A 57,671-nucleotide genomic window follows, 5' to 3' on the forward strand; every position below is an offset into this window, starting at 1 on the left:
CAACCGCCCGACCGTGAAAAGCAGGCGCCCGAAGCCCCCATCGGTTTCATCTCCATCATTGGCGATGTGATCAGGCCGGAGCGCTTCTCGATGGCAAGCCCCACGGCGGTGTAAAACATGTCCAGCCTCCACAGCACGCCCGGATCAGGATCGCCGATGACAGGGACCGCACGGCGCTGTTCCGTGGTGACGATGAAGTCGGCCAGCAGCTCGGTGTCAGCTTTGCCTTCCCATGAGCCGTAGGAGTCTTGAGCACGGATCAGCCGCACGAGGCATTTGACGAACGGGCGGGCAAGGGCCGCCTGCTCCTCGTTGATGGCAGGGCCAACCGCGGCATCAGACATTTCGCCTTCTCCTCAATTTCAGTCCTCGTCCTCGAGGACGATTTCTGTTTTCGGGGACGCCTGCTTCGGGCACACTTGCGCAACAGACGTCCGGCTTGGGGCAGCCGATTCCACGCAATTGATGTCCCTGTGGCCGACCTTGAACACGTCCCTGGACTGTGACGTCTTCCACTGCGGCCAGAATTCGCGTCGAACATCGCGTCCGCAGCAATTCGGCCGGAGGTCATTACAAGATTTGAACTCCAACCTGCGGCAAGCGATGCGCCCTGTGCTGCAATGGACATACTTACCGCGGGCTCGCCGCAGAAACTGGACGAATTGGCCAGGGTTCAATTCCGATTGTCATCCCTTTGCGATCTTTGCTCATGGGGCGACTGCGGCTTGATTTTCAGGAGCCTTGTTTTGCGGAACCACACAAAGATCCGCGTAACAGGCGTTCTCACCCGTGTAGTTGGCCAGGGCTTGGAGCAATGGGCTAAGGTAGTACTGTTTGATGTGGTCCGGCATTGTCTCCGGATCACCCAGAGATTTCAATGCCACCTCGATCAACTCGATCGCGCGATCCTTGTCGCCGCTCTCGTAATAATACTGAGCGACCGGGAGGTACCAACGGAATTTAAGGGGGCCGTCGCCTTGTGGAGGATTCAGTGTCAGGATCTGTTCCGAGAGCTTGTCGCCCATCGCAAAGCGCTCAGTACGGGGGAGATGGGAGTTGTCCATTTCCGGATCGAAGAGTTGGTTCAGGGCCATGACCATCCAAGACACGGCCTCGAATTTTTTGTCGATCGCGTCCTCGACTAATTGGCGCATGGCTGGCAAGCCGGCCCGCATGTCGCGCAGCTTGTGAAGCAGTAGATTCGCATGAGTTTCCCGGAACCCGCTATCATCTGGCATTAAGGCGAGGCCTTCTTCGATGGCCGTGAGTGCCGCCATCCAATCCTCGGCCTCCATCGCCGGCCGAAGTTTGGCGTATATCGGCATGGTCAGCGATTGTTCGCGCGCTGTGCGTTGGTGACTGGCAATCCGCTCCTTATCGGCGGCTTTCGCTTCATCGCTGCTGCGCCAGCTGCCGTTAAGAACCTTCGGCAAAACGTCCTCGAGGTCCGCCGGGTGGCCGATAAAGGCGATGTGGCCGTCCCGGTCGACCACGAACGAGGCCGGAATCCCGACAGACAAGCTGGGTTCCATCCAAAGCTTGTTCATTTCGCCTGTGTAGTCGAACGCGATCCGATAGTTCAGATTCGATCCCTTTTCGGTCAACCACGCGTCCAACTTGGTTCGGGCCTCAACGGCCGTTGGAGCGTCTTCATCCGCCGCGACTCCGATGACCTCAAGTCCGCTGTCCTTGTGTTTCTCCTGGAGCTGCACTAGGTGGGGCATCGCCGCCACACATGGTCCGCACCAAGTTGCCCAAAATTCGACGATGTACACTTTGCCGGGCTGGAAGTTCGTGAGGGGCTCGCCACGCAGCCAGTCCTCCACTTTGATCGAAGGAGCCGGGGACTCCATCTGCAATACCATGTTGCTCTCCAAAGCTATTGCCAAAGGTTGCGCGCTTTATGCGCGAGCTTGTTTCCCTCAGGCGGGGCAACACGGGAAAGGAGAGCATCGCTCGTCTTGTTCGTCTGCATGCAGTCAGCCTTCACTCAGTGTTGCCGCATCTCAATTCGCAAAGGCCGTGCCAGCACGCTCAGCGCGCAATAAGCCCATGATTGCGCTTTGAAAAACCTCCAAGTGTCCAAGATGTCCGGTTGTATTGAACCCGACATGTTTTCTGCCGCTGTCAGGTTTTGGACACGCATGACGCGCTTCGCGCCACAAAAAGCATGGCCACGGACGACGCAACAATATTCGGATTGAGGGACGAGTAGATGGACATCATGACTGCGCGGGCCACGCCATGCTCCTATCATCGTCCGCTTCACGCCGACTGGCCCGAGCTTCTTGCTCCGGTCCGGCCGGCTATTGCGGATCTCGCCACTTGCGATTGCAAGGTGGCTGCTCGATCCGACCGCGTGTGCCCTCCTCGCTCCGCCTGGGCGATTGAATTCCTAGTTGGCGACATATGAGTTCGTCACGACGAAGCCGGTCCAGCTGCGGCTCGCGAATACCGCCATCGCCAGATTGACGATGATGATCGTGGCGAAAAAGCCCAGGATGAGTGGCGGCATGTACCGTCCGGCGAGCTCTCTCCGGGATTTTTCTGGTCTCGTGTCGTTATCTTCTGTGTCCCCTGTGCTCAGGCGCTACAGGGACCGCCTGATGCGAATGTGAGCGTTGTCGGAATTGACCAGCCCGAAAACCGCCCAGTCGTCACGCGGGTCGGGCCGGGCCGGCTGAAAACGCTGAAAATGCAGCCGCCCTCGCCGCTACTGGCTACCGTCCCAGGCGATGATAACGTAATTGATGCCATCGATTCCCGCCGACTACGGCCAAGAGAACAACCGTCTCGACTTGAAGTTGGGGCCTCGGCCACGGCACGGTCTTTGCGTCGTTCAGCTCCCAGCCAATAGTGAAGGAGATCGCGATAGCGCGCATGCGATGCCGCTACGGCTCCGACCTCGGCCTGCCGCGCTGAAACGACTCTGCTTCTGCCCTGACGCCGACCTGCGAAGCCGTGGTTTTGGCTCTATTAAGGAGCGCCTCTGCGCGGCCGGTCTCCGCGTTACGGATCATCTCGGTCGAGCAGAACCCCGCGAGCGCGCTAGAGACGTCCGGGGGTTCTCGGCGACGGCGCGGTCAGATTGGCTCCGAGGAGCTTCGCGAAATTTCCCGCGTTTGCCGCGACCTTTCTCCGAATTGGCTCCAGAATCGGTGACCTAGGGGAGCAGAGCTTCGAACAGCATCGGTGCTACGATCCATTCAGCGAGCCAAAAACAGCGGCAATGGCGGCTTCCCAACTATCCATCTCGTGACGCCGCCGAAGAGCCGCTCACGCAGCCGGCGGCTGCCATAAGCGCCCATGACGATCATGTCGGCGGACGTGTCGATTGCGTGCTGCGCGAGCACCGTGGCCACCGGTTTGCCAGCGCTCGGCAGCCGGTCAACCGACACCCAAGCACCATGGCGAGTGAGATAGGCAGCGATGCGGGCTCCCGGCTCAGCGCCGTTTCCGTTGCAGGTGGCCTCCGGATCGACCAGTGCGATACGAACTTCCTCGGCACCGGTTAGCAGATCCAGCGCTTCCCGAACCGCACGGGACGCCTCCGCTCGCGAATCCCAGCCGACCAGCACGCGCCGCGGCGACAGGGTCGCCTCAGCGCCCTTGGGCACCACAAGCACCGGCCTTCCGGTATCGAACAAGCTGCCGTTGATAACAAGAGGTCCGAGATTAATGTCGTTGAGAAGTGCGGGGCCGACGATTGTCAGGTCGCTGCAGAGCGCCCGCTGTCGCACCGCGTCACCAACGCTGGCCTGATCGCAGTAGTCGGTATCGACGTCATAGCAAAGCGACATGGCTCTCAGCAGTCTCTGAATTTCCCTGGTGGTTTTTTCCAGTCTGGCCATGTCCTGTGAAAATCTCTCGATCTGCCTAAACCGTTTGTCCAGTCTGGCAATGGCCTCTGCGCGTTGTACAGGCCACTCGGGGATGCCATCGCCGAGCGGCGGAGGCGACATGACGAGCGGCGGAGGCGACACAATCAGTACGGAAAGGTGCGCGCCAAATTCGGCACACAAACCGGCAGCTGTTCTGACGTCCTGATCGGAATGATCAGCCCCCGTCACACTAAGTACGCTTTTGAAACCCATTTGCCTGCTTCTTCCTGAGTATGCGTTTAGGGGCGTTTCAGGCCGCAAGACCGGCTCACGGCGAGGGTGGGAGTGCCACCACACCCGGCACTTGATTCAGTCGGCCGGCTTCTCGAGCGAGTAGCCGGCCGACCTCACGGTGCGAATGACGCTGCCGGGCGAAGCTGACTTCAGGGCTTTTCTCATCCGGCTGATATGGACATCAACGGTGCGTGGACCGACATGGACGTTGTCGGGCCAGGCCCTGCGGATAAGCTCATCCCGGCTGAAGACCGTGCCGGGAGCTTCAATCATAAGCCGCAGCACGTTGAACTCGATGAGTCCGAGGTGAATGTCGTGGCCATTGCCGCGAATCCGGCGGGCATCCACCTTCATCTCGAGGCCGCCACAGGTGAGCCAGCCGCCGTTTTCAACCCCGTTTGCCCCCCGCTTCGTCAGCGCCAGCCTCGCCCGTAGACAATCGAGCAGCTTGGCCGGGGCGATCGGCCGCATAAAGCTCTCGTCAATGCCTGCCTTCAGGAGATCGAGGTGCTGGTTCTCGGCGCCGGGCGCGATCAGGGCAATAATGGGCAGGCCCCCAGTCCGGGGCCCCCGCTTGAGCCGGGCGCAGATTGCGGACCCGGTTATGCTCGCTGGCCCGCAGTCCAGCACCACGGCCTGGAAGTCCCGTTCGTCGGCCATTGCAAGTGCTTCCTTGGCGCCGCCTGCCGGCTCACTGGTGAAGCCGTCGACCTCCAGTATGTGGCTGAGGAACAGATAGAACTCGGCATCTTGCGAACAGATCAGGACGAGAGGCTTCATCAGCGCTACCCCAGGAACGAGATCGGTCTCGACCGCGTCGGTTAGTGGGCTGGCATCGCAGCTCCTCCAAGGCCTGACATGACCCCCTTGTTCGAAACTCGGTTCCATCACACCCGTGCCACGTCGGGATAGGTTTCGATGGCTGCGATGCCATCGCCGACCAGTTTCGTGCCGGCCTCGGCGAGCTTCCAGAATGTCTCGAAGCCGAACCGGTGGACGTCGCGCAGGGTCTTCGACAGAACGACCAGCCGTCCGGCCGTGAAAAGCACGCGCCCAAAGCCCTCATGGCTCATCTCCATCATCGGCGATGCCATCAGGCCGCAGCGCTCCTCGATCGCAAGCCCGACGGCGGCATAGAACTTATCGAGCCTCCACAGCACGTCCGGATCGGGATCGCCGATGATCGGGATCGCACGGCGCTGTTCCCTGGTGATGATGAAGTCGGCCAGAAGCTCGGCATCCGGTTTGCCTTCCCATGACCCGTAGGAATCCTGAGCACGGATCAGCCGCACGAGGCATTTGACGAACGGGGTGGCAAGGGCCGCCTCGTCCTCGGCGACAGCAGTGCTAGCCGCGGTATCTGACATTTCGCCTTCTCCTCATTTCAGTCGTCCTCGAAGGACGGTTTCTTCTCGGCGACGCCTGCCTCCGCCAGCACCTTGCGCAGCCAGGGGGAGGACACGTCCTGAGCATCATCTGCGTGCGCAACAGCACCTCCTGGATGGGTTGGGGGTGCGGCACCTTGATCGGATGGATTTTTGCCGAAACTACCTTGGCCGCGGAAGGCCCGCCGATCGCCAGACAGAACAGGAGATGACAGCCCTTCAGCGCCTCCACCTTCGGCGTGATGCGGTCATCGCCCTCGCTGCGATGCTCCCCGCTCTCGTCGGAAACGTCATCGAAGGCCACGGCTTCCACGAGGTTCCATTCCACGCGCGTCACGTCGTAGACGGCAAAGCGCCTGGCGGACCCGAAATGGGCATTGAGGTCCTTCATGTCTTGCGTGGCGATGGCCACGCGCAATGCGCCCGCTCGTCGTTCCGGCATCGGTGTGTGAACCTCGTCAGTGACGAGCGAGAGGCGACGAAAGGAGCTCATCTGGCATTTCTCGCTTATGGAATGGATCAAGTGCCTCAGGCGTCGGCGCGTGCTGGTTGGCCTGGAAGATGTTGGCAACCTCGAAGATCAGGTCGCGGGTGCCCTGATAGAGGATTGTGAGCTTGTGCTGGCTGCCGAGCCGGTCGAAGACCGGGAACCCGACGCGCATGAGCGGAATGCCAAGGCGCTGCGCCGCCTGGCGGCCATGGGAATGGGTGACCAGAAGATCAGCGCCGGCGGCAAGAGCTTCCAAATCGCCGAGATCGCCGATCTGAACGTACTGCGCCGGTACTTTTTCCAGAATTTTCGACATATCGGTCGTGGAGACCGCCGCCGCGATTTCGGAGCCCATGCCGACGAAGAAGGTCGCGAGTTGATAGAGTTGGTCTGGTTCAGCAGCGATCGCAATTTTCTTGCCTCCGAAATGGAAATGTCCGTCGAGTAACGCATCCTGCAATTGGCCCCGGCGACGGCGCACCCCGGCCGGCACCAACGCGCCTGAAATCGCGGACAGCAGCGAGACGAACCGATCGGCGCCCTTCAATCCGGTCAGCGACTGGAACAGCACGTAAGGCACGCCGGTCAACTTCTGCAGCACCTCCGCCGGGCGGCGCATATGCTCGCCGATGGCGATGCAGTGTTCGGCCGTGCCAAGCTCGCGGATATCCTCGACGCTGGTGCCGCCATAGGTGGTTGTGACCCAACGGTCGGGCACGGTGCCGTCGAGCGAGCCTGAAACGTCCGGCAAAATCACCGGCTTCAGCCCAAAGCTTTCAACCATCTCACGCAAATGCTCGATGTCAGCCACAGTGAGGTTCCAGCCGGGCAGGATTGCGATCTTTTTTGATTGCCGCGCCTGTTCGCCGGGCCGTGTAATGCCTTCGATCATCGCCGTAACAGCCTTGGCCCAGCCCTCTTCGATCGCGCCGTCGAAATCCGGCGTGTTGGCCAGCACGATCTCCGTACCGGCGATTTCTTGCGCGTGCTTCAGCCTGATGTCGGCGATGTCTCTTGCGCAATCTTCGCCACGGGTTTCCACCAGTGCGGTCGTGCAGACCCCGATCAGCTTTGGCTTTGTGCGGACCTTGAGGTTGAGGATCGCCTCTTCCAGATTGTCCGCCCCGCCGAGGATCGTCGTCACTTCGTCCATCGCGGTGGTCTGCAAGGGGATCGCTTCCTTGAAATGCCGCACAAAGAGCACGAGCGCGAAGCTGGTGCAGCCCTGGCTGCCGTGGAACAGTGGCATCGCACCGTCGACCCCAAGAAAGGCCAACGCCGCACCCAGCGGCTGTGACGATTTCAGCGGATTGACGGCTGCCGATTTGGTCTGGGAAAGAATGCGGGCCATCGGCTTTCCTCAACGCTCGCCGCAATCGCCGGCCGGCGTGCCGGCGACTTCCTGGACAGCGTGCAACGTCGCGGTCTCGCTCTTCGCGCCCGGCAGTTCGTCCTCCACCGCAGCCTGGCAATCCCACGGTGCCGGCTCGCGCACTTGGGACCAGATCGGGTTATGAATGGCGAGGTCGATCTGGCGTACGAGTTCCACCATGCCGTCATAGCCTGCATAAGGGTGTTGGCGCTCCTGGTTGATATCGAGCCAGGGTGTCTTGGCCTTGAGCGCGATGAATTGCGTGCGCCCGCCCGACAGCATGATATCGGCCTTGTGTTCTGAGAGCATGGCGTAAAGCTCGCGCGCCGCCATCTGCTCGAACATGTGGTTGTCGTCCTTCAGTATCTGCTTGATGCGCTCCTTGTCTTCGACCGTGGATTTCTTGACCGAGGTGCCGACGATCTCCATGCCGATCTCCATCAGCGCGTGGACGATCGACCAGGACTTCACGCCGCCTGTATTGAGCAGCACGCGCTTGCCTTGAAGCCGCCGCCGGTAGGCCTCGAGCTTCCTCCACGCAATCGCCTCTTCCACTGCGATCAGGGTCTGTGTGCGGTGAAGGATCTCGCGATCGGCGCCCTTCCTCACGAGCAGCTCAGCAATGTTGCGAAGTGCTTCCGAGGTGTCGGTAATGCCGTAGAAGGAGCCTTCGAAGAACGGGATGTCCCAGCGCTCCTCCATCTTGCGGGCAAGATTGATGAGTGCCGTCGAGCACACGATCATAGCCGCCCGGGCGCGGTGCGCGGAAGCAACGTCAAGGTAGCGCGCGTCGCCCGGAATGCAGGCGCGCACCCGGATCCCTAGCCGATCAAGCAGCGGCTTCACCAGCCAGAATTCGCCGAAGAGGTTGAATTCGCCAAGGATGTTGATGTCGTACGGTCCGGCGTCATCGGGTTCTACTGTGCCGATGACGTGATCGAGCAACGCCTCGGCGGCGAGCTTGTTGCCGAGGTTCTTGGAGCCGGCCAAGCCCGGCGCATTGACCGGCACCACGGCCAAGCCGAATTTTTCCCCCGCACGCTTGCACACGGCCTCGATGTCGTCGCCGATCAACGCCGTCACGCAGGTCGCATAGACGAAGATCGCTGGCGGCGCATATGCTTCCCTAATCTCGCGGATCGCCTTGAAAAGCTTGCGCTCACCCTGCCCCATCACCACGTCGAGTTCGGTCAGATCGGTTGTGAAGCTTGTGCGCCAAAGCGTTGCCCCGGACGAAGCCGCTCCGCGGTTGTCCCAGGAATTGCCCTCGCAGGCCAGCGGCGCATGGACCAGGTGCGCGACGTCGGTGATCGGCTGCAGCACGATCTTGGCGCCGTCAAAGGCGCAGCCACCGGCTGCCGCCCCAGGGGTCAGCGGCTTCGAGCAGCCTTGTTTGCGCGCCTTGGCATCCTTGCCGCGGTTTCTATCGCAGGCGGGCTCGTTGAAGACATCCTGGATTTTGGCGCTGAGCGAGGACATTGCGTCGGTCTCCAAAAGTGCATTGGAAGGCGGCCAGCCTCGGCGAAAGACCGGCCGCCGCTACTAGCGGGTGAGGTCATAAGAATAGTCCGTCACACCCGTCTCGCTGGTCTCGCGATCGAGCTTGTCGAAGATCTTGTCGAGGATCGTCGTCAGGACGCGCAGCCCGCCTTGGTAGCCCATGAGCGCAAAGCGATGGTGATGGTGCCGGTCGAAGATCGGGAACATCAGCCGGATCAGCGGCGTGCCGGTGTCGCGCTCCAGATACTTGCCATAGGAATTGCCGATCAATAGGTCCACCGGCTCGGTGAAGAGCAGCGAGCGCATCGCCCAAAGGTCCTTGCCCGCCCAGACCTGGGCGTCCTTGCCGAAGGGCGAGGATGCAAGCAGTTCCTTCATCTCGGCTGCCCATGCCGAGCTGCCGTTGGTGGCGAGGCAATGGGTCGGCTCGCCGCCGGTCTCCATGACGAAGCGGGCCATGGCGTAGACGAAGTCCGGATCGCCGTAGATCGCGTATTTCTTGCCGTGCAGCCAGGACTGGCTGTCGGCCATGGCATCAACCAGTCGGCCGCGCTCAAGGCGGATTGTCTCGGGGATCTCCTTGCCGGAAAGCGCCGAGACCTTCATCAGGAATTCGTCCGTCGCCTGGACGCCGAGCGGATAATGGAACGAGGCCGTCGCCTGCCCGACTTGCTCGCAGTAGTCCAGCGTTTTTCGGGTGTTGTAATACTGCAGCGAAAGTGTCGCCTCGGCGTTGAGTGCCTCCTTCACGTCTTCGATCTTCGTACCGCCATCATACATGCGGTATTCACCGTCCGATGGCGTGTCGAACTGGTCGGAGGCGTCCTGGATGAAGGTGTAGGATACGCTCATCAGATCGAGCAGGCGCTTGAGTTCCCGGTTGTTTCCAACGCAGAAGCCGTCGAAACCGGGAATGACGTTGATGGTTCCCCCGGCTTCCGTGCGCTCCTGGCCTTTCCAGAAGTGCTCCAAAATGCCCTTGACCATTACGTCATAGCCATCGACATGGCTGCCGACGAAGGCGGGCGTGTGGGCGAAGGGCACGTCGAAATCGCGCGGGACCGAGTTTTCGTCCTTGGCGTTCTCGATGAAGCTGTGCAGGTCGTCACCAATGACCTCCGCCATGCAAGTCGTCGAGACGGCGATCATCTTCGGATCGTAGAGCTGGTAGGTGTTGGCGAGCCCGTCGACCATGTTCTTCAGGCCGCCGAATACTGCCGCATCCTCGGTCATCGAGGAGGAAACCGCCGAAGCAGGCTCCTTGAAATGGCGCGACAGGTGTGAGCGGTAATAGGCCACGCAGCCCTGGCTGCCGTGGACGAAGGACATGGTTCGTTCAAAGCCGGCGGCCGCGAACACCGCGCCGAGCGGCTGGCAGGCCTTGGCGGGGTTCACGACAAGCGCTTCGCGGGCGAGGTTCTTTTCGCGGTATTCCCACGTCTTGGTGAATTCGCGTTGATCGGTAACGATCTGATCCGGGTACGGACATTCGAAATTCAGCTTCTTCTCGGCGAGCATCTGCCTGTATTCCGGCTCGCGGAACAGGGGAGCGTGGTCGAGAATTTTTTCAGCCGACTGCGGCATTGGTGATTACCTCTTTTCATCTGGCTGCCCCATAAGGCAGCTCAGGGACGTCGAGACGTTTCAGGTGTCCCCGCGGGCCACGGGGCCGCGGGCGTTCATCGTCTCCCTTGGGGAGACCAGGCTAAGGCCGGGTGTTATTCGGCAGCCATCGCCCGCCCACGGCTCGGACTTTTTTTCCAAGGCGCGTCGTAAAGGCCCCAGACCGGGTTGTTGATGGCAAGATCCACGTCGCGGGCGAAAATGGCAAAGCCGTCATAGCCGTGATACGGTCCCGAATAATCCCAGGAGTGCATCTGACGAAACGGTATGCCCATCTTCTGCACGGGGTATTTTTCCTTGATGCCCGAGCCAACGAGATTAGGGCGAACCCCCTCGATGAACTTCTCCAACTCGTAACCGGTCACGTCATCATAGATCAGCGTGCCGTTCCTTACGTAATGGCCTGTGCGCTGATAGTCGTCGTTGTGGGCGAACTCGTAGCCTGTGCCGACGATCACCATGCCGAGGTCCTCGTAGGCTGTGATGACGTGGCGGGGGCGCAGGCCGCCGACGTAGAGCATGACAGTATTGCCTTCGAGGCGCGGCCGGTACTTGGCGATGACCGCATCAACAAGCGGTCTGTACTTGGCGATAATCTTCTCCGTCTTCTCTTCGATTTCAGGCCCAAAATGCCTGGCTATCTTGCGCAGGGAGGCTTCGATCTGGGAGGGGCCGAAGAAATTGTACTCCATCCAGGCGACGCCATACTTTTCCTCCATGTGCCGGCAGATGTAGTTCATCGACCTGTAGCAATGGATGAGATTGAGCTTGGCCTTCGGCGCGCGCTCTATCTCGGCGAGCGTGGCGTCGCCCGACCAGTTGCCGACCACGCGCAGCCCTATCTCCTCGAGCAGGATGCGCGAGGCCCAGGCGTCGCCGCCGATATTGTAGTCACCGATCACGTTGACGTCGTACGGGCCGGCCTCGAACTCCACGTCCTTCTTCTCGAAGACCCAGTCGCGGATCGCGTCGTTGGCGATGTGGTGGCCGAGCGATTGCGAGACGCCGCGGAAGCCCTCGCAGCGCACCGGCACGATCGTCTTTCCGTGCTCCTTGGCCTTGTTGCGGGATACTGCTTCGGTGTCGTCGCCAATCAGGCCGATCGGGCATTCGGATTGCACGCTCATGCCGTTGTTGAGGGGAAACAGTCCCTCAATCTCGTCGATGATCTGTTCCAGCTTCTTGTCACCGCCGAAAACAATGTCCTTCTCCTGGAAATCGGAGGTGAACTGCATTGTCCCGAACGTGTCGATGCCCGTCGTGCCTACATAGTAGTTGCGGCGCTGCGACCAGGAATATTGCCCGCAGCCGACCGGGCCGTGCGAGATATGGACCATATCCTTGATTGGACCCCACACCACGCCCTTAGAGCCGGCATAAGCGCAGCCACGAATCGTCATCACGCCCGGAATGGACTTGATGTTCGATTTGACGTCGCATTCGGAGACGACCTCGCCTTCCTCGCCAGCCTCGTCCCCGCTCTTTGCGACGCTGAGGTGCTTTTTGCGACGCTTCGCCGCCTTGTCGGGATATTGCGACAGCACCTCCTCGATAAGCTTCGCATGGAGAGTGCCGTCATTCTCGTAATCCAGGCTCATGGGACCCCTTTAAAGGTTCGAGTGACGCCTCACCGATGAGGCGCCGTTCTTTGAAAGGCGCGTCAGCTCAACGCGGCGCCTCGTGGCGGCAGCGCTCTACTGGGCGGCCGCTTTCGTCGTTTCCTTGGCCTGAAGCTCGGCAAGCATCTGCTCGTCGGTCTTCATGATGCCGAAGTCGAGCAGCATGTCCTCGAGCTCCTCCATGGTGATCGGAGTCGGCACGGTGCCCTGCCCCGAATTGCCATGGATCTTCTCGGCCAGCGCGCGGTATTCCCCCGCCTGCTTGGAGTCCGGCGCATACTGGATAACCGACATCTTCCTGAGCTCGGCGTGCTGGACGATGTTGTCGCGCGGCACGAAATGGATTAGCTTGGAATTGAGCCTGGAAGCCAGTGCTTCGGCGAGGTCGAGCTCGCGGTCGGTTTGACGCTCGTTGCAAATCAGGCCGCCGAGCCGCACGCCGCCCGAATGGGCATATTTCAGGATGCCCTTGGCGATGTTGTTGGCGGCATAGAGCGCCATCATCTCGCCGGACATGACAATGTAGATTTCCTGGGCCTTGCCCTCGCGGATCGGCATCGCGAAGCCGCCGCACACCACGTCCCCGAGCACGTCGTAGGAGACATAGTCGACATCGTCATAGGCGCCGTTCTCCTCGAGGAAGTTGATCGAGGTGATGACGCCGCGCCCGGCGCAGCCGACACCCGGCTCGGGACCGCCGGATTCCACGCACTTGATGCCTTTATAGCCGACCTTGAGCACGTCCTGGAGCTCGAGGTCTTCGACCGAACCTTCCTCTGCCGCGAGGTGCAGGACCGTATCCTGCGCCTTCGAGTTCAGGATCAGGCGCGTGGAGTCGGCTTTGGGGTCGCAGCCGACGATGAGGATCTTCTGCCCAAGGTCGACAAGTGCGGCGAGCGTATTTTGGGAGGTGGTGGACTTGCCTATGCCCCCCTTGCCGTAGAATGCGATCTGACGCAGACCTGACATGTAGCTTTCCTTCCTTCGTTCCATCCATCGCGGCTGCCCGCGACATGCCGGTCGGCAGCTCTCGCCGCCTCACACCCAAAGGGTCTCAAGATGCGTGCCAATTGGCTTGATCGAACACAAGAAAAATTTTGATGTTGCTTTTCAGCTATTTAGCCTGAGGGCAAACAGTGCTCGTCGGAACAAGCCCGTGTAGCAGACGCGACAAAGGCGACAGAAAGATCGGATGGCGCCGCTCGAGACCGCTACAGGTTGACCTCGGTGTCCGGAGCAAGTTGGAGCAGCGAGTTAAGGCGACTTTGGTCGAGAGACCTGCTGCAGAGACTTCGGTCCACGCGTAGCTGTGTATCGCTCCAGGCTGCTTTTGATCCCGCGCGGTTCAGCCTTTGTCTTCTCGATCGCGAGGTTTGCTTCTTCGCATCAGACGTCACAACTGTTACTGTAGGCTTGGCTGCCATTTCTGCTGATACGCTTGGATTGACCCCAAGGCGGTCATTTGCACCAACGGAAACCGAGCACAACTGTCCGAGCTCATGGATCGTCACGCTGGGAATAGCTGCCTTGGCGATCTCGCACAGGTGTCGGTGATGCGTCAGGTAGATCACCTGACCGGCACATGCCATGTCACCAAACAGTTTGAAGACCTCCTCGGATCGGACGTGCTCGAAGGTCTCCATTATATCATCGGCGATAAAGGGCACGGAGGGCCTAGACGGAACCGTCGGCCGTCAGCTCCGAGATTGACGGGCGCGCCATCGACGACCGTTTCCCAGATCAGGCCTCCGTTCCTACTGACCGACAGGCCTCCTTCAGTCGCGGCGTAAATCGTGTCGGCGTCTTTGCCGATGCGGCGAGGTTGATCAGCTTGGGAGCGGTCCAACCACAGACCACATCTTCCCGGCAATGTCGGGCAGCAGGCGCTGTACGTGTTCTTGCTGCTTGCCACCACAGTTCATTTCGGACCGGGCCTGCGCTTCTACAGGAAGGGTTTGCCTGCCCTGTGATCCACATCCCTTTTTTCGCCGACGTAGCGGTTACCGTCCGGAGCGAGGCGATCGCAGTTGCTTGGGCAAAACGTTTCAAATTCGACTTCATGCTGATCTTTTGCGTTCAGGGAGCCAGGGCGCCTGGGTTGACTGATGAACACCGTCCGTTCGCGCATGCGGGGTCGAATTAACTCTTGGCGTAGAGGAGGCAGGCTCATCATCCAACAGTAGCCGGAGTTCCCCTGGGTCGAATGCCATCATTGGTGGGGAGGCGGGTTCATCATCCAACAGCTGCCGGAGTTCCCTTGGCTCGAATGCCATCATCGGTGGGGAGGCGGGTTCATCATCCAATAGCTGGCGCGGCTCCTCCTCATGCGGTATGAGCCCCCTGAGTCGGTTTTGCAGCGCCTGCCGATCGGCGATGAGGTTGTCGAGGTGCAGCGGCTCGTGATCCGGCCGCTTCCCATCCACCAATCGTTGAAGCAGTGCCCATGTGCCTTCCAGCACAAAGACGCCGCAATCATAATCATTCGGCTGTCGCGGCATGCGGGCTGGCGTCAAGGTGGCGTTCAGCAGTCTTGCGAGCTGTGTTGCAGGCACGTCGTTGTATCCCTCTCGCTGGAGGGAGTCGTAGTGATAGGCGAACCGCCTTTCCGGGTTGCGGCGATCAACGAGCAGCAGCGACCAATGGGTGCCGGGGCTATTGGGAGTGCCATTGTTCAATGGCAGGAACAGGAAGTCGGCTGGGGCGTCGTTTTGATTATAGATGGACTGCAATGTGCCTCGCGCGTTTTGCGGCTCCATGTGGCGCAGTAGATGGGATACCGACGGACTGACTAGCCGTGTCCGGGCGGCGAGCATCGGATTGATCCCCTGCAGCTGCTGCTCTACGAAATCGTAATCCCTCTGCACATGGGCGTCGCTCAGCCACTCGGTGGCGCCGAGCACCGACCCGTTGGTGACATTGGACGAGGCTGTCGGATCCAACGCCCCGATCTGGGCATCGGAGGAGGTGGTCGTGGACGTAGTCAGATCAACCACTGGAAGACCGCGGTAGGTGTCTGGCAGCTTGGCGGTGACTGGCCAGCCGGGTCCTGGAGCCCTTGCCGGTGCCGCTGGCGCAGCTTCACTCATGGGCCGAGGTCGAGTGTGATGGATGAGCTGAACGTCATCGGGGCCTCCTCGCCTCAATACGGCGGCGGACCCTGTCCCTTGCATCATCTGCTGCCACTCCGTCTCGACCATCTGCCCGCGCGGACGCACCGGTGCAGAATGAGCATCGTCGCGCAAGTCGACCGGTGTGGACGGCAAATCAACTAGAGAATCAAGATCGCCGTAGATGTCTGAAGGAGCTCTGGCAGAAGGCGCCGGCGCAAAGTGAGCATTGTAACCCAACTCAGCCGGATCTGGATCAACCAATGCTTCAAAGCCAGGATAGAGATCCTGAGCTCTGGCAGTTGATGGCGACGCCGGTTCTTGCATCCGCCGCCGCACCAACTCCTCGCTCAACCACGCCAAAGCTTCATCGTCCGAGGAGGCTGGCACAAGAGAAAGCTCCTGCGGCGAGCCGGGCTGTCGAGCGCCCTGGTAACGACCCGGTACTGGCCCGGTAAACAGCGGCGGAAAGGCAGGCGATGGAACCCAAGCGTTAAGCTCGAATGATGTGGGCGGGTTCTGATGAACTGTTGCCTCAAACCCGCCGTCCTGCCGGCTTGGCAGAACGTTGCTCCCGGCCAACTCGTCCGCGGCCGACTGGTGGTCGTTGCGCCAGTTCAAAGGATGAACGGCTTCTGCGGAATCCGGCGGCTGATGATGGCTCGCGCTTGGCCCGAGAAATGGCTGTGGGCCGGCCTTATCCAATCCCCCCAAAGCAGATCCTGATCGTAATCTTCCATGGGTGGCAAAGCGATGGCTTCATGCGGGGTACTGTGCTGCGCAGTGGCGCCTCCGATCCCGCTAGTTTCCGCATGCAGCCTTGGGATGTATTCGCCCTCTCTCTCCCGCATAACGGGCTGCCCTTCCAATGGCAATGCGCCCACCTGGTAGGTGGAGGGCTGCATCGGCATGCGGCCGCCTGAATTGCCGATCTCGCTCAGCTGCTGCTGAATGGCGACGGTTGACGGCGCATTCAGGGTCCTCTGCCGCTTCGCTGGCCTCAACAGCGCTGTGGAATGTTCATTGTTGATGATGACCCACTCGGTTGGCAGGAGGTTGCCCCTGCCAATCGCGCCAGGCGAGCGCCGAATCTGCTGTTCGCTGACCGCTAACAACGGCCGGGTGGCAGCCTGAACCGCAGACTGCCGAGAGCCGGCTGCTCCAAAAGCGCCCGCCCCTATGCTGTTGAGGTTATCCAGTCCAGCGGGCAACTTCCCTGGAGCAATGAAAAATGACGGGGCTGGTTGATTTTCCTGCTGTCCTTGAAGCTCCTCTGGCCAACTGCCAGCTTCCGGCCACGCGCTTTGCTGCGCAGCGGCGTCGCCGACCCGCCTCGGCTCCATGAGTGCCGCGTCGTCGAGATCGGGACCGGTGGGAACACGGCGCTCGAGCTCCATCGCTTTAGCGCCGGCCTCCGATTTTCGGAGATGAGCCAGTGCGAAACCGATGTTCCGATGACCACCGGTGTCCTCCTTGAAGCCCTTGACATCTCCATCCAATGCCTTGCCGGAAAGCCGACCAGCAATGCCCTTCTTGTTGTTTTGACGTAGGTAGTCACTGAAGCTCCTAAGATCAGTTGCATTGGTACTGCCGATATTTGTCGCTGCTTCCTTTCTGTACTCTTTGATGAGAGCCGCGTCCTCCGGATACGGAGTCAACTCAGCGCGGCCTGCGATCGGCACGATTCCCCCGTCGACTGCGAGGTCCGGAGATGACTTATTGCCGTAAGCAGCCTCGAGGGATCACCCTTTCCGATGAATTCGCGCGCATCATCGGTCAGCGACTGCTTGTCGAGCCGATCCTTCACGGGATCTTTGTTATTTGCGAAGAGCCAGTGGCCGAAGCCGAGAAGAGCACTTACATTGTTCTTGGCGGTCTGCTCGGCGGCCCCGCCTTTGACGAGGGCCTCCTCAAGGCTGAAAATAAAGTATTGATCCCTGAAATGAAGAGGGCGCTTGCTGACCCTTTTCAAAAACTGAGTTGACTGAGCCGGCTGTGGCGCCCAGGATGACGGGCCAGATTCGTCCATCAGCCGATCGTGGCTTTCCGCAGGAAGCTCCTTTGGCCAACTGCCAGCTTCCTGCCACGCGCTGTGCTGCGCAGCGGCGTCGCCGACCCGCCTCGGTTCCATCAGTGCCGCGTCGTCGCGATCAGGAACGGGGGAAACACGGCGCTCGAGCTCCTTAGCGCCGGCGTGCGATTGTCGAAGATGAGCCAGTGCGGCACCGATGTTCCGATGACCACCGGCGTCCTGCTTATAGCCCTTGACATCTCCATCCAACGCCTTGCCGGAAAGCCGACCAGCAATGCCCTTTTTGTTGCTTTGACGTAGGTAGTCACTGAAGCTCTTAAGAGCAGTTGCATTCGTACTGCCGGTGTTTGTCCCTGCTTCCTTTCTGAACTCTTTGATGAGGGCCACATCCTCGGGGTGAGGAGTCAACTCAGCGCGGCCGGCGATCGGCACGATTCCCCCCGTCGACTGCGAGGTCCGGAGATGACTTATTGCCGTAAGCAGCCTCGCGGGATCACGCTTTCCGATGAATTCGCGCGCATCATCGATCAGCGACTGCTTGTCGAGCCGATCCTTCACGGGATCTTTGTTATTTGCGAAGAGCCAGTGGCCATAGCGGAGAAGAGTACCTACATTATTCTTGGCGGTGGGCTCGGAGGCCCCGCCTTTGATGAGGGCCTCCTCAAGACTGAAAATAAAGTCTTGATCCCTGAGATGAAGAGGGCGCTTGCTGACCCTTTTCAAAAACTGAGTTGACTGAGCCGGCTGCGGCGCCGAGCCGGCCGGCATTGCTCCACCACCTCCACCTGTATTGGCGACCTCGCTCAGTTGCCGCTCAAAGGCCGCCGCACCTGCGGACGGAGCCGCGGGTGAGCTCTCTTGCGGGCTAGCCCTGTTCGATTGTCCACGCACCCGCTTGGTCGAGGTGAAGTCCATCGGTTCTCACTTTCAGCAATATAAGCCGTTTGACGCTGGGCTTGGATTTGACACAGGGAAGCTGTCGAGAACCTGACGACGACAACGTTCCCGTCAAGACGGATGGGGTTGCTAAGTTTTCGGCGACCAGAGGCATGGCATGGCCTCCGGTGTTTCGCCGGAGAGTTCAGATGTTCAACGGTCGCCATTTCGACCAGTCCGCCATCCTGCTTCGCGTTCGCTGGTATCTGGCCTACGGCTTGAGCCCTGGCAATTTGAAGGAAATGATGGCCCGAGCGTGGCATCAGGCCATCGATCATTCGACGATCTATCGCTGGGTCGTTCGCTTCTCGCCCTTGCTGCTGAAACGCTTCAATGGGCGCAAGCGTGCCGTGACCGGCAAATGGCATGCGGACCAATCGGGCGGCCCATTGTTTCCTACAACACCACCAACCCCCTCCGGGACCGTTCGCGGCGCAGACTGACGCCGATCCAGATCCGCAGTGCCAATACCTCAACAATCGATCGAGCAGGACCATCGGCGCATCAAGTGTCGTGTACGGCCCATGCTCGGTTTCAATCACGCGCCAGCGCGATCGGCACGCTGGACGGGATCGAGATGATCCACATGATGCAAAGACGACAGTCGAGGATCTGGCGATCCGCAAGCTGCATGAAGGCAAGACTGCAGGAGCGGTGCCCATGCTGGTGCCGTTCGCACCAGCCTGAAACCGCCGATTCTAGAGCATCCTCAGCAGCGCGCCGCCTATCGAATACCCCGCGCCAAACGCGCAGATCAGGCCGAACTCGCCGGGCTTCATGTCGGCGTGGTTCTCCGACAGCGCGATGATGGCGCCGGCGCCCGCCGTGTTGCCAAGCTTTTCCAGCACCATCGGCGCGCGGTCATGGTCGACCTCGTGGCCGAACGACAGCTTCAGGATCATGGCATTCATGCGGGCATTGGCCTGATGCAACCAGAAGCGCCTGACAGCCTGCGGCGTCAGCCCATGCTCGGCGAGGAACTCGACGATGAATTTGTGCCCGGCAACGGTGACTTCCTTGAACACCTTGTTGCCGACCTGCTTGATCAGATTACCTTCCAGATTGATCATGTCGGGATCATCCTGGGCGGTGCGGGTGTGGTAGCCCAGATTGGTGCGGATGTTGTTCGACATCTGCGTCCAGATGCGCGTGTCGAGCACCTCGAATCGTCCCGGCCGCTTCTCGCCCTGCGCCAGCCCTTCGACCACCATCGACACCGAGGCGTCGCCGAAGATGAAATGCGTCTGCCGGTCGCGGAAGTTGAGATGGCCGGTGATGATCTCGGGCGTCGTCACCAGGATGCGCTTGTGCGCGCCCGACCGCACCAAATTGACAGCAATGTGCAGTGCCGCAGCCGCCGAAGAGCAGCCAAGTCCCATGTCGAAGCCGGCGCCCTTTGTGCCCAGCGCCTCCTGCATTTCGATGGCGATCGCCGGATAGGGCCGCTGATGATGCGAGGCCGAGCAGATCACCAGATCGATGTCGGACGGCCTCAGCCCGGCATGGTCGAGAGCTTTCCTTGCCGAAGCGATGCCGAACTCTGCCTCGAGCGACAGCGCGTCGTCGGGCCGCGCCGGAATGCGCGGCGCCATGCGGGTCGGGTCGAGAATGCCCTCGCGCTCGATCACATGGCGGGTGCGCACGCCCGAGGCGTGGACGATGAAGTCGCTGTCCGATTTCGGCAGCTGCGGCTCGCCGGTGCCCTGGCGGCGCGCATTCTCCATGTCGACCCAGGCATTGAAGCTGGCGACCAGTTCTTCATTGGTGATCTTGGCTTCAGGGACTTCAACGCCGATGCCGCTGATGATGACGCGATGCATGTTTCAGTCCGTCGCACGCGCAGGCGCTGCGGCTCTCACGTGGGCGTCGAATTCGCGCGCCGGCCGCGTTCGCTCATCCTCGAATTTGACATAGAGGGCGCCGGACCGGTCAGCCATGTCAGCTCCCACAATCATTCGACGGTGACCGATTTTGCGAGATGGCGCGGCTAGTCGACATCTGTGCCCATGACGAGCGCCGTGTGGTAGGCAAGAAGCTGTATCGGCAGCGAGAAAATCATCGGCGCAACTATCTCGTCGACTGCCGGCAGCCCCCGCAGCCGCCAATTCGTCCTTCAACTCGGCGAAATTCTCGATAATGCCGTTATGGACGACGGCCACACCATCGCTAAAGTGCGGATGCGCGTTGCGTTCAGTCAGTGCCCCATGAGTTGCCCGGCGCGTGTGGGCGATGCCGATGTTGCCGCTCAGCGGCTCTTCCTTCAGTCTCGTCTCGAGATTGACGAGCTTGCCCTCGGCGCGCCGGCGGTGCAAGGCGCCCTCGGTGATCGTCGCACCGCCGGCTGAGTCATAGCCGCGATATTCCAGTCGCTTCAGCGCGTCGACCAACCGCTCCGACACTGGCTGTTGCCTAACGATGCCAACAATCCCGCACATGCTCGTCTCCGATTTCTCCCGGCAGCCTGGGTCGACCGGAAGGACACCCGCCCGGCCGTTTCTATTCAGAGCCTCCTAGGGGAATTCGGTACGACTGGTAAAATCGATTATTGGGATAACTGTCATCCACCCAGTGGATGGGGCTAGGACGCGTTTGGGCGACGTCCTCGATCATCCGGCGGCGAGACAGCTAATCTCGGCGATACGGGCCTCCTGAACGATCCGGGACGCGAGCGCCTCACGCAGATTGCGCAGATTGGCCCTCAATGTCTAATGATCGAAGACGCGCCCCAGCAACGCCAGATCGGAGGGATTGAAGACGCCGGATTGCGCGAGCATTTCGACGAAATCGGCATGAGACCCCCCTTCGCTGCAGGCTTCGTCGAGCACAATCGATAGTTGGGCGCTATTGCAACAGGCTGGACACTACGGCAGCAAACGTCCCGCGACCAAAAACAAGTGCTCAAGAGAAAAACCCGCTGCGCTTCGCGGCGCGACGGGTCGATCGGGCGTTGATGAAGCATCACTGCTGCGTCGTCATGTAAAGCTGGGCCCACCCCTTTGCCGACCGATGTTCGAGGAGATACCCTCGCGCTGAACCACGCCAGAAACCTCCTTGCCGATGTGCCGCTGGAGCACGGGCCGCCATGGGCACCAGCGTGAGCTCGCGCGACCTCTCGATCGCGGCATATTTGCCGCAGGCGAGCTCAACCGATCGGCGCAGCATACCCTCTATTCGATCTCATGCCCGGGCTTCGGCATACGAGAGCCCAAGTTCCTGCGAAAGCTGACCGACAACACGGTTCAGCTCACGCTGACGCAGGATCGAAATCATGTTGGCGCGATATACTATCCGGTCCTGCTCTTCACTCGCGAGACCCTGCACGAGCAGCTACTGCCGCCTGCGTGCCTGCGCCGCCCGCGTCCGCGATCGTACGGTCAACCTGCCTTGGCCCCACTTAAACACCGCCTGTAAGAATATGTTATTATATCAGCACGTTAGGCGCGCGCCGGCGCGTGTTACCACTACATTTTGGGGATGATCTCAGGCGAGTTGTTCGTCGAGGTTGTGTGGCAGAGCGATGCCAGATGCCTTGAAGACGTTGCCCACTTGGCCCGTAACGTGGGTTCTGGTGGTGATGATGCGACCATCCTTTTCTATGGTGGCTTCCTGGAGGCGGTCGAGATCGCGTAGGAGCGGCTGCCATTCGGGCGTCAGGCCTTTGGCCCGGCAGAGGCGGCGCAGTTCCTTGCTGAGCACGAGCGCCAGGAACGAGCAAAACACATGCCCGCGGATGGCGGCATCGGATTGGTGGAAGATCGGCCGGGTATTGAAGGTTGCCTTGGCGGCGCGGAACAGGCTCTCGACCTCGAGCAAATCGCGATACCGCAGCACGGCCTGGAGCGGGGTCACCTTCGCGTTGGTCCGCACCACGGTGAGGCCGTCGTACCGGGCTTCCTCGGCAAGCTTGCCGACATCGATCTTGAAGTTCTTGCCGCTGGCCTTGAGGTAACGCCGGTAGGCCGAGTTGCCGACCAGTGCCTTGTCGCCCTTCTTGAGCTGTGCCTCGAGGCCGGCGATGATCGCCTGGCGGTCGGCCTTGTCCTTCTCGGCCTCGGCGTCATTGCGGCTGACAATGTAGCGGTCTTTACCGACCTTGACCTCTTTGACCCACAACTGAGTTTCACCGCGCTGGCGCTCGAGAACGAGCGGAACCATCGGTGCCGCGTCATTGAGCACGACGTTGTGGATCACGCTGCTCGAGCGTTCGCGGGCCCCCAGAATGTATTCCATGCCCAGCTTTTCGAGCGCGGCGATGGTATCGGCGCTGATCATGCCGCGATCGGCGACAACGCAGGCGCGTGTGACGCCGAAGCGCGTTCGCAGCCGATCGACCACCGGCAACAGGACGGTCACGTCAGCGGTGTTGCCGGGCACCATCTCGGTGCAGATCGGCCGGCCCTCGGCATCAACGACCAGCGCCAGGATCATTTGCGCCAGATCGGGGCGGAAGTCCTTGGAATGCCCGCGCTTGCCCAGCGTCTCGCCGCCCGCGCCATGGAAGGACAACGAGGTTGTGTCCATGAACACAAGGCTGAGGTCGGTGAACAGGTCCTGCCGGCGCGCGAAGAGCTTTTCCTCGATCACGTCTTTCACGCAGCGCGCCACCAGCGCGCCTTGCGCCTTTTCGCCGAGTTCCTCGCCCAGCCACGCCATGGCCCGGTAAAAGTGATGGAGCGCCAGACCCTCGGCGCCCTCGATACCATAATCGGCCATCCAGTTCGCGCAGTCGCGGTCCGAGCCGGACACGAACAGCCGATGCAACGTGCCAATGAACACCGCCCGTTCCACCGCAAAGCCGAACTGGCGCCCCTCCAGCACCTCTTCCAGCACATCGCCGATCCCGAGCCGCTGCCACAGCCGCCCGAACAACAGCGGACCGCCAATGCGGCGAGAGGCAATCCGCCCCGCGTCAATGTCGGACAGGATGAGGCTGCGTTCGCCATGGCGCGCAATCGAGGCCGCCAATCTGTCAAGTTCGCCGCTGGCAACCAGCGCATCCTTGCGGCCCAGCGCCTTTATCGTGCGCTGGCGAACGGTTTTGCCGTCGCGGACACTTTCCACGAGGTAGAGATAGCGGTGGCCGCGCGCGACTCTCTCAACGACAAACATGCCAGCGTTGTTAGCGAATAAATGCCGTCAAATCCATACAGAACCACGATAACAGCACAAATGTTGTTACCACACATTTTCGCGCCGGAAATTCAAGGCAAGTGAATTCAATAGCTTAACTGACAGCGTTCGCCATCCGTTCACCTCCAACTGTTCAAGTCGGGCTTGGCTCGGTGTTGCTCGCAGTGACACGAAAGCGGCTCCGCTGGACAACCGAAGGGTCGTTATGGCCAGGGATCAAAGCCCGAGGGGCCGAGACCGCCGTGAGCAGAGCGAATGAAGCGGGCCGGGTTCACGAGAGCCCGCGCGCGTCATGAGGCGCGCGGGCGCCCGCCAACGTCAATAGGACGGGTTTGCGATAGTGGGGCTTGGGGGCTTGATCCTGTACTCGAAATCTTCGCCCAGCATGCGCAATATTTCATGTGGATCGAAAACCGATCGTTTCGGCGAGGATCGAGGATCCGTCCACATCGACGCGCCGACTATCTCTCTTGGATGGCCGCGAAGGACGCTTCTGGTCAACTCTTGAAGATTACAACAGCGGTGGACGGTCTGGCGAAAGTCCCATTTTCGAGAAGAACACGTTCCATACCTCAACCTCGCCCAGTTGATCAGGAACATGGTTCTCCTGATGGATACTGCAGCGCTCCGGGACTGGCCCTGTGAACTTCGACCTATCATATGCATTCCCGATGGCGCGGAAATAGGCCACATGGAACCTTGAGTGTCCCAATTTTTTCTCAAGTAGAGTGACCATCTCCTGCAGATCGTCTACGCCAAACGTCTTTCCCATCTGCTGATCCCCCGGAGCATCCGTCGCCGAGACATAACGCACAAACAACGTTTTTCGTGTCCGAGCGATGTCGAGCATCTTATTGTATTTGTAAATCAGCTTCTCTCGGCAGGACCGTAACGCTTCCGGCGTGAATATCACTGCGTTGGACGTGGTCCGATCGAATTCATGGTGGTAAACTACCCCGTAATTCTCGCAAAAAGCTGACGTCCCATTGAAGCAGGCTGATACACGAAGCCCAAATCGCGCTCCATCATCTGCCAATATTTCTTCGATGGAGGCTATAGGTGTCACAATCCAATCAAAACAGCTGCTCGGGCGCCGTTTGAAATAGCGTCTGATTTGCGTCGCAGGAGTGCAGTCAGATCCAAGGCTAAAAATAGCTTCGTAAGGCATTGCCCGGTCCTTAGGTGGTACCAGATAGGAGTGAAAGAGCGATGCTTTCCAGCATTTCGAAAAATAGGGCAAATCGATTGTATTGATACGGACCATCAGCGCTGCGGATATGGAACCGCGCAGCATCAAACTGTCCAAGCCGGTCATCATCGCGCGGCTTAGGATCTTTGTCCGCGATAAGCTGTTACCGGTGGGTTCGTTCCTCGCCCAATGGAGGCAGCGGTAAGCGAACGCACTCTCTATCGGCCGCGGCTCGCTGGCCGTGCGGGCGAAACGAAATCGTCGAAAATGGAGGTCGTTCAATTTCGGAAGCAGATGCTGCAGTCGTGGGGCAGCGTGTCTGGCGACACCCTGGTGGCAACCGTGTCCTTGATCGCCTGCTTGAACATCGACAGTGATCACCATCGGCCGTGACAGCGACCGGCTGGCGAGGCACTGGCCATCGGGCGGCTGCCGCCGTATTCAGCCACCGGAGGGCAGCAAGATGGTACTTCAGACGCCGCGTAGGCACGATGGCGTCGACGCATAGCCGCAACGGGCGGAGCACGGAGGCGCCGGAAACGGCGATCTGCAAACTCTGGCAATCCTGTCGCAGCAGCACGTGCTGCATCCCTGCTCGGGTCAGCAGGACGTCGTTGGCGCATGCGTCGCCTCCATGCGGGATGTGTTTCCGCCATCGAAGGGCAAAGCCGTCATTGATGCAGCCTATAGACCTTTACAGCTTGCTAGAGCACGTCCTGTTTAATTTGGGTCATATCCGGCGGCCTGGAAGTAGTTGGCGCATTCGGCTGGCGTGAACTGATCAAGGAGTGAGCCGACCGCATCCCACAGAGCGGTGATGGTTCTCTCGGCCTTGGCGCGTAGGAGCGCCTTGAGTTTTGAGAAGGCATTCTCGATGGGATTAAAGTCGGGGCTATAGATGGGGTATTCGGCTTAGCGCCCTCTCTTCAAGGCTTCGTGTGGAGAGGCGCTGCGCTTCGAGTTGATGATAGACGTGGTCTGTTCAGGAACAGCCACAAGCATCAGGAAAGGAAGCGCGGCATGGACCATTATGCGGGGTTAGACGTTTCGGTGAAAGAGACGTCAGTATGCATCATCGACGAAACAGGCAAGGTTTGCCGTGAAGTGAAGGTCCCGAGCCACCCGGATGACCTTATCCGGGCTCTGCAGGACCCAACCTGGCAACTGGCGCGCGTAGGGCTTGAGGCTGGGCCATTGTCGCAATGGCTGTTCAGCGGACTGGCGGCAGCCGGCTTGCCGGCGATCTGTATTGAGACACGGCACACGAAGGCGTTTCTAAAGGCGCAGGTCAATAAGAGCGATCGCAATGATGCCCGCGGCATTGCACAGATGATGCGGGTCAATCTGTTCCGGCCGGTGCACGTCAAGACGCTGACCAGCCAGAAACGCCGTGTCCTTTTGAGCGCCCGTAAGTTGCTGCAGGAGAAGGCAGTTGCCTTCGAGAACGACATCCGCGGTTTGTTGCGCAACTTTGGGCTCAAGGTCGGCACCGTCGGTGCAGTCAATTTTGAAGAGCGAATTCGCGAACTCGTCGAGGACGAGCCTGAGATCGGCGACATCATCGAGCCGTTGCTGGCCGCCCGGCGGAAACTGCGCGAAGAGTTCGCGAAACTCCATCGGAAGCTGCTGTCGATCGTCCGAGGTGACGAGGTTTGCAGGCGCTTGATGACGATCCCCGGCGTCGGACCTGTCGTCTCTCTGGCCTTCAGTTCCACAATCGATGTTCCGGCCCGCTTCAGCAGCTCGAAGGCCGTTGGTCCAGCGTTGGGTCTGACGCCGGTACTCAATCAGTCCGGCGAAAGTCGTCGCGTCGGCCGCGTCTCACTATGCGGCGACGGCATGATGCGCACGCTCCTCTATGAAGCCGCCCAATGCCTGCTGACGCGTGTGACGAAATGGTCTTGGTTGAAAGCCTGGGCGATGAATGTCGCCAAACGACGGGGTCGTCAGAAGGCCGTCGTCGCGTTGGCGCGGCGACTGGCAGTGATCATGCATCGCATGTGGAGCAACGGGACCGAATTCCGCTGGACGAGGGAAAGTATGCCGGCAGTTGCTTGACGGGTCTTCGGGAAGGAGAATAACATTCCGCCAGCCGGCGGAAAGACGTCCTTCGCGGGACGATGGATGAGATGAGTTCGTTGCCGCCCTGGTTCCGACCGCATATTGCGATCAGGACGCGCTGTAGATTGTTCCGTCTTGTCCTTCTAATCCCATATTGGGAGGGCCGAGACGCGCGCCGATCCCGGAGAGAAGCAAGAGCCCGCGAGAGACATCACAAGCCGGCAGAGTAGAATACTCGAAAGTGCTTGACCTCAACACGCCGAATAGAGAAGGGCGGCAGGAACATGAGCCTTGCGCCGGCGGTCTCGATCGCGTCCCGAATGCCGGCCGCCTTGTGGGCGGGCAGGTTGTCCATCACGACGATGTCGCCCTCCGACAGGGTCGGGACCAGCACCTGCTCGACATAGGCCAGGAACACGTTGCCGTTCATGGCGCCGTCGTAGACGAATGGGGCGGTCATGCCCGTCAGCCGCAGTGCGCCGGTGAAAGTGGTGGTTTTCCAATGGCCGTGCGGCACGCCTGCCCGGCAGCGCTCACCGCATGGCGCACGGCCCCGCAGCCGGGCCATCTTGGTCGATAATCCAGTTTCATCGATGAACACCAGCTTTGCCGGATCGAGATCGAGTTGGCCGTCGAACCACGCGCGACGACGCTTCAGGATGTCGGGACGATCCTGCTCCAGTGCATGTGCGGACTTTTTTGAACGTCCAGCCGTGCTGGCCAAGCCAGGCGCTTAAGGCACTGCGACTGATCCGAGCCGATCGTTCGACCGCCAGCCGTTCCACCATCTCATTAAGCGTGATGTCCTTGCGTTCATCGATCAGCCCAACGAGGAAGGCTTCATGCGTATCGAGGCTGGACCCGCGTCGGCGGCCTTGTCGCCTCGGCCCCAGTTCGCCGATCTTTGCCCGAGCGATCCAACGGATCGCACTCGATATACCAACCCCGAACCGCGCCGCAGCCCGCCGGGCCGACATGCCGGCGTCCGAGGCCTGCAGAACCCGAGACCGAAGATCTTCGCTCAATGCTCTTCCCATCATCCACCTCATGAAAGTGGATGTTGAATCACACCGCCAACGCCCTCGTCACATCACAATCGATTCATCGATCCCCGGATGTGCTCTAGCGAACGACACGGTCAAGATTCGCCTGACCGGAGCCTGCGTCGTGGAGACAGCATCAATGCTGACAAGGCCTTCCGGCGTCATCCGCTGGCCTTTGACCTCGATGGGTGCGCGGCGTGGCGGCACCCAGCCGATCTGGCTGAAATCCGGGATCAAGAGGCGGCTCCGATTGATTGGTCGATGCGGACCGGAAACAGGGGCTCGCAGACGGCAACGCCTTCGGTGAAGGCGGGCCGTCGTTCCGCTGCCAGCGTCTCGACCGGACGTTCGCTTTTCAGCGGATAGAGCGTGGTGCCGATGATGGCTCGCTCGCCTGCCTGATAGGCTGCGTTGCGCCGCGCTGCCGCGGTATGAACGCGTGCCTGGATATGCCCGCCCTGGAGGCTGGACAAGACGCCGCCCTCGGCCTCGATCGTCTGCAATTCCGTCCAGGCTGTCTCGCACAGTTCCGCGGTCAGCGCTTCGACCGCGCCGGATCCGTAGGCAGGATCGGCGACATGATCGATATGGCTTTCATTGGCCATGATCAGTTGCGCGTTGCGGGCAACGCGGCGGGCAAAACCCGCCGGTAAGCCATGCGCGATCGTGTGCGGCAGGATTGAGATCGAATCGGCGCCGCCTGATGCTGCCGCAAAGCAGGCAATCGTGGTGCGCAGGATGTTGGTTTCGGGGTCCAATGCCGTCATCATGCGAAACGACGTCTCGGCGTGGATATTGGCGGTGGAATTGGGGATCGAACAGGCTTCCTGCAGCCGTGCCCAGAGCCTGCGCAGTGCCCGAACCTTGGCCACCGACAGGAATTGGTCCTGGTCGACGCTGAGCGCAAAGCCGATATGCGGTGCGGCATAGACAAGCGGCTGCCGCGCCGTCTCGAACATTCTGAGATAGGAGACCGCTGAAGCCAGCATGATGCCAAGCTCTTGCGCTTCCGTGGCGCCGGCATTGTGGAACACACGCCCGTCCGCCTCCAGCAGCACGCCTGGAACACCCATCGAGAAGAAATGCGCCAGCGATTGCGGCATCGAGGCCTGCAGCGCCTCGATTGACATGCGCAGCCGGCCGGTTCCGGCAAAGATCGCCGCCGGATCGATGCCGAAGGAGAGGTTCAGCTTTGCCGGGTCTGAACGGCGCTTGCTCAGGAACGCCACCAGCCAGTCGGCCACGGCGCGGCTCCAGGGATGCGCATCGATGCGGATCTGGATGCGATTGAGCGGTACGCCGTCCAGCACCGTCTCCAGCGCCTGCGCCGTTCTCGGCAGGCCGTAGCCGAATGCGTTCGGCGCCCCTTCGAAGACAAGCGACAATCCCGTCGCGCCTTGCGCTACGTCCTCCAGAGCCTGGGCTCTGGCGCGGTCGATATCCGGATCGTCGACGCGCTGGCTGACGATCCAGGGCGATTTCGGGTTTGCGCGCACGAGCGGTTCCGCCGCGATGCTGCGGTCGTAGAGCGGTTCGATGCGGATGTTGTCGTCGGTATGCGAGACCAGCGTTTCCTCGAAGGATGCGCCGGCCAACGCCTTTTCCGCCAAGGCCAGCCATCGCTGGCGCTCGGCATTCTTGGGTTCAACATCCCTGGTCAAGGCTCCAGCTCCCATCCTTCTTCCTCGTTTTTATGCGTCCGCATCAGCCTCGAACACAGTCTACGGTTCCCGGTCCGATATCGTAATGCAATGCACTTGTTGGATCTGAATTCGGCCTATCGGATTTATGTCAGCCTGTGGCACAAACCATGGCCGATTGCCACATACCGGAAAAATTGACGATGTCGGCAGCAACCCACGAGCTCCATCCATCTGGTCGGGAAGCGCATAGTTCAGGGCGATGCTGCGTGATCAGGTGGGTGGTCTCCGGCTGTTGCGTTGTTTTTGAGTTTGCAACCGACATCGAACTGTTGTGTGCGACCCCGGCTCAACAATCCCTGCGGGTGGGGGCGAGGCGTCCGCCTTCCTCTCATGGCTAAATCAAAGACAGCCGATGGCGCCACTCGCGGCCAGTGCCGACCCTTCGAACAGGGCAACGACTGCCTTGTCATCAGATGGATCCACCATTGTCGGCAGGAGGTGGTTGCGCAATGTCGCGCTCGATCAGCCAGAGTTCCAAGGCCTCTACCATCTCTTCGGCCGATTTGCCGAGGGTCTTCAGATGGATTTCCGGTTTTTCCGGTACTTCATAAGGTGAATCGACACCGGTGAAATTCTTGATCTCGCCATTCAGCGCGCGGGCATAGAGGCCCTTCGGATCGCGCCTGGCGCATTCCTCGAAGGGCGTATCGACAAACACCTCGATGAATTCACCGTCCGCCAGCAATTCGCGCGCCATGCGCCGCTCGGCGCTGAACGGCGAGATGAACGAAACGATGACGATCAGCCCGGCATCGGCCATCAAACGCGCCACTTCGGCGACGCGACGGATGTTTTCTACGCGATCGGCGTCGGTGAAACCAAGATCGCGGTTGAGACCGTGACGGACATTGTCGCCATCCAGGATGTAGGTGTGGCGACCGGTGGCAAACAGCTTCTTTTCGAACAGGTTGGCGATGGTCGACTTGCCGGAGCCCGACAGCCCGGTGAACCAGAACACGGCGGGCCGCTGGTTCTTCATGTCGGCACGGACGTGCTTGCCGACATCGAGCGACTGCCAATGGATGTTTTCGGCGCGGCGCAGCGAGTGCAGGATCATGCCGGCGCCGACCGTGGCATTGGAGATGCGGTCAATCAGGATGAAGGCGCCAGTGGTGCGGTTCTCGCCGAAAGGATCGAAGGCGATCGGCGTTCGGGTCGAGATGTTGCAGATGCCGACTTCGTTCATCTCGAGCGACTTGGCCGCCTCATGGGCAAAGTCGTTGACGTTGATCCGGTATTTCAGGTCGGTGACGGTGGCGCTGGTCTGGTCGGTCTCGGTGCGCAGAATGTAGGACCGGCCGGGCAGCAAAGCGTGCTCGTCGAACCAGACGATGTTGGCGGCAAACTGGTCGGCGACCTGCGGCCGGGCAGCCGGCGAAACCAGCATGTTGCCGCGTGAGATCTCGACCTCGTCGTCAAGGACGAGTGTGACAGCCTGGCCGGCTGCCGCCTGGGCCAGGTCGCCGCCATAGGAGACGATGCGCTTGACGCGCGAGGATTTGCCGGACTTGGCGACGACGACCTCGTCACCGGGTGCAACCGAGCCGGAGGCGACCGTGCCAGCAAAGCCGCGAAAGTCGAGATTGGGGCGGTTGACATATTGGACCGGGAACCGGAACGGCAGCTCGACCACCGCTTCGTCGACCGATACGGTTTCGAGATGCTCGATCAGCGTCGGGCCGGAATACCATTCCATGCTTTCCGAGCGGCTGGTGACGTTGTCGCCGTAACGGGCGGACATCGGGATCGGCACGATGGTCTGGAAGCCGAGATCACGCGAGAATTGCCGGTAGGACTCGGTGATGCGTTCGAAGACCGCCTGGTCGAACCCGACAAGATCGATCTTGTTGACGGCCAGCACGATGTGCCGGATGCCGAGTAGCGAAGCGATGATCGAATGGCGCCTGGTCTGGCGCAGCACCCCTTGCCGGGCATCGATCAGCACGATGGCCAGGTCGGCGGTCGACGCGCCTGTCGCCATGTTGCGAGTGTACTGTTCGTGGCCGGGCGTGTCGGCAACGATAAACTTGCGCTTCGGCGTGGCAAAGAAGCGATAGGCGACGTCGATGGTGATGCCTTGCTCGCGCTCGGCCTCGAGGCCATCGACCAGAAGCGCGAAATCGATGTCGTCGCCGGTCGTGCCGTGCTTGCGCGAATCGCGTTCGAGCGCGGCGAGTTGGTCCTCGAAAATCTGCTTGGTGTCGGAAAGCAGGCGCCCGATCAGCGTCGACTTGCCATCATCGACGGAGCCGCAGGTGAGGAAGCGCAGCAGCGACTTCTTCTCCTGCGCCGCCAGATAGTCGCGGACGCCGTCGGTGGGTGCGAGGCTCTTTGCCATGATGTGGCGCATGGTCAGAAATACCCCTCGCGCTTCTTCTTTTCCATCGAGCCGGCTTCATCGCGGTCGATCAGGCGACCCTGCCGTTCGGAGGTACGCGCCGTCAGCATTTCGCCGACGATGGCTTCCAGCGTGTCGGCATCCGATTCGATGGCGCCGGTCAGCGGATAGCAGCCGAGCGTGCGGAACCGCACAAGGCGGTCCTCCACAGTCTCGCCGGGGCGCAGTTTCATGCGCTCGTCATCCCGCAGGATCAGCATGCCGTCGCGCTCGACGACGGGCCGTTGCTTGGCGAAATAGAGCGGCACGATCGGGATGTTTTCCTGCAGAATGTACTGCCAGATGTCGAGCTCGGTCCAATTCGACAGCGGAAAGACGCGGATCGATTCGCCCGATGCGATGCGGGTATTGAATATCTTCCACATCTCGGGCCGTTGGTTCTTCGGGTCCCAGACATGCTGCGCGTTGCGGAAGGAGAATATGCGCTCCTTGGCGCGCGATTTCTCCTCGTCGCGACGGGCGCCGCCAAAGGCAGCGTCGAAACCGTATTTGTCGAGCGCCTGGCGCAGCGCCACGGTCTTCATCACATGGGTGTGGGTGTTCGAACCATGATCGAACGGATTGATGTTGTCGCGCACGCCATCTTCGTTGACATGAACGAGGAGATCGAAGCCGCGTTTCTGCGCCATCTGATCGCGAAAGGCGATCATCTCGCGGAACTTCCAGGTGGTGTCGACGTGAAGGAAGGGGAATGGCGGCTTGGCGGGATAAAACGCCTTCATCGCCAGATGCATCAGCACGGACGAATCCTTGCCGACGGAGTAGAGCATGACCGGTTTGGCGAACGAGGCCGCAACCTCGCGGAAGATGTGGATGGACTCGGCCTCCAGACGTTGCAGGTGCGTCAAAGGGACATTCATGTCGGCACTTTCTAATCCAGCCTTTGACGGCGCTTAAAGCGCCGCCCCGGGCAGAACTGCCAGTCATCCCCGAAGCGGGCCCTTGCAAGCGCGAATGTGCGCCGGACGTTCGACGCTTGCTGAAACCATATGATCACAGCTTTCGTCATCGCGACGATCTGAGACATCCGAGAGATTGCCCCAATGGTGTGCTGTTCAATCAGCCGGCAATATCATGCGCCGGCCAAACGGAATGAACGACCATGCCCGTTCGTGGAGATAGTACAGCACGATTTTTGTAATAACTTCAGCACTGGCGATCGATCCCGCGGAAACGACGTTTCCAGTTATGAGCCAGCTCAGCGCGAACGTATCGACACTGCCTGTGATGCGCCAACTGACAGCCTTGGCTATGGATCTGCCGTGGGTCTCGGGAACAGGAATGAACATGCGCAATCGCTCCAGGAGGACGTCAAAACCGACCTGATTTGGTCAGCTTGGTTTGATGGTGGGAACGTTCTTGATCCTGCCTGTCGATCAGGTCGGGAGGAAGTACGTTGGCGGTCATGCCCTTCTTGGCAAGTCTGCAACAAGAACGCCCTTAGTTGATGCCAATCGCGGCCAAGTGGCAGCCCCGTCGTGGAGCAAGCCCGCTACTGGCTGCGAAGGCCAGTCACACGGCAGCGACGTCAAAGAACCTCGCATAAGGTCCGTTTGCGAAGTGAAGCCGCAACTCTTCGAAGTTCTCTACCGTTTCGTCGAGCGGTCGCGCTTCCTGGCGCTGAAGGATGGCGCGACCGGAAAGCTGAAGCCCCGGAACCCCCAAGAAATCCCAAACCGCTCCCAAACATGTGGCGGGTTCTTGAAGAAGGCTCTCATATTCGATTACCAGCACGTTGGACGGCGCGAAGGCGTGCGCAACTCGAGCGTAGAAAGCGTCGGCGGTTTTGAAGTACGCCTCGCAGTTGGCGATTGGCAATCTGACCCGTGGTGGCGGAGCCGCATCCTTGTCCGAACTGAACTTCAGCCATTGGCCGCTTTGCCGTGCCTGCACCAGCGACCTTAGCGATTCCAGTATGTTTCTCCGGACCACGAGGATGATCTTGAGTCCTGGCCAACGGGCCAGTTCCGCAAAAAAGCCCGGATGATCGTGAAACTGAGGTTCGTTGACCTTGCAGCCAACATGCGTCACCGTCTTGTCGCTCCAAGTGGGACAGCGCACGTAAGCAAGCTCTAGGAGCTCGCGATCGCCGAGCAGCAAGCGATCCTTATCGGGCCAGTTGGTGTCGTACTCGTTGAGTAACTCACCGTTACTCAATATGTTCGGATGCTCGTTTAGCAATACTTCCAGGTAGTGTGTCCCGGTCCTTGGCATAGCAAGGATGGCAAAAGGCTCAGGTGTCGGTGAAATGTGGGTCATAGTGTGTGTTCCAGCTGATGATAGTTTCGACGGTTCAGGGGCGCCCAGGACAAGAATACTGGATGTGATCTCTTGAGACGGACGGATGCAATCCGCGCTCATGCAGCCGGATCGCGCCATGAGGTTTGTGGTATCGCAGGCCGGCGTGCACGGCTGCGTCCGGTCGCGTGTGCGCCTCAGCTTGTGTGTTCTGCTGTCCCAGCTGGGCCAAGCACGCTCGCGGCTGTAGCCGTTCGCGATGCTGACTCTCGTTCTCCTTCTTGTGTTTCGAAAGTAGCATCAACGCAGCAGGCGCCGGCGAAGCAGCACCATCGAGAGGAAGAAAGGCACTACCGCGTATATGCAAAGCGCACCAATGTGCAGGGCGATGTCCCCAGCCGGGCGATCAAGCATGCCCGGACGAATTAGGTCGATCGAATGCGCCAGCGGTAAGATGCCCGCTATGTGCTGAAAGGTGCTTGGCAGTTGAGTGACCGGGAAGACAGCGCCGGACAGGAACAACATGGGTGTGAGGAAGAGCGTCTGGTAGAATATGAAGTAGTGGTAACTGGGCGCAAGCGCGATTACGATCATCGCCAGGCTCGCAAAGGCCAATCCAGTGAGAGCGATGACTGGTAGCACATAGAGGACGGACGACCATGCTGAGTAGCCCGCTATGACGGCCACCATCGCAATTGCCGTACCGGCCAGAAAGGCCCTTGTGGTTGCCCACACCAACTCACCGAGAACGATGTCGCCGAGGGTAAGTTGTGTGTGCAGGATCGCTTCCCAGGTCCGCTGTTCGTTCATGCGAGGGAAAGTCGCATAAATTGTTTCGAAGGTGGACGCGGTCATCGCACTTGTCGCAACCATGCCGGCTGCCAAAAAAGCAGGGTACGACGCGTCTTCAACGCGACCTACCATCATTCCGAGACCAGTGCCGAGTCCGAACAGGTAGATCATAGGATCGGCGAGGTTACCGAGTATCGACGCGAGCGCGACCTTCGTCCATGCCAGATAGTTGCGGCGCCATACCGCAATCCAGTTCCAAGCGTTGGCGGGTAGAGCCGCTGAAAAACCTTTACCCATCGTTCACTTCTCCATCTCGCGTCCGGTCAGCCGCAAGAAAACGTCCTCCAGACTGGGTGGACGCTCCAGAAGGCGCAGACCCGCGCGCCCGCGCAGTTGTACGCGAACCTGCTCCGGATCGGCCGTATAGCAAAAGAGCGTCTCGCCGCTCACCTCGACGCGCTGCACGTATGGCCTGATCAGCGAAACCAACTCCTGGGGATTCCCGCCGAAGATCTCGATCACCTGGCACCCGATGTGTTCCTCAATCAGGGCATGAGGGCTGCCTTCGGCGAGTTTGCGTCCATGCTCCAGAACGCACAGCCGATCGCATAAACGCTCGGCCTCTTCCATAAAATGGGTAGTCAAAATGATCGTCTTACCGCGCCCCAGCAAGAAACGCAGACGCTCCCAAATCAGGTGTCGCGCGTGCGGGTCGAGGCCGGTCGTCGGTTCATCCATCACGAGTAGCTGGGGGTCGTTGATCAGCGCACGTGCCAGTGTCAAACGCCGTTTCATGCCGCCGGATAGTTCGCCGACACGTGCATCCGCCTTGCTCTCAAGACGGGCGAACTCGAGGAGCGACGGGATGACCTCTTTGATCTTGCGTGTGCTCATGCCGAAGTAGCGCCCGAACACCAACAGGTTCTCTCGTACGGTGAATTCCTGGTCAAGGTTGTCGAACTGCGGAACCACGCCGATGCTCTTGCGTGCCAAGCGACTCCGCGCACCCACTGGCTCTCCAAGAACCGTGATCTTGCCCGCATCAGGCACTGTCATGCCGAGGAGCATACGCGCAATCGTGCTCTTGCCCGCACCGTTCGGCCCCAGCAAGCCGAAGCACTCTCCCGACGCAACGGTGAACGACAGCCCGTTCACAACAAGCTTGTCGCCGAAGGACTTCTTCACGCCAGCAAGGTCGATTGCTACTTTGGACATGTGTCTATCTCAGTCTTAAGAGGCCGATCAGCCGGCCGGTAGCTAATTTGCGAATATTTCTTGGCAGAACCGGCCATCGCATTGTGACGGCCCCTTTGGATAGTCACAGCCGAAGCAAGCGTGTGTCGCTCTCACCGGACGGATTAGCGTCGAGATGCAATCGATCGCCGTTGCTGACAATTGATGGATGTTGCCCAGGCTCACGACGTGTCCATCCAGCCAACGCACTCGATCACTCAGCGCTGCAAACGCTGTCCGCGTTCACCAACTTTGAAGAATCGCGCGGAAGATCCGTTCTTCGAATTGCCTCAGCACTTCCCGAACTGCCTGTACCAACTCCGGCAATCGGGTTTGCGACGATGATCTGCTTTTTGTCGGCGTTGGGCAGGGTGGCAGTCTTGCGTGAAAGCCAATCACTATTGCTCAAGGTGCACAAAGCATAGGCTTTCAAGGGGAGTAACAGAAAGATGTTGATAAAAGTGTGCAGAGAAAAGCCGATAAATCGAACTTGCCGAGCTCGACATGCTGTCACGGTGCACCGAATGATGGTCATTGCTGCAATAACCAGGATTGCCGTCCAAGGCAGCGTGGCTGTCAGTGCAAACTGCGCAATCCCGGCTATTACCGACAGGGCAAGAAGTAGCGGGCCAAGATTCTGTCCGACGACGTCCAATGTAAGATAGCGATCGAGGCCGGGCAACAGGCGCAGCGCAAGCAGCGTGTCCCGGAAAGTGCTCCGTGCCCAGCGCAGTTGTTGGCGCAGATAAGGTCCTAACCTATCGGGAACCACCGTTACAGCAATAGCGTCCGGAACGTACTCGGTTCGAAAGCCTGCCTCCAGCATGAGGATCGTAAGATGGCGATCCTCACCGAAGTCGCTTGGCTTGCCCCGAAACATCTGCGTCTCGTACTGGTCTAGCAGCGAAAGCAGCGAAGATCGGCGGTACATAGCACAGGGGCCGCAACAGCACATGACGGCCCCGAAGCGGGCTTGCGCCGCCCTCTCCTCGTTGCAGGCCAGCCAGTACTCCATATCGATCAATTGGGTCAGCCAAGTGTCGCTCCGGTTGCTTGCCGTCAACTGGCCCATGGCAGCGCCGATTGCTGGATCCTGCATCTTCCGTGCAAGCTTCCTGATGACGTCGGACGCAAGTGTCGTGTCCGAGTCGACGTTGAGCACCAAATCTCCAGATGAGCGACGTATCGCGGCGATCTGCGCTTTGCGCTTGCCGACATTCTCTGGGAGCAGAATGAAGTCGAATCGCGGGTCGCCGGCGTAATTGTCGTGAACGGGAATGACGGCGTCGCGATTTCCAGAACCGTCATCAACCACGTAGACACGTAGCTTTCCGGCGTATTCCTGGTTTGCAATGGAATCTAGGCACGCCGAGAGCGTAAGCGGGCCTTCGTTGTAGCAGGGGATGATGACATCCACGCTCGGCCAGAGGTCGGAGCCGACCAGGTTTTCCGACGCCGGTGCAACGGTTGGCGGCAGGGAATAGACCGCCTGCATGCCCTTATAAACAGTCGAGAGCAGTGCATAGCACGCGACGGCGACAGTACTGGTCGTGGTAAGCAGGTCCATGGGATCTCGTATGTTCAGTGATGTTGAGGGAGCGGGCGGATTACAAAACCGCGGTGATGCAGCGCTGGAATCAGGCGGGATAGCGCGGTGACAGTCTGGTCACGCAGACTGGCGCAAGTGGCCGATTTCAACTCCTCGGGCCACCCGTCGTGCAAGAGCACAATTGCGCCCGGCCCAACACCGGTGAGCACCTCATCGACAATCGCGTCGACGCCAGGGCGAGCCCAGTCTCGCGGGTCAACTGACCAATGGACGCATGCCAATCCAGCGCGCGCCGACGTAGTGAGCACGTCCTCGGTCCAGACCCCATACGGCGCGCGCATGCGCCGCACCGTGGCCTGGGGACACGCCATCCTGATGGCGTTGCTTGCCTCGACTATTTCACGTTCGACTTCGCCGGGTCCGCATCTGGACAGGTCCGGATGAGTCATCGTGTGATTGGCTACCTCGTGCCCTTCTGCAATCATTCGTCGGATGAGTTCCGGCTGGTCTGCTGCGTGGGCACCGATAACGAAGAACGTCGCCGGCACCCGATGTTGCGCCAACAAATCGAGGATCTGCGGTGTGCAAACTGGATTGGGCCCATCGTCAAACGTCAAATAGACGCTGCGATCTTGAGTGCCGTCAGCGCAGTCACTGGGCACTTCGCACATGTAGTCCACATTTTTCATAGGTTCGGAACGCTCCGATCGATTAGGGTGCCGGGCGGCCACTCGCCCATCGAGCATCGAATTGGCGCAACATGGTTCGGCATCGCCTGCCGAACCGTGCCGGATGGAATGGAGAGATGGTCGCGTCGTGTCGACGCGATGGACCTTGCACGGGTCACCGAAGAACCAAGCCGCAATCGACATGCGACTTGATTGATGTTGGGCGTATGCCGGAAGGCGTACACCAGAAAATGCTCCTCCGAGCTAACGCAAACATCGACAACGTTCCTTTAGGACTTCCTTGAATTCTCCCTATGCGACGTTCTGCAAAATCGGTAAAATCGTTTGTTTCGATCAGATGCATCCACCCTTTGGATAGCTGATGACATGCGTTTTCAAACGGCTCGATGTAAATCTCCTCGTGGTGTACGACGCGCGCTCGCCGGGCGCGGCCTCACTGCCGCGGCAAGCCGAAGCATCGGATGACACGAGCCCTTTCGAACAATCTTCGGGACTAGCCCGCCAGCTTGCGGCGCGCTTTGGCGTCGCATTGTGTGGTCCAGCGCTATCGAGCTACGGGTAGCGCTCGGCCTGGGGTGGCCATCGCCACAGCGTTCTGGAGCATCGGGCCTTCATCATCATCGAGCGGATCGAGCAGACCTCGAATCTGACGCTGCATCGGCAGAAGCTGGCCGCACGCGGTATCTTAGTGTCCCGTAATGCGGTTTGGCAGTTTCTCAGGCGCGAGGGGTTGAGATGGGCCAGCTCATCCACACAACCACATCCACCGAATGCGCAAACTACCTCGCAAACCCTCGTGGGCATGCTTCTATCAAAATGCTCTAAGCCAACCGGCCATGTCGTCGTGCGGCTGCACGATTCTTTCCACGATGAAATATTGCCATGAACAGCCGCGAACGTATTCTAATACCGCGTGCGGAAGCACTCGCCCTTAAGTTCGTTAGAGTGGCGACCTCTCGCGTGATGCCTACCCGCACGGTGGCCATCTCCCGCGTAATCTCGGCCGCCACTACCTGTGGCTCTTGGCCATCGGGGCGGCCGACGGCCAAGGGTGATCACGCTGCTCTGCTGGGCTATCTGCTCAATCACGCATATTGCTGCCCCTTCGGTGATGCTGGATGAATCCCAGATCTTCGTGGCAGATAGCTGGTTGCGCAGGTCGCGGACCGTGACGCAAGGGCGTTTTGGAACAGGTAAGCTCCGGTCAACCCGTGCTCAGATCATAGCCATGCCGCCATTCACATGGATGGTCTGGCCGGTGACGTAGGCGGCTTCGTTGGAGGCGAGATAGGCAACGGCGGACGCGACTTCAACGCTGGTGCCCATACGGCGCGTCGGGATCGCCGCCATGATCGCCTCTTTCTGCTTGTCGTTGAGCTTCTCGGTCATTGCCGATTCGATGAAGCCCGGGGCGACGCAGTTGACGGTGATGTTGCGGGTGGCGATCTCCTGCGCCAGCGATTTGGAAAAGCCGATCATGCCGGCCTTGGAGGCGCAGTAGTTGGTCTGGCCGGGATTGCCGGTGACGCCGACCACCGAGGTGATGTTGATGATGCGGCCGTGGCGGCGGCGCATCATCGGATGGGTGAGTTCACGGGTCAGCCTGAAGACAGCGGTCAGATTGACCTCGAGCACGGTGTCCCAGTCGGCGTCCGACATGCGCACGAACAGCCCGTCCTTGGTGATGCCGGCATTGTTGACCAGTATGTCGACACCTTCGAGATCGGCCTCCGCCTTCTGGCCGAGCGCCTTGACCTCGTCGCGGTTCGACAAATTGGCCGGGAACAGCTTGACCCGGTCGCCAAGCTCGGCGGCCAGCGTCTCCAGTTTCTCGACACGCGTGCCGTGCAGGCCGACGATGGCGCCCTGCGCATGCAGCATCCTGGCGATCGCCTCGCCGATGCCCCCGGATGCGCCGGTGACGAGTGCCTTGCGGCCAGTCAGTTCCAACATTTATTATGCTCTTTTCAAATGCTGCAGCATCGCCGCGCCAGAAGTCTCGGTTCGTGGCAGCTTCCTCGCCGCGAACTCGCGCAGCGCAGAGGTCTCGGCCACGATAATTCCAGGCGCCGGATGACCGACGTGATCACCTCAATCTGCTGCTTCACTGGGCTACTGCAAGTACTTGCACTCCAACCCTTCAGCCCACCTGAGCAAGGAGGCCGCTACGGACCGATCGGGGATTCCGCAAACATCGGGATACAGAAGGTGACCTTGCCGGCATGTCGTCCTACACCTGCCTGAATGCCAGAACTGCGTTCATGCCGGCCATGGCGAAGGCGTTGCTCAGTGCCACGCGGACCTTGCGCTCGCGCGCGACGTTGGGCGTGACATCGAGATCGCAATCGGGGTCTGGCTCGCGATAATTGGCGGTCGGCGGCACGACACCCTCTTGGATTGCCATCACGCAGGCGATCATTTCAAGCGCGCTCGCGGCGCCGAGGCAATGCGCGTGCATGGACTTGGTGGAAGAGATGGACATCGAGTTGGCGTGGCCACCGAAGACTCGCTTGATCGCCTCCGTCTCCATCCGATCATTGGCCTTGGTGCCGGTGCCGTGCGCATTGATGTAGTCGACATCCTGGGCATTCAGCCCGGCATCGGCAAGGCAGGCGCGCATCGCCGCCTCCGGCCCCTCGACAGCCGGCGCGACGAGGTTGAAGGCATCAGCAGAAAGGCCGATGCCGGCGATCTCGGCAATAATCGTTGCGCCGCGAGCAGTGGCATGTTCATAGCTTTCCAGCACTGCCATCCCCGCACCCTCGCCCAGCACCAAGCCCCTCCTGTCGGAGGAGAACGGCCTGCAGGTATCTGGCGCAATCACGCGCATTGCTTCCCACGCTTTCACCACACAAAATACGAATGGCGCGTCGCTGCCTCCGGCAAGCATCACGTCGGCCCGGCCGCACCTGATCTGGTCTACGGCTGAGGCAATCGCATGGTTGGCAGAGGCGCAGGCGGAGGTGACGCCGAAGACCGGCCCGCGCAGGCCGAGGCTCATGCTGACTTGGCCGGCAGCGGCACTCGGCATCGCCTTGGGTACGTCCATGACGCCAGCACGGCGCGCGCCGTTCAAAAGGAGAGCGCGGTAGCTTGCCTCGATCGCTTCCCAGCCGCTGCCGCCGACGCCCACTATCGCACCGAAGCGATAGGCATTTCGTTCATCGCAGGAAAGTCCGGCCTGTCGCATGGCTTCCCGCGCTGCAATCACGGCAAGCAGGCTGAAGCGATCCATGGTGACGAGCTGCTTGCGGTCGATGTCGTGCTCAGGGAGCGTCTTGATCTCGGCACCGATCGTGCCGGTCAACCCATGAAGCTCTGAAGTGACAATCGGGCCGATTGCTGAGCGACCTTCGCGCATCTCTTTCCAGATGGAGGGGGCATCGGTGCCCAGCCCGCACAGCCCGCCTATTCCGGTGATAACGACCCGCCTGTCCATTCAAGCTGCCTCAGCGAGCAAGCCGCGGATGGCTTTCACGATGTCGCCAACATTCTGGAGATCCGACCACGCCTCCGATGTGTTCATTTCGATCTTAATGCCATAGGCTTGCTCGAGGTCCCAGAGCACGTCCGCCAGTCCCAGCGAATCGATGCCGAGCGCGGTCACTTCCGTCTCCGTCGTTATTTCGCCGACTATGGGTCGAAACGCTCCCGCAAAGTTCTCAGATTCGACGCGTTTCTTGATTATGGTAATGATTTCCGTTGCGAGTTGATCAGCCATTCTGTCTGTTCCTTTCGATTTCAGCTGGTTTGACGTGGACGCGGCTCAACTCCTACGGGCCGCGTTGCAAAAATAGCCACCGACAAAGCTCATGCTCATAAGGGCGGGCTGAGTTCCGGCCGATCTGCGGCGTAGGCTCTGATGACGAAGAAGGTCGCCGGCACTCGATGTGGCGCCAGCACATGACGGATCTGCGGTATGCAATGTGGGTTGGGCCAGTCCTCAAAGGTCGGCGTCAGCGCATCACCCGGCACTCACATGTGTAGTCCTGCTTACAATTCTGGACCGTTTCGGTCGATCAGGGTGCCGGACGGCCACTCGTCCATCGAGCGTCCAATTGGCGCAACGAAGACGATCACGTCCTCGACGCGGGTGGGCGGCAGGTCGGGATGTATATTTGCGAGGGTGGACCGTACCTCAACCCCCGACACAATGCTCGCCAGACCGCCGCGGCAGAACCTCTCAACGTGGTTCCGCATTGCCTGCCGAACCGTGCCGAACACAAATGGAACCCCCATCCGCTGCAGCAATGGGTACACAACGCTCAGTGAAAAGCTGATTCCGAGTCCCTCAAGATCCGGACGGACCCCGTATAAGCCAATTTCGGCCACCAGTAGATCGACCTCGCCAACTTTGATGAAGCGGCGCAGTATGCCAATATGAGCCGCTATGCCGTGCGCGTCGTAACCGATTGCGCGGAATTCCGGCCTTGCACCGGCCCAGCTACGGCCGCCTTCGAATGGCTTTGCGAGGAAGGCCCCATGCCGTCCATAAGTCTTTAGAAAGAAATCGGAGAGTTCGACATGGTCGGCCAGTTGCAACTCATTTTCCCAGCACAACTTCCACCGTACGTCAGAGCCCATGGAAATACCTCATCTTTTGATTGCTGTATTTGAGATAAGCGCCTACGCATGGAGAGCTTGTCGCGTCGAGCTGACGCGATGGACCTTGCGCGGATCACCGAAGAACCAAGCCGCAACCGACATGCGAGTTGATTTATGTTTCGGCGTATGCCGGAAGGCGTACACCAGAAGATGCTCCTTGGAGCTAACGCAAACATCGACGATTTTCCTTTAGTGCTTCCTTGAATTCTCCCTATGCGACGTTCTCCAGAATCGGTAAAATCGTTTGTTTCGATTAACGGCATCCACGCTATGGATAGCTAAAGACATGCGTTTCAAAGGGATTGACCTAAATCTCCTCGTTGTGCTCGACGCGCTGCTGGTGGAGCGCAGCCTCTCGGCGGCGGCCCGCCCCATCAACCTCAGTCAGCCGGCCATAAGTGCGGCCGTCGCCCCCGCTGCGCGATTTTTTCAGCGATGAACTGTTTACGACGAGCGGCCGCGAACGTTTTGTGACCCCGCGTGCGGCAGCACCTGCCCCCGCGGTTCGCGACGATCTCTGCACATCCAGTGCTCGATTATGGCTGTCCACCACAAGCAGCTGTCCGGCAGCTTACGTTCGAGAGATACATGTCGATGAGGCACGTCTCGGTCAGGTTCGGGCGTATTCTGAAGCCCTCCATCGAGGAATGGTTCTTGCTTGAACACCCCCGTCGCGACCCATCGCCGGTATCGGCGGAAGACGCTGTTCCACTTGCCATATTCATCAGGCATCAGGCAGATGAGGCCATTGCGCCCCGGTTCGGGCCATCCACATCCTGCCTTCGAAATAGCGCCGATTATCCTGCGCCGGACGGCACCCTCGACCCCGCTCTGCTGGCAGCAGCGGCCCGATCCGTGCCCATTCCTCGTCCGATACCCCAATCCGCGCGCCCAACGCTGCCTCCAAAAGACAGCCTTGAATCAGCGACCGACTCTAGCGTCAAGCTTTGTCCACGAAGCCTAATAGACGACAGTGCCTCCAAACTTGCCACAACACATGTGTGAGCTTTGCTACGCGCGCGAATGCGCCTCGCACTCGTGCTTTGCCAGCCGCCCGCGGGCTTATTTCGTCACAGCAAGGGCATTGTCTGTGGCTAGAACCGGCCAGTATTTCGAAATTGCCAGAATGGCGCCGACGGAAGAAAAATGACCGTAGTCGAAATAGAGAAACTCGCCTGCGTCGGCGTAGGGGCAGCGTCCTGCGCTACAGAGGAATTTCAGCGGATCGATGAAAGTGGCGCCTTTGGTAAATGAGCGCACACGATTGTTGATGTCGGGATCCATGGCCATTGGCCAGTATGTATCATCCGAATTTCTGCGCTTTGCGAAGAATGCGATTTTCCGAACGTCGGTTATGAATTGCGGAGACTGGCCGATGACGAACACGCGCACACCCCGGCCACGAAGCGTATCGATCGTTTGCTGCAGACCGTCGAAACTTCTCGCCTCGTAGTCGGTCCACCGCCCGCTGAGGACAACCGTCTTGATGCCTGCGTCCCGGATGATCTCCAGGGCCTTCTGATTGAACCGTATGCAATCCGGGCGTGCATACGAGAAGTAAGAGAGAATCGGTGGACAGCCTGCGTAAGTATATTCCACGACGTTGGCTTGAATTTTCTTTTTGTTGGCCTCCAGCCCTGAAACATAGTGGGCGGCGAAGGAGTCGCCCCACAACAAAACGGTCGTAGCGAAGCCGCGAGTGCGTGTGCAGTCCTCGATGTTCCAGCTTTCGATCCGGCTTGAGCCCTCGTTGAAACAGGTCCCCTCGAGCCAGTCCCCGACAGGAATCCGCTGCTGGGCATACTCCGGGAACCGTTGCGGAAAGCCGTTGCCGAGCGCCCCGGCCGCCCCGCCAACGCAAACAAGAGCGATTGCGCCCACTGAAAAGGCGAAGATCGGCAACGGGGCGGTGAAGGACCTTTTCTGCCGAAACGGCTGCTCGATATACTTCCAGGAGAATGCAGCCAATGCGAAGCTTGCAACCGTCATCGCAATGGTCATCGACGGGTCGAGAGTTTGTAACGAAAGATAGCGCGCGAACGCATTGATCGGCCAGTGAACAAGATACAGCGAATAGGAGATGAGGCCGATCAAGACCAGCGGCCGGACTTTGAGTATGCGGCTAGCTATCGTCGAGGGGCTATTTTGGCCGACATAGATAAGGAGGGCCGTTCCGAGGCACGGATACAGCGCGTTGTAGCCCGGGAACGGATCGCTCTCCGAAATCGCGAAGAACCCGATGGCGAGAAGGCCAAATCCGGCCAGCCCCACCATTTCCATAAGAAATCGATTGTTCAACGGCGGGGGCCGTTTCAGCATGAGCACGGCGCCCAGCATGAGTTCCCAAACTCGTGTCGGCAGCAGGTAGAATCCAGCGCTTGGCGCCAGCCATGTCGCCATGACCGCGAGCACGAAGCTGCCGAGAATGATCGGTAGGAGTGCTGTCAGCCAGCGCTTCGCAAAATAGTGACGGATCAGGAACATCAGGATTGGGGCAAAGATATAGTACTGCTCCTCGACCGAAAGCGACCACGTGTGCAACAGCGGTCGGAGCTCGGCATCGATGGAGAAGTAATTTGACGTTTTCCAAAAATAGATGTTTGACCAGAAAGTCGATGCCGCTATGACGCTGAGACTGAAGTCATGCAGATCTGACGGCAGAAGAATGAACAATGCCGCGATGCAGGTGAGGAGAGTGACAAAGATCAGGGCCGGCAGAATGCGTCGGGCACGGCGCCAGTAGAAGCTGACGATCGAAAACTCGCCGCGTTCAAGGTCGTCCAGAAGGCTTCCGGTGATCAGGTAGCCAGATATGACGAAGAAGATGTCCACGCCGGTAAAACCGCCGGGAATTGCCGAGATTCCGAAATGGAACAGTACGACCGGCAGCACCGCAAGGGCCCGAAGGCCATCGATATCACGCCTGTATGTCATTGAAAAAGTCCTCTGTTCACAGGTCACGGCGAGTGTCGGCAGCACACAGGTTGGGCTGACGTCGGAACCCGCAGCCCTTGGCAGCCACTCTCCTTCTGCTCGCCCGCAAAGCTCTCCGGACGTTGACGGCCATGTCATCGACGCCGGCCTCCTTCGCTGGGACAATGACTTTTTCGGATGCGGCATTCGGGTTAAGGCGTTCTCTGCTATTGACCCGCCGAACCAAGAAACATCCTGTGCCAGGTGTCCTGATGTGATTTCGAAGCATGAGGATCCATTTCGATGCTGCGTAGTCCGTTCCAAAAATCGGCACCAAAACTCAATGGACGGCGGACTAACGTCTCCTCGCGCTATTGTGCAAATCGATTTTGTTTATGCGGCCCCATCCAATTGATGGATGCATGCCCCCCGGGCGCCTTCACTGCCGGAATTAAGGAGACTGGGGCGCACGATGCTCGCTTCAGATAGAGGCGAACGAGACGATCAGGTTGTGGCGTGACCGGAAGCGGCCATCCTTGCTACAGCCTGATTGACGGTTCGCACGCCAAGCTTTGCGTTGGCGTTTTCCAGATGGAAGGTCACGGTGCGTTTCGAGAGGCCGAGGATCTGGCTGATATCCCAACGCCGCGCCGCCCATTTCAGAGCTTCGAACTCCCGCGTCTTTGCGCCATCCACCACGCAATTGCCGGCGAGCCTGCGCCGGACATGAATGTGGAAGTTGATCGCTACCAACTGCAAGGCTTTTTCGTAGCATTCCAGCGACCGCAAGACAGGCGGACGCGCCTCATCTGAAGCAAAGGTCAGCCAGCAAAGCGGCCGCGATGATCATGCATGGACATGGTCAAGCCGCACCGAATGCCAAACTGAGCTGCGTTTTCCAAAACTTCTTGCTGCGAGGCTGGCAAATACCGATGATCTCGATCCAGCCCCCAGTGGAAAGTATCCCAGCCTCGCAGCCCGCGCAGGATCACCAGATCGACGCTGTGGTAGCGCAGTCGCAGATAATTGGAGGTCCAGGAAGAAGGATAATTCGAGATCACTAACGGCGTGTCGCTGGAGGCTGGCGGGTAAGTGAAGTAAGCGAAGAGCGGAAATTCCAAGCCGGCGGCGGCCGAGGCCATTGCCTCGTGGAGATCCGCAGCATCGACGCTTGCTGAAAGTTGCTCGATGAATGTTTCAAATAGCCGATGCATCTGGTTTTGCGTAAACTCCGCGGATGTTCCTCGATGCCAGGCGCGGGGCTCGGGCTAAACGATCGCGAATCGAAGCGACGCGCAGGATCTCGTCCCCATCATCGCTCCCATTACTTTCCTGCCTCTGCTTGAAGACAACGCCGCGAACCTGACCAATTGCCAGGCGGTGACGTTGACACATTGTCGATGAGCCGTGTGTCGCCCAGCCAAGCCGCGACAAGCAGCCGTGCCGGTCGGTCAAGGCTTGCCAAAGCTCGCAGATCTGTTTCCGCGCGAAGTTCCAGGTATTCGACCTCGCGATAGCCGGCGGCCAGAATTGTTGCACGCGCTCCATCAAGCGTTGGCTGACGGGAGAGCCGCGCTCAAGCCGCTCGGCCGTATCGAAGAGGACCGATGCCAGCTTTGCGGCGATGACGCGTTCCGCTGGCGAGAGCCGGACGTTGCGCAATATCAAGGTCCCTCACCATGCGTCTGACAGTCTGAAACTGCTGGAAATCCTTCTCGCCAAAAAACGCGAAGTCAGCGCCGGTCTGCGGAAAGAGCTTGGCCACGACCGTCGCCACACCATCGACAGCCAGCTGCGCTCAACCCGCGCCTCCTTCCCTTGCGTTACCCGCTGCGGGTGTCGCGTTTGGCATATTTTTGTGCAAATGCGAAGAGCTAAAAAGGCGGACTTGCGGATCTGCGGTGTTGACGCGCAAACCTCCACGCTTACACTAAATCGATTAAGGCGCCCCTAGCTCTGGGCCAACCACTTCGCGGACATGGACCACAAGAAAACAGGAACCAGGAAAGACAGAGCCGCCATCAAGGCCGGCCAAGTCAAAGTCGATTTGATCGCCGTTGTCGTCGCCGTCAATGACAGTGAACCCTGTGTCCTAACAATCGGCCGGATGAACACCCTTCCCTCCGGACCGTTTGCGCTCGAGCACCGATCGCTGCAATCCGGCCTGAGGGGGTGGGTCGAGCATCAGACCGGCCATCCGCTTGGGTACACCGAGCAACTCTACACGTTCGCGGATCGGGACCGCATCGGCGCCGAGCGCGAGCGCGCCATCTCCATCAGCTATCTCGCACTGACCCGCAAGGAACAGAGCTCGACCGAGTGCGGCTGGCGAAGTTGGTACGAATATTTTCCATGGGAGGATCACCGCTCCGGCACGCCGCCGGTGATGCTGGATTTTGTGCGACCGCGCTTGATCGAGTGGGCGGATGGCGCAAGCGACGCAGCCACGCGACGCGAACGCCGTCAGCGGTCGGCGATAGCGTTCGGCTTCGATGATCGCCATTGGAACGAGGAACTCGCGCTTCAACGCTATGAGTTGCTTTACGAAGCAGGCCTGGTTCAGGAGGCCGGAAGCGGAACGGACGCGACCCCGCTTCCCCTGGTGCCCAGCGAGTCCATGGTCGCCGATCATCGCCGCATCATGGCGACCGGCATTGCGCGGCTGCGCTCCAAAATCAAATACCGGCCGGTCGTCTTCGAGCTTATGCAGCCGACTTTCACACTGCTGCAGCTGCAGCGAACGGTGGAAGCCTTAGCTGGCAGGCTCATCAACAAGCCGAACTTCCGCAGGCTTGTTGAGCAGCAGGAGCTGGTCGAGGAAACTGGCGAGACTTCCGTTGATACGGGGGGCGACCAGCAAAGCTCTATCGTTTCCGCCGTGGGGTCCTCGATGAAAGGGCTGTCGCGGGGACGAAATTGCCGCTGACGCGGGCTTGACAACCTTATAGTCAAGGTAGACATATCCCTTATTATCAGATCGAATATAATCGGAGGCGCTGATGACTGGGGCGTTACCTACTGCCGCGTCCTTGTACGAGCGCGTCCGGCGCGTGGTCCCGCCAGTCGAATGGTCGACCTTTGCAAACGACATTGATGCCATCCTCGCGTGAAGCGGGAGCGCAACGCCATCATCCTCGCGCACAATTATCAGACGCCTGAGATCTTCCATTGCGTCGCAGACGTCGTCGGCGACAGCCTCGCACTGGCCCGTAAAGCAATGGCGGTGGATGCCGACATCATCGTGGTTGCCGGCGTGCATTTCATGGCCGAGACCGCAAAGCTGCTAAATCCGAACACGACTGTGCTCATCCCGGACATGGGCGCCGGTTGCTCACTGGCGGATTCGATCACGGCACAAGATGTGCAGCTGATGCGACAGCGCTATCCGGAGGTCCCGGTTGTCACCTATGTCAATACGTCCGCAGCTGTGAAGGCCCAATCCGACATCTGCTGCACCTCGGGCAACGCCAAGGCGGTAGTGGAATCGCTCGGCGTGCCGCGAGTGATCATGCTGCCCGATGAATTTCTTGCGAAGAACATCGCCGCCCAGACGAAGGTCGAGATCATCGCCTGGAAGGGTCATTGCGAGGTGCATGAGCGCTTCACCCCGGCCGATATCCGCGAGCTGCGCGCTGCACACGCGGGCGTGGTCGTACTCGCCCATCCCGAATGTCCGCCCGACGTTGTAAGAGAGGCGGATTTCTCGGGGTCGACGGCCGCCATGTCGGATTATGTCGAGCGGGAGAAACCGGCACGGGTCGTGTTGATGACGGAATGTTCGATGAGCGACAACGTCGCGGTCGCGCATCCCGACGTCGAGTTCGTTCGCCCCTGCAATCTTTGCCCACACATGAAGCGCATCACGCTCGCCAACATTCGCGCCGCGCTCGAGGAGAACCGGTACGAGATCCGGATCGATCCCGGGATAGCCGACCCCGCCCGCCGCGCGGTCGAGCGCATGCTTTCAATATGAACCTTGATGTCCTCGACATCGCCGGAGCGCCGGTCGTCATCGGCGCCGGCATTGCCGGCCTGATGACGGCACTTCATCTAGCGCCGGAACCGGTCGTGCTTCTGTCCAATGCGCCGCTTGGAACCGGAGTCTGCAGCGAGCTCGCTCAGGGTGGTCTTGCGGCAAGTCTCGGCGGCGACGACGACCCCGAACTTCATCTTTGCGACACAATTGCAGCCGGCGACGGCCTCTGAGACGAGGCGACGGTGCGGCGAGTGGTCCGGGCTGCAACCAATGCGATCAAGACCCTGGACCGGTTCGGCGTCGCCTTCGACCGCTACCCTAAAGGCGCTTTGCGGCTCGGGCTTGAGGCAGCACATTCGCAACGGCGGATCGTGCATGCCGGCGGCGACGCCACGGGTCGGGAGCTGGTCCGCGCACTCATCGCCGCAGCGCGCCGGACAGCCTCGATCACTATTCTCGAAGACGTGGAGGTCCGCCGCCTGATCGTGGAAGACGGGTCGGTCATCGCCGTGGTCGCGGTCGGGTACGCGGGTGCGGTCGCTTTGCCCACGCGCCGCGCGGTGCTGGCAACCGGCGGCATCGGCGGCCTGTTTTGCGACACGACAAACCCGCCTGGCTCATGGGGACACGGGCTGGCACTCGCTGCCTGGGCCGGGGCAGAGCTCGCCGACCTGGAATTCGTGCAGTTCCATCCGACCGCCCTCGACACCCCGCGTCGGCCGATGCCGCTGGTGAGCGAAGCAGTGCGCGGCGAAGGCGCGATGCTCATTGACGAGCGAGGAGAGCGCTTCCTCGCTGAAACGCCTGGCGGCGAGCTTGCGCCTCGCGACGTGGTGGCGCGCGCCGTTTGGCATCAGCTTGCTGCCGGGGGCCGCGTGTTCCTGGACGCGCGGCGATGTCTCGGCCCTAGTTTTGAAAAGCGCTTCCCAGGCATTGCCGGTTTCTGCCGCGAGGCAGGCGTAGATCCTGCGACCGACCCGATTCCGGTGCGCCCAGCGGCGCATTATCACATGGGCGGCGTTGCCGTAGACGCCGGCGGCCGCAGCTCCGTCGAGGGATTGTGGGCGTGCGGCGAGGTTGCTTGTACTGGCCTGCACGGCGCCAATCGTCTCGCAAGCAACTCGCTCACCGAAGCGGCGGTCACCGCGAGCTGGGTTGCTGAAAGCGTTGCCGGCGCATCGTATACCCGGCGACGGCGTGTATGTTCCACGTTGGTGCCTCCACGGCCAGACGCTTCAGGCATCAGGGCGGTCGTCTCCGCCGCACTCGGCATCATCCGCGATGGCCAGACGATGCGCGAAGCGGTGGCGACCCTGCTGCCGATGGCAGGTCACGACGGCCCCAAGTCCGGCCCGGCTTTGGTCTCACTGATGCTGGCCGTTGCAGCCCTACGGCGAGAAGAGAGCCGCGGCGCGCACTGTCGATCCGATTTCCCCCGGCGCGATGCAGACGCGTGTACGTCACGGCTGACGCTGAACAGCGCAATGCAGGCCGCCGCCGCACTCAGTTGCCGGGCACCGATACGGAGCACGTGATATGGTTTCATTCTCACCCCTCCCCTCGACACTGATCGAACCGATCGTGCGCGGTGCCCTTCTCGAAGACCTTGGCAGATGCGGCGACCTGACCAGCGATGCAGTGATCCCCCACGATTGCATTGCCACCTTGGTGCTCAAATCGCGACAGGCGGGCATCGTTGCCGGGCTCGATCTGGTCGCGTACGCCTTCCTGCTCGTGGAGCCCGCGATCGACATTCACATTTGGCGTCCTGACGGCAGTGATGTCGGGGCGGGTGAAACCATCGCGAAGCTGTGTGGACCGGCGCGCGGCCTGCTCGCAGCCGAGCGCACAGCGCTCAATTTCCTGTGTCGCCTCAGCGGCATTGCCACAGCCACAGCGGCGATGGTGGAGTCCGTGCGTGGCCACAAGGCGAGGATCGTATGCACTCGAAAGACGACTCCCGGCCTGCGCGCGCTGGAGAAATACGCCGTGCGCGTCGGCGGCGGCGCCAATCACCGCTTCGGGCTCGACGACGGCGTGCTTATCAAGGACAACCACATAGCGATCGCCGGTGACATGCGCACAGCTATAGAGCGGGCGCGCGCCGCCGCAGGCCACATGGTGAAGATCGAGGTTGAGGTCGACACGCTGGAACAGCTGGATATCGCGCTTACAGTTGGAGTCGACGCGGTGCTGCTGGACAATATGTCAGTCGAGGACCTTGCCCGCGCCGTGGCAACGGTCGGCGGCCGCACAATCACCGAGGCCTCAGGTCGGGTGACACCGAAAACGGCTCCCGCAATCGCAGCCACCGGTGTCGATCTCATTTCCATGGGCTGGCTGACCCACAGCGCGCCGATCCTCGATATCGGCCTGGACATGCCAGCCCTGGGAAACATCGGCACCCGCTTGAACTGATGGAGACAAAATGAAGAGCAGTACCCCTCGGACCTGCACGCAGCGAAAAGGTGCTCGAAGCGAGCCTGTTACCGTTCAACGACGTGAGATTCGAGGCGCATTGCGCTGACGACGGTCATAGCGCTGCGAGCCCCGCCGGTCGATTGACCCCTGCACGCGCTCGCCGACCAGCAACAAAGGCTTTTGAAGATGACGATTGAAATGAACGCGGAAACCGATGTGAACCAGGTTGTGGACACCATCGACGTAGCGCTACCCCGATGGAGCAGCAAGGAGGCGGAGGCGATCCACGGCATGCCGTTCAATGACCTGCTCTTCCTGGCTCAGACGGTTCACCGCCAGAACTTCGATCGCAACCGGGTGCAGTTGTCGCGGCTGCTCAGCATCAAGACCGGCGGATGCCCGGAGGATTGCGGTTATTGCAGCCAGTCTGCACATCACAAGACCGGCTTGATGGCCACGAAGCTGATGGAGGTCGAGCGGGTCATCACTGAGGCGACCAAGGCGCGTGACGCCGGCGCCACCCGTTATTGCATGGGCGCGGCCTGGCGCCACCCGAAGGAGCGTGACATGAACGCCCTGATCGCCATGGTCGAGAGCATAAAGGCACTCGGCATGGAGACCTGCATGACGCTCGGCATGCTCGAACTTGGCCAGGCGCACCGCTTAAAGGCGGCCGGCCTCGACTACTATAACCACAACATCGACACCTCCGAGCGCTACTACCCAGAGGTTGTCTCCACCCACACCTTTGCCGACCGGCTGCAAACGCTTGGCCACGTGCGCGAGGCTGGCATAAAGGTCTGCTGCGGTGGCATTTTCGGGATGGGCGAGGAAAAGGCCGACCGCATCGACATGCTGGTCACGCTGGCCAACCTGCCTGAGCCGCCCGAAAGCGTGCCGATCAACCTTCTGATCCCCATCAAGGGCACGCCGCTTGCCGAGGCCGGCCCCCTCGACCCGATCGACTTCGTGCGTACAATTGCGCTCGCTCGCGTCATGATGCCCAAGTCCTTTGTAAGGCTGTCCGCCGGCAGGACGGCGATGAGCGACGAAATGCAGGCACTGTGCTTTTTCGCCGGCGCCAATTCCATATTCGTTGGGGACACGCTGCTGACGGCAGAAAATCCTGGCGAGGACAAGGATCTTTTGCTCTTCCGGCGCCTTGGCATCGAGCCGATGGCAGTCGAGGCGCAATGAACGGGGCACCGCTTGCCCGCTACGAGGCAACCTTGCAGGGACTGGCGCGCAGGGACCGGTTGCGCACACTTGCGCCACGCGCCGGGCTCGACTTCTCGTCGAACGACTATCTCGGGCTGGCCGCCTCCAGGAGACTTGGCGACGCGGTTGCGGCTGCCATTGCGCGGGGTACGCCGGTTGGCGCAACCGGGTCGCGGCTGTTGCGCGGCAACGCGCCGGAGCATGAGCAACTGGAGGCAGACGCCGCGGCGTTCTTCGGCACCGAACGCGCGCTGTTCTTTGGCAGCGGCTACATCGCCAACTTCGCTCTCCTGACCGCGCTGCCACAGAAGGGCGACCTGCTGGTCCTCGACGAACTCGCCCATGCCAGCATGCATGAGGGGGCGCGGGCAGGACGCGCCGAGTTCAAGCTGGTTGCGCACAACGACGTCGATGCTGCCGAGGACGCGATCACGCGCTGGCGCGCCGAAGGCGGCATGGGACGCGTCTGGATCGCGATCGAAAGCCTCTATAGCATGGATGGCGACCGCGCGCCGCTAAAAAGTCTTGTCGCGCTTGCCGATAGGCACGAGGCATTCATTGTCGTCGACGAAGCGCATGCCACCGGTGTCTGGGGACCGAACGGCCGCGGCCTAGCTGCCGAGTTTGAGGGCCGCGACAACATCGTCGCGCTCCACACATGCGGCAAGGCGCTCGGCGCGTCCGGCGCACTGGTCACCGGACCGCGAACGCTGTGCGACTATCTCATCAATCGGTGCCGGCCATTCATCTACGCCACCGCGCCATCGCCGCTGATGGCGGTGGCAGTGCGCGAAGCGCTCGCCATGCTATCCGACGAGCCCATGCGCCGCGTTCAGCTGCAGGATCGCCTTGCCTTCGCCGGCCGTCAATTGGCCGAGCGCTGCGGCGTTAAGCCGAGCGGCTCGCAGATACAGCCCTTTGCCATCGGCGATGTCGGGCGCACCATGGTGGTGGCGGCGGCACTGCAGGCCCGCGGCTTCGACATCCGCGGCATCCGCCCGCCGACCGTGCCAGAGGGCACATCGCGCCTGCGCATTTCGCTGACGCTCAACGTCGACGAAGCTGCCATCTCGGCCATGGTCGACGCGCTCGTTGAGGTGTTGGCCCAAACATGACCGGAGCGGCATGACCCAACGCATCGTCATCACCGGAACCGACACCGGAATTGGCAAGACCGTGTTTGCGGCTGGGCTCGCCGGCCTGCTCGACGGCTTCTACTGGAAGCCGGTGCAATCGGGCCTCGGCGGCGAGACCGACAGCGAGGTGGTTGCGCGGCTCGCCGGCTTGCCCTCGGAGCGCGTGCTGCCGGAAGCCTACCGCTTGAAGAGCCCGCTGTCGCCGCATCGTTCGGCCGAGATCGACGGCGTCGCGATCAAGGCTGCCGATCTTACTTTTCCCGTCCTGCCGGCGCCGCTCGTGATCGAGGGCGCGGGCGGCCTGATGGTGCCGCTCAATCGAAAGACAAGGTTCATCGACATCTTCGCTGAATGGCGGCTGCCGGTCATTCTGTGCGCCCGCACCACGCTCGGCACCATCAACCACACGCTGCTGTCGATCGAGGCCCTGCGCGCCCGCTCCATCCCGCTGGCCGGCATCGCCTTCATCGGCGATGAAATGGCCGATACGCAACGGACAATCGTGGAATTCGGCGGGGTGCCGCAGCTTGGCAGGCTGCCGTATCTCGACCCGCTGACGGAAAAGACGCTGAGAGACGCAATGATTGCCGGCTTCGCCTTCGCCTCGATTACGGGAGATCACTGATGTCGCAGTCCCGTGTGTGGCATCCATTCACCCAGCACGCGCTCGAGCCGGCGATTCCTGAAATCGTGCTGACCGAAGGCGCCTATCTCCACAACGCCGACGGTACGCGCATCCTGGACGCCATTTCCTCCTGGTGGGTCGTCACCCATGGCCACCGCCATCCCCGCATCATGAAGGCTATTGAGGCGACCGCGTCGAGCCTCGACCAGATCATCTTCGCAGGTTTCACCCACGAGCCGGCCGAACGCCTGGGCAAGGCGCTTGTCGGCCTCGCACCGTCCGGTCTCGACTGGGTGTTCTATTCAGACAGCGGCTCGACCTGCGTCGAAGTCGCACTGAAGATGGCGCTCGGCTATTTCCGCAACATCGGCGCGCCGCGCTCGCGCATCGTCGTGATGGAGCACAGCTATCACGGCGACACGATCGGCACGATGAGTGTCGGCGCCCGCGGCGTGTTCAACGCCGCCTACGAACCCTTGCTGTTCGAGGTCGACACCATCCCCTTCCCGGCCGCCGGGCGCGAGCAGGAAACACTGGATCGGTTCGAGGCAGTTTCCCGTGACCGGCACCCCGCCGCGCTGATCGTCGAGCCGCTGGTGCTTGGCGCCGGCGGCATGCTGATGTATCCGGCCTGGGTCCTGGCCGAATTGAAGAAGATCGCCGAGGCATCGGGCACGCTGCTGATCGCCGATGAAGTAATGACCGGCTGGGGCCGCACCGGAACTATGTTCGCCTGCGAGCAGGCGTCTATCTCACCGGATATCCTTTGCACCTCGAAGGGCCTGACCGGCGGCGTGATCCCACTGGCCGCCACGCTCACCACCGATGCCATTTTCCAGGCCCACTATTCGACGGACCGGAAGAAGACCTTTTTTCATTCGAGCTCCTACACCGCCAATCCGATTGCCTGCGCCGCAGCGCTCGCCAATGTCGAGATCTGGCGCGACGAGCCGGTGGCCGAGCGGGTCGCGGCGTTGAGCGCTATGCAGGATGCCGGACTTCAACGCTTTCGTCACAATCCCTACTTCACCGACAGCCGGGCGACCGGCACGATCGCCGCCCTCGATCTGCGCACTGGCTCCGCCGGCTATCTGGCCGAAATCGGGCCGAAGCTGCGCGCTTTCTTCCTCGAGCGCGGCCTGCTTGTCCGTCCGCTCGGCAATGTCCTCTATCTTCTTCCGCCCTATTGCACCACCGGCGAGGAACTGGATGGGCTCTATGACGCCATCGAGGAAGCCGGCGAACGCTTCGGCTCAAAGCCATGAGCCGTTCGTCGCGCATTCTCGGGTTCGGTCATCATGCGCCTGGGCGCAAAGTGGCGAATGCCGAGATCGAGAGCAATCTCGGGCTCGACCCGGGCTGGATCGAAAGGCGTACCGGAATCCGTTCGCGCTTCTGGGCAACGGACGAAGACACGCTGTCGAGCCTTGCCGCCTCTGCCGGCGACATGGCGCTGGCGAATGCCGGTATTGACCGCAGCGACATCGGGCTGCTGTTGCTTGCCACCTCGACGCCCGACCACCTTCTGCCGCCCAGCGCGCCGCTGGTCGCAAACAAGCTCGGCCTTGGCCGCGCAGGCGCGGTCGACCTGACCGGCGCCTGTGCCGGCTTCATCTATGCGCTGATGTTCGCCGACGGGTTCACCCGCCTGCATGGCAAACCGGCGCTGGTCATCGCCGCCAACATCCTCAGCCGCCGCATCAATCCGGCTGAGCGCGCGAGCTCGGTCCTGTTTGCCGATGCCGCGGGCGCCCTGGTGATCGGTCCGTGCGAGGACCCCGATCGCGGCATTCTCGGTGCCTCGGTGGATTCGGATGGCTCGCGCTACGGGCTGATCCAGATTCCTGCTGGAGGAAGCAATAAGCCGTTCCACGGCGACCTCGACCTCGAGCAGACTCGAATGACGATCACCGACGGCCGTGAAGTGTTCGCCAAGGCGGTCGAGATGATGACTGCCTGCTCGCAGGACGCGCTCACTGCTGCCCGAATGCGGCCACAGGACATCGACCGGTTCGTGCCGCATCAGGCCAATGCCCGCATTTTCGATGCTGTCGGGCGAAACCTCGGCATTGCAGATCAAGCAATCGTCAAGACGATAGCCGACTACGGCAACTCTTCCGCCGCGACGATCCCACTCTCGCGGTCGCTGGCCCATCAGACGGAGCCGTTTTGGCCGGGCCAGAAAATCCTGCTCGCAGCCGCAGGTGCCGGTCTCAGCGGCGGCGCGCTCGTCGTCGGAATTTAGCCGAATAACTGGGCGCTCCGAGGGCGGCAGGGGCTGGTCATTCATGATGGATAGGACAACAGACCAATGCGAAAAGTACTCGCCGGCAAGCTGCACGGCATCTACGTTACCGAAGCGAACCTCAACTACCATGGTTCGATAACGCTGGACCCTGACCACTGCGAGGCAGCCGGAATCCTGCCGATGGAATTCGTGGAGATATGGAACAAGAATTCCGGCGCGCGAATCTCGACCTATGTCATTCTCGGCGAACGCGGCTCACGATGCTGCATCCTCAACGGAGCGGCCGCCCGCACCTGCCAGCCCGACGACCAGATCATTGTATGCA

General features: G+C 60.6%; 44 protein-coding genes and 13 pseudogenes (2 of these 57 running past the window's edge). 14 read left to right on the forward strand and 43 right to left on the reverse strand.

Features of this window, described 5'->3' with window-relative positions:
• The 16 genes and pseudogenes from AC56QX_RS38745 to AC56QX_RS38820 all read right to left on the reverse strand — a co-directional run.
• Positions 1–344 carry the 5' portion of a NifX-associated nitrogen fixation protein gene (locus AC56QX_RS38745; protein ID WP_497118557.1) on the reverse strand. It extends 124 nt beyond the left edge of the window, so the window shows 344 of its 468 coding nt (coding positions 1–344); the start codon lies at positions 342–344; its stop codon lies beyond the left edge, outside the window.
• A 363-nt stretch (positions 345–707) separates the two neighbouring features.
• Complete coding sequence (locus tag AC56QX_RS38750; protein ID WP_497118558.1) at positions 708–1,865, reverse strand: TlpA disulfide reductase family protein; 1,158 nt, start codon at positions 1,863–1,865, stop codon at positions 708–710.
• A gap of 530 nt (positions 1,866–2,395) precedes the next feature.
• Positions 2,396–2,515 (reverse strand): FixH family protein, encoded by a 120-nt coding sequence (locus AC56QX_RS38755; protein ID WP_497118559.1) that lies wholly within the window; start codon positions 2,513–2,515, stop codon positions 2,396–2,398.
• A gap of 691 nt (positions 2,516–3,206) precedes the next feature.
• Positions 3,207–4,094 (reverse strand): universal stress protein, encoded by an 888-nt coding sequence (locus AC56QX_RS38760; protein ID WP_497118560.1) that lies wholly within the window; start codon positions 4,092–4,094, stop codon positions 3,207–3,209.
• 96 nt (positions 4,095–4,190) lie between these two features.
• Entirely contained in the window at positions 4,191–4,895 is a 705-nt protein-coding gene (locus AC56QX_RS38765; protein WP_497118561.1) for a response regulator transcription factor, read from the reverse strand.
• A gap of 107 nt (positions 4,896–5,002) precedes the next feature.
• Positions 5,003–5,482, reverse strand: coding sequence for a NifX-associated nitrogen fixation protein (locus AC56QX_RS38770; RefSeq protein WP_497118562.1), 480 nt, complete (start codon positions 5,480–5,482; stop codon positions 5,003–5,005).
• Positions 5,483–5,499: 17 nt separating this feature from the next.
• Positions 5,500–5,993, reverse strand: a pseudogene (gene nifX / locus AC56QX_RS38775) (nitrogen fixation protein NifX).
• Positions 5,959–7,341: a nitrogenase iron-molybdenum cofactor biosynthesis protein NifN gene (gene nifN, locus AC56QX_RS38780; protein ID WP_497118563.1), complete on the reverse strand. Its 1,383-nt coding sequence runs from the start codon at positions 7,339–7,341 to the stop codon at positions 5,959–5,961. The pseudogene nifX and the gene nifN overlap by 35 nt, the downstream one beginning before the upstream one ends.
• Before the next feature lie 9 nt (positions 7,342–7,350).
• Positions 7,351–8,841 (reverse strand): nitrogenase iron-molybdenum cofactor biosynthesis protein NifE, encoded by a 1,491-nt coding sequence (gene nifE / locus AC56QX_RS38785; RefSeq protein WP_497118564.1) that lies wholly within the window; start codon positions 8,839–8,841, stop codon positions 7,351–7,353.
• Positions 8,842–8,904: 63 nt separating this feature from the next.
• Positions 8,905–10,446 carry a nitrogenase molybdenum-iron protein subunit beta gene (gene nifK / locus AC56QX_RS38790; RefSeq protein ID WP_497118565.1) on the reverse strand — a complete coding sequence of 514 codons (1,542 nt, stop codon included), beginning with the start codon at positions 10,444–10,446 and terminating at the stop codon, positions 8,905–8,907.
• Positions 10,447–10,580: 134 nt separating this feature from the next.
• Positions 10,581–12,083 (reverse strand): nitrogenase molybdenum-iron protein alpha chain, encoded by a 1,503-nt coding sequence (nifD, locus tag AC56QX_RS38795; protein ID WP_497118566.1) that lies wholly within the window; start codon positions 12,081–12,083, stop codon positions 10,581–10,583.
• Positions 12,084–12,179: 96 nt separating this feature from the next.
• Positions 12,180–13,073 (reverse strand): nitrogenase iron protein, encoded by an 894-nt coding sequence (gene nifH / locus AC56QX_RS38800; RefSeq protein WP_497118567.1) that lies wholly within the window; start codon positions 13,071–13,073, stop codon positions 12,180–12,182.
• A 524-nt stretch (positions 13,074–13,597) separates the two neighbouring features.
• Positions 13,598–13,780 (reverse strand): annotated as a pseudogene (locus AC56QX_RS38805) (hypothetical protein); the annotation flags it as partial.
• Positions 13,781–14,161: 381 nt separating this feature from the next.
• Positions 14,162–15,832 (reverse strand): Ulp1 family isopeptidase, encoded by a 1,671-nt coding sequence (locus tag AC56QX_RS38810; protein WP_497118568.1) that lies wholly within the window; start codon positions 15,830–15,832, stop codon positions 14,162–14,164.
• Positions 15,829–16,893: a hypothetical protein gene (locus AC56QX_RS38815; protein WP_497118569.1), complete on the reverse strand. Its 1,065-nt coding sequence runs from the start codon at positions 16,891–16,893 to the stop codon at positions 15,829–15,831. Before AC56QX_RS38815 ends, AC56QX_RS38810 begins: the two co-directional genes overlap by 4 nt.
• Positions 16,866–18,011: a hypothetical protein gene (locus tag AC56QX_RS38820; protein ID WP_497118570.1), complete on the reverse strand. Its 1,146-nt coding sequence runs from the start codon at positions 18,009–18,011 to the stop codon at positions 16,866–16,868. The genes AC56QX_RS38815 and AC56QX_RS38820 overlap by 28 nt, the downstream gene beginning before the upstream one ends.
• Before the next feature lie 317 nt (positions 18,012–18,328).
• On the opposite strand from AC56QX_RS38820, the pseudogene AC56QX_RS38825 reads away from it, so the two are divergent.
• Positions 18,329–18,789 (forward strand): annotated as a pseudogene (locus AC56QX_RS38825) (DDE-type integrase/transposase/recombinase); the annotation flags it as partial.
• Positions 18,790–18,877: 88 nt separating this feature from the next.
• Here the strand turns inward: AC56QX_RS38825 and AC56QX_RS38830 are convergent.
• From AC56QX_RS38830 to AC56QX_RS38855, 6 genes and pseudogenes are all read right to left on the reverse strand, one after another.
• Positions 18,878–19,999, reverse strand: coding sequence for a beta-ketoacyl-ACP synthase III (locus tag AC56QX_RS38830; protein WP_497118571.1), 1,122 nt, complete (start codon positions 19,997–19,999; stop codon positions 18,878–18,880).
• A gap of 267 nt (positions 20,000–20,266) precedes the next feature.
• Positions 20,267–20,614: pseudogene (locus AC56QX_RS38835) on the reverse strand (glutamine--fructose-6-phosphate transaminase (isomerizing)); the annotation flags it as partial.
• Positions 20,615–21,151: 537 nt separating this feature from the next.
• Positions 21,152–21,536, reverse strand: a pseudogene (locus tag AC56QX_RS38840) (DUF3363 domain-containing protein); the annotation flags it as partial.
• Between the two features lie 123 nt (positions 21,537–21,659).
• Positions 21,660–23,288 carry an IS1634 family transposase gene (locus tag AC56QX_RS38845; RefSeq protein WP_497112866.1) on the reverse strand — a complete coding sequence of 543 codons (1,629 nt, stop codon included), beginning with the start codon at positions 23,286–23,288 and terminating at the stop codon, positions 21,660–21,662.
• Positions 23,289–23,820: 532 nt separating this feature from the next.
• Positions 23,821–24,603 (reverse strand): DUF1796 family putative cysteine peptidase, encoded by a 783-nt coding sequence (locus AC56QX_RS38850; RefSeq protein WP_475461190.1) that lies wholly within the window; start codon positions 24,601–24,603, stop codon positions 23,821–23,823.
• 615 nt (positions 24,604–25,218) lie between these two features.
• A pseudogene (locus tag AC56QX_RS38855) lies at positions 25,219–25,401 on the reverse strand (IS630 family transposase); the annotation flags it as partial.
• A gap of 117 nt (positions 25,402–25,518) precedes the next feature.
• Between AC56QX_RS38855 and AC56QX_RS38860 the strand changes: the two are divergent.
• Complete coding sequence (locus tag AC56QX_RS38860; RefSeq protein WP_497118572.1) at positions 25,519–26,556, forward strand: IS110 family RNA-guided transposase; 1,038 nt, start codon at positions 25,519–25,521, stop codon at positions 26,554–26,556.
• Between the two features lie 268 nt (positions 26,557–26,824).
• Here the strand turns inward: AC56QX_RS38860 and AC56QX_RS38865 are convergent.
• The 11 genes and pseudogenes from AC56QX_RS38865 to nodB form a co-directional block, all read right to left on the reverse strand.
• A pseudogene (locus tag AC56QX_RS38865) lies at positions 26,825–27,596 on the reverse strand (IS630 family transposase); the annotation flags it as partial.
• A 48-nt stretch (positions 27,597–27,644) separates the two neighbouring features.
• Positions 27,645–27,839, reverse strand: coding sequence for a hypothetical protein (locus AC56QX_RS38870; RefSeq protein ID WP_497118573.1), 195 nt, complete (start codon positions 27,837–27,839; stop codon positions 27,645–27,647).
• Complete coding sequence (locus AC56QX_RS38875; RefSeq protein ID WP_497118574.1) at positions 27,836–29,278, reverse strand: methylmalonyl-CoA mutase subunit beta; 1,443 nt, start codon at positions 29,276–29,278, stop codon at positions 27,836–27,838. Before AC56QX_RS38875 ends, AC56QX_RS38870 begins: the two co-directional genes overlap by 4 nt.
• Before the next feature lie 436 nt (positions 29,279–29,714).
• The gene (gene cysN, locus AC56QX_RS38880) at positions 29,715–31,655 is read right to left on the reverse strand and encodes a sulfate adenylyltransferase subunit CysN (RefSeq protein WP_497118575.1); all 1,941 of its coding nucleotides are present in this window, start codon (positions 31,653–31,655) and stop codon (positions 29,715–29,717) included.
• Positions 31,656–31,657: 2 nt separating this feature from the next.
• The gene (cysD, locus tag AC56QX_RS38885) at positions 31,658–32,563 is read right to left on the reverse strand and encodes a sulfate adenylyltransferase subunit CysD (RefSeq protein ID WP_497118576.1); all 906 of its coding nucleotides are present in this window, start codon (positions 32,561–32,563) and stop codon (positions 31,658–31,660) included.
• A gap of 195 nt (positions 32,564–32,758) precedes the next feature.
• Positions 32,759–32,992 (reverse strand): DUF2061 domain-containing protein, encoded by a 234-nt coding sequence (locus tag AC56QX_RS38890; RefSeq protein ID WP_183455225.1) that lies wholly within the window; start codon positions 32,990–32,992, stop codon positions 32,759–32,761.
• 223 nt (positions 32,993–33,215) lie between these two features.
• Complete coding sequence (locus tag AC56QX_RS38895) at positions 33,216–33,962, reverse strand: sulfotransferase (protein WP_497118577.1); 747 nt, start codon at positions 33,960–33,962, stop codon at positions 33,216–33,218.
• Positions 33,963–34,241: 279 nt separating this feature from the next.
• Positions 34,242–35,030, reverse strand: a complete 789-nt coding sequence (locus AC56QX_RS38900) for an ABC transporter permease (RefSeq protein ID WP_497118578.1) — start codon at positions 35,028–35,030, stop codon at positions 34,242–34,244.
• A gap of 3 nt (positions 35,031–35,033) precedes the next feature.
• On the reverse strand, positions 35,034–35,948 hold the full coding sequence (gene nodI, locus AC56QX_RS38905; protein ID WP_183455228.1) for a nodulation factor ABC transporter ATP-binding protein NodI: 915 nt from the start codon (positions 35,946–35,948) through the stop codon (positions 35,034–35,036).
• Between the two features lie 232 nt (positions 35,949–36,180).
• Positions 36,181–37,533, reverse strand: coding sequence for a chitooligosaccharide synthase NodC (gene nodC, locus AC56QX_RS38910; RefSeq protein ID WP_497118579.1), 1,353 nt, complete (start codon positions 37,531–37,533; stop codon positions 36,181–36,183).
• A gap of 14 nt (positions 37,534–37,547) precedes the next feature.
• Positions 37,548–38,204, reverse strand: coding sequence for a chitooligosaccharide deacetylase NodB (gene nodB / locus AC56QX_RS38915; protein WP_497118580.1), 657 nt, complete (start codon positions 38,202–38,204; stop codon positions 37,548–37,550).
• Between the two features lie 539 nt (positions 38,205–38,743).
• On the opposite strand from nodB, the pseudogene AC56QX_RS38920 reads away from it, so the two are divergent.
• Positions 38,744–38,937, forward strand: a pseudogene (locus AC56QX_RS38920) (IS630 family transposase); the annotation flags it as partial.
• 482 nt (positions 38,938–39,419) lie between these two features.
• Here the strand turns inward: AC56QX_RS38920 and fabG are convergent.
• The 5 genes from fabG to AC56QX_RS38945 form a co-directional block, all read right to left on the reverse strand.
• Entirely contained in the window at positions 39,420–40,157 is a 738-nt protein-coding gene (fabG, locus tag AC56QX_RS38925; RefSeq protein ID WP_497118581.1) for a 3-oxoacyl-[acyl-carrier-protein] reductase, read from the reverse strand.
• A 277-nt stretch (positions 40,158–40,434) separates the two neighbouring features.
• Entirely contained in the window at positions 40,435–41,643 is a 1,209-nt protein-coding gene (locus AC56QX_RS38930) for a beta-ketoacyl-[acyl-carrier-protein] synthase family protein (RefSeq protein ID WP_497118582.1), read from the reverse strand.
• On the reverse strand, positions 41,644–41,925 hold the full coding sequence (locus AC56QX_RS38935) for an acyl carrier protein (protein WP_183455234.1): 282 nt from the start codon (positions 41,923–41,925) through the stop codon (positions 41,644–41,646).
• Positions 41,926–42,020: 95 nt separating this feature from the next.
• Positions 42,021–42,179, reverse strand: coding sequence for a polysaccharide deacetylase family protein (locus AC56QX_RS38940; RefSeq protein WP_497118583.1), 159 nt, complete (start codon positions 42,177–42,179; stop codon positions 42,021–42,023).
• A gap of 18 nt (positions 42,180–42,197) precedes the next feature.
• Entirely contained in the window at positions 42,198–42,788 is a 591-nt protein-coding gene (locus AC56QX_RS38945) for a NodA family N-acyltransferase (protein WP_258598503.1), read from the reverse strand.
• Positions 42,789–43,095: 307 nt separating this feature from the next.
• Between AC56QX_RS38945 and AC56QX_RS38950 the strand changes: the two are divergent.
• Positions 43,096–43,520: pseudogene (locus AC56QX_RS38950) on the forward strand (helix-turn-helix domain-containing protein); the annotation flags it as partial.
• A gap of 13 nt (positions 43,521–43,533) precedes the next feature.
• Here the strand turns inward: AC56QX_RS38950 and AC56QX_RS38955 are convergent.
• The 5 genes and pseudogenes from AC56QX_RS38955 to AC56QX_RS38975 form a co-directional block, all read right to left on the reverse strand.
• Entirely contained in the window at positions 43,534–43,716 is a 183-nt protein-coding gene (locus tag AC56QX_RS38955; protein ID WP_497118885.1) for a transposase, read from the reverse strand.
• Between the two features lie 155 nt (positions 43,717–43,871).
• On the reverse strand, positions 43,872–45,743 hold the full coding sequence (locus tag AC56QX_RS38960; protein ID WP_497118584.1) for an acyltransferase family protein: 1,872 nt from the start codon (positions 45,741–45,743) through the stop codon (positions 43,872–43,874).
• A 483-nt stretch (positions 45,744–46,226) separates the two neighbouring features.
• The gene (locus AC56QX_RS38965; protein WP_497118585.1) at positions 46,227–46,481 is read right to left on the reverse strand and encodes a LuxR C-terminal-related transcriptional regulator; all 255 of its coding nucleotides are present in this window, start codon (positions 46,479–46,481) and stop codon (positions 46,227–46,229) included.
• A 62-nt stretch (positions 46,482–46,543) separates the two neighbouring features.
• The gene (locus tag AC56QX_RS38970) at positions 46,544–46,936 is read right to left on the reverse strand and encodes an autoinducer binding domain-containing protein (RefSeq protein WP_497118586.1); all 393 of its coding nucleotides are present in this window, start codon (positions 46,934–46,936) and stop codon (positions 46,544–46,546) included.
• Positions 46,937–47,046: 110 nt separating this feature from the next.
• A pseudogene (locus AC56QX_RS38975) lies at positions 47,047–47,505 on the reverse strand (pantoate--beta-alanine ligase); the annotation flags it as partial.
• 195 nt (positions 47,506–47,700) lie between these two features.
• Between AC56QX_RS38975 and AC56QX_RS38980 the strand changes: the two are divergent.
• From AC56QX_RS38980 to panD, 10 genes and pseudogenes are all read left to right on the forward strand, one after another.
• Positions 47,701–48,659, forward strand: a pseudogene (locus AC56QX_RS38980) (NUDIX hydrolase).
• 62 nt (positions 48,660–48,721) lie between these two features.
• Positions 48,722–49,695, forward strand: a pseudogene (gene nadA, locus AC56QX_RS38985) (quinolinate synthase NadA).
• Positions 49,692–51,233, forward strand: a pseudogene (locus AC56QX_RS38990) (L-aspartate oxidase). Before nadA ends, AC56QX_RS38990 begins: the two co-directional pseudogenes overlap by 4 nt.
• A gap of 1 nt (position 51,234) precedes the next feature.
• A complete protein-coding gene (nadC, locus tag AC56QX_RS38995; RefSeq protein ID WP_497118587.1) occupies positions 51,235–52,116 on the forward strand; it encodes a carboxylating nicotinate-nucleotide diphosphorylase in 882 nt (293 codons plus the stop codon).
• 189 nt (positions 52,117–52,305) lie between these two features.
• Positions 52,306–53,316: a biotin synthase BioB gene (bioB, locus tag AC56QX_RS39000; RefSeq protein ID WP_497118588.1), complete on the forward strand. Its 1,011-nt coding sequence runs from the start codon at positions 52,306–52,308 to the stop codon at positions 53,314–53,316.
• Positions 53,313–54,452 (forward strand): 8-amino-7-oxononanoate synthase, encoded by a 1,140-nt coding sequence (locus AC56QX_RS39005; protein WP_497118590.1) that lies wholly within the window; start codon positions 53,313–53,315, stop codon positions 54,450–54,452. Before bioB ends, AC56QX_RS39005 begins: the two co-directional genes overlap by 4 nt.
• A 10-nt stretch (positions 54,453–54,462) precedes the next feature.
• Positions 54,463–55,098 carry a dethiobiotin synthase gene (bioD, locus tag AC56QX_RS39010; protein WP_497118591.1) on the forward strand — a complete coding sequence of 212 codons (636 nt, stop codon included), beginning with the start codon at positions 54,463–54,465 and terminating at the stop codon, positions 55,096–55,098.
• Positions 55,098–56,363 carry an adenosylmethionine--8-amino-7-oxononanoate transaminase gene (locus tag AC56QX_RS39015; RefSeq protein ID WP_497118592.1) on the forward strand — a complete coding sequence of 422 codons (1,266 nt, stop codon included), beginning with the start codon at positions 55,098–55,100 and terminating at the stop codon, positions 56,361–56,363. The genes bioD and AC56QX_RS39015 overlap by 1 nt, the downstream gene beginning before the upstream one ends.
• Entirely contained in the window at positions 56,360–57,343 is a 984-nt protein-coding gene (gene bioZ / locus AC56QX_RS39020) for a 3-oxopimeloyl-[acyl-carrier-protein] synthase BioZ (protein WP_497118593.1), read from the forward strand. The genes AC56QX_RS39015 and bioZ overlap by 4 nt, the downstream gene beginning before the upstream one ends.
• Before the next feature lie 66 nt (positions 57,344–57,409).
• Positions 57,410–57,671: the 5' portion of an aspartate 1-decarboxylase gene (panD, locus tag AC56QX_RS39025; protein WP_497118594.1), read on the forward strand. 191 nt of this gene lie beyond the right edge of the window; only the first 262 of its 453 coding nucleotides appear in the window; the start codon lies at positions 57,410–57,412; the stop codon falls past the right edge of the window.

The sequence above is a fragment of the Mesorhizobium sp. RCAM 06353 genome, from assembly GCF_059683585.1.

What these genes read in the sequence shown, in the direction of transcription:
- AC56QX_RS38750 (WP_497118558.1), bottom strand. Translation starts at nt 1,865, where the DNA reads ATGGTATTGCAGATGGAGTCCCCGGCTCCTTCGATCAAAGTGGAGGAC.
- AC56QX_RS38755 (WP_497118559.1), bottom strand. Translation starts at nt 2,515, where the DNA reads ATGCCGCCACTCATCCTGGGCTTTTTCGCCACGATCATCATCGTCAAT.
- AC56QX_RS38760 (WP_497118560.1), bottom strand. Translation starts at nt 4,094, where the DNA reads ATGGGTTTCAAAAGCGTACTTAGTGTGACGGGGGCTGATCATTCCGAT.
- AC56QX_RS38765 (WP_497118561.1), bottom strand. Translation starts at nt 4,895, where the DNA reads ATGAAGCCTCTCGTCCTGATCTGTTCGCAAGATGCCGAGTTCTATCTG.
- AC56QX_RS38770 (WP_497118562.1), bottom strand. Translation starts at nt 5,482, where the DNA reads ATGTCAGATACCGCGGCTAGCACTGCTGTCGCCGAGGACGAGGCGGCC.
- nifN (WP_497118563.1), bottom strand. Translation starts at nt 7,341, where the DNA reads ATGGCCCGCATTCTTTCCCAGACCAAATCGGCAGCCGTCAATCCGCTG.
- nifE (WP_497118564.1), bottom strand. Translation starts at nt 8,841, where the DNA reads ATGTCCTCGCTCAGCGCCAAAATCCAGGATGTCTTCAACGAGCCCGCC.
- nifK (WP_497118565.1), bottom strand. Translation starts at nt 10,446, where the DNA reads ATGCCGCAGTCGGCTGAAAAAATTCTCGACCACGCTCCCCTGTTCCGC.
- nifD (WP_497118566.1), bottom strand. Translation starts at nt 12,083, where the DNA reads ATGAGCCTGGATTACGAGAATGACGGCACTCTCCATGCGAAGCTTATC.
- nifH (WP_497118567.1), bottom strand. Translation starts at nt 13,073, where the DNA reads ATGTCAGGTCTGCGTCAGATCGCATTCTACGGCAAGGGGGGCATAGGC.
- AC56QX_RS38820 (WP_497118570.1), bottom strand. Translation starts at nt 18,011, where the DNA reads ATGCCGGCCGGCTCGGCGCCGCAGCCGGCTCAGTCAACTCAGTTTTTG.
- AC56QX_RS38830 (WP_497118571.1), bottom strand. Translation starts at nt 19,999, where the DNA reads ATGCATCGCGTCATCATCAGCGGCATCGGCGTTGAAGTCCCTGAAGCC.
- AC56QX_RS38845 (WP_497112866.1), bottom strand. Translation starts at nt 23,288, where the DNA reads ATGTTTGTCGTTGAGAGAGTCGCGCGCGGCCACCGCTATCTCTACCTC.
- AC56QX_RS38850 (WP_475461190.1), bottom strand. Translation starts at nt 24,603, where the DNA reads ATGCTGCGCGGTTCCATATCCGCAGCGCTGATGGTCCGTATCAATACA.
- AC56QX_RS38860 (WP_497118572.1), top strand. Translation starts at nt 25,519, where the DNA reads ATGGACCATTATGCGGGGTTAGACGTTTCGGTGAAAGAGACGTCAGTA.
- AC56QX_RS38875 (WP_497118574.1), bottom strand. Translation starts at nt 29,278, where the DNA reads ATGGGAGCTGGAGCCTTGACCAGGGATGTTGAACCCAAGAATGCCGAG.
- cysN (WP_497118575.1), bottom strand. Translation starts at nt 31,655, where the DNA reads ATGCGCCACATCATGGCAAAGAGCCTCGCACCCACCGACGGCGTCCGC.
- cysD (WP_497118576.1), bottom strand. Translation starts at nt 32,563, where the DNA reads ATGAATGTCCCTTTGACGCACCTGCAACGTCTGGAGGCCGAGTCCATC.
- AC56QX_RS38890 (WP_183455225.1), bottom strand. Translation starts at nt 32,992, where the DNA reads ATGTTCATTCCTGTTCCCGAGACCCACGGCAGATCCATAGCCAAGGCT.
- AC56QX_RS38895 (WP_497118577.1), bottom strand. Translation starts at nt 33,962, where the DNA reads ATGACCCACATTTCACCGACACCTGAGCCTTTTGCCATCCTTGCTATG.
- AC56QX_RS38900 (WP_497118578.1), bottom strand. Translation starts at nt 35,030, where the DNA reads ATGGGTAAAGGTTTTTCAGCGGCTCTACCCGCCAACGCTTGGAACTGG.
- nodI (WP_183455228.1), bottom strand. Translation starts at nt 35,948, where the DNA reads ATGTCCAAAGTAGCAATCGACCTTGCTGGCGTGAAGAAGTCCTTCGGC.
- nodC (WP_497118579.1), bottom strand. Translation starts at nt 37,533, where the DNA reads ATGGACCTGCTTACCACGACCAGTACTGTCGCCGTCGCGTGCTATGCA.
- nodB (WP_497118580.1), bottom strand. Translation starts at nt 38,204, where the DNA reads ATGAAAAATGTGGACTACATGTGCGAAGTGCCCAGTGACTGCGCTGAC.
- fabG (WP_497118581.1), bottom strand. Translation starts at nt 40,157, where the DNA reads ATGTTGGAACTGACTGGCCGCAAGGCACTCGTCACCGGCGCATCCGGG.
- AC56QX_RS38930 (WP_497118582.1), bottom strand. Translation starts at nt 41,643, where the DNA reads ATGGACAGGCGGGTCGTTATCACCGGAATAGGCGGGCTGTGCGGGCTG.
- AC56QX_RS38935 (WP_183455234.1), bottom strand. Translation starts at nt 41,925, where the DNA reads ATGGCTGATCAACTCGCAACGGAAATCATTACCATAATCAAGAAACGC.
- AC56QX_RS38945 (WP_258598503.1), bottom strand. Translation starts at nt 42,788, where the DNA reads ATGGGCTCTGACGTACGGTGGAAGTTGTGCTGGGAAAATGAGTTGCAA.
- AC56QX_RS38960 (WP_497118584.1), bottom strand. Translation starts at nt 45,743, where the DNA reads ATGACATACAGGCGTGATATCGATGGCCTTCGGGCCCTTGCGGTGCTG.
- AC56QX_RS38970 (WP_497118586.1), bottom strand. Translation starts at nt 46,936, where the DNA reads ATGCATCGGCTATTTGAAACATTCATCGAGCAACTTTCAGCAAGCGTC.
- nadC (WP_497118587.1), top strand. Translation starts at nt 51,235, where the DNA reads ATGGTTTCATTCTCACCCCTCCCCTCGACACTGATCGAACCGATCGTG.
- bioB (WP_497118588.1), top strand. Translation starts at nt 52,306, where the DNA reads ATGACGATTGAAATGAACGCGGAAACCGATGTGAACCAGGTTGTGGAC.
- AC56QX_RS39005 (WP_497118590.1), top strand. Translation starts at nt 53,313, where the DNA reads ATGAACGGGGCACCGCTTGCCCGCTACGAGGCAACCTTGCAGGGACTG.
- bioD (WP_497118591.1), top strand. Translation starts at nt 54,463, where the DNA reads ATGACCCAACGCATCGTCATCACCGGAACCGACACCGGAATTGGCAAG.
- AC56QX_RS39015 (WP_497118592.1), top strand. Translation starts at nt 55,098, where the DNA reads ATGTCGCAGTCCCGTGTGTGGCATCCATTCACCCAGCACGCGCTCGAG.
- bioZ (WP_497118593.1), top strand. Translation starts at nt 56,360, where the DNA reads ATGAGCCGTTCGTCGCGCATTCTCGGGTTCGGTCATCATGCGCCTGGG.